This window comes from Heyndrickxia ginsengihumi, from assembly GCF_011008565.1.
GTDB classification, from domain to species: Bacteria; Bacillota; Bacilli; order Bacillales; family Bacillaceae_C; genus Weizmannia; species Weizmannia ginsengihumi.
The window spans coordinates 1-57,671 of the sequence record NZ_JAAIWK010000022.1; the positions used below are offsets into that span (position 1 = coordinate 1).

Below are 57,671 nucleotides of genomic sequence, written 5' to 3' on the forward strand. Positions count from 1 at the left end.
TTTTTTAAACGGTTATTCTTGGATACTTATTGTTTTTTCGTGAATCAAGAGGTTAATTTCCGCTCCAGGATACTACCTTTCCGCGGGCGAATGCTGAGCTTTCTCAGCGCTTCTCGCCTGCGGGGTTTAGCTATCTCGCTTTTCCGCAAAAGTCTCGCATCTTTCGCGCTAATCGTCAAGTGGGAGCACATTATTTTCGTAAATAGGAGATGTACTAGGGAAACGATTGAATCATGTTTTCGGTGTAAAAGTATATTGGATTTAGGTAATTCAAATATAGATCAAACATAAGGACTAAAAAAGGTTTCAGAGTGAGACCACTCTAAAACCTTTTTTTGTGATAATCATTTACTATTTCCTGACTTTGCATTGTTAAATAGTGAATATGCCTCATTACTAATGCTAGCTTGGTCTTGAGACATATTGAGATTACTGTCCGCTGTCGTTGTCGTACTCTCATTCTCATTCTTCATTTCAAGCTTTTCAATTTCTGCTTCAATTTGTTTTAATTGATTTTGTAAATCTTTAAGTTGTTGACTGCTATCAGCCGAATTACTTGAAGATGAAGATGAAGATGAATTTAATTTCTTAATTTCAGCTTCTAACTGTGATTTTTGTTTTTCTAATGTCACTAACTGTTGAGAAGATCCAGAAGAGGATGAACTGCTCGTTGACATTTGCGTTGTTGAAACCGAACTTATTTGCATAATGATCACCTTTCTATTTTTTATATATTTATTTTACTCCTAGAAATCTTACATTTTCCTTAAAAAATTTCAGATTTTGCCATTTAGTTTAAAGCACGAGTAAACATTGTTAGGTTGCTTGCAGATTTTGCGACCTCTTCAAATGCTGTACCTAACTCATTTAAGACATTAATAAAAGAGACAAGTTTATTATCAATCTTATTATTTTGTATTTTTGTCTCTTCCATCGTTAATAATATTTGCTCAAAATGTTCTTCTGTTTCTTCCATGCTTTGCTTGCCATCCTTCACTTCTGCTCTAATTTTTTCAAGTGATCGCGTCAATTTTTCCGTTTGACCATTCATACTTGAAATTAAGGAAGCTACATTTGCAACAGATTTTTTCGTTTCATCCGATAATTTTCTCACTTCATCAGCAACGACAGCAAAGCCAAGACCGTGTTCGCCTGCCCTTGCTGCTTCAATAGCCGCATTTAACGACAGCAAATTCGTTTGATCTGAAATATCTGTTACGATATTAATAATCTCTTGCATTTGTTTCGTGATTCCCAGCAGAATTTGGACATCATCAGAAATATCATTAACAGAAGTATAAATGTTTTGCATATTCACATGTTGCTTACTAAGCTGTTGTTTCCCTTGTTTTGCTCGTTCCTCCGCTAATACTGACAAATCTGCGCCTTTATTTGCAAGATCAATTATTTCATTTGATTGTGCGTTCAATTGATGAAAAGAAGCATTTGTTTCTTCAGATAATGCTGCAAAATTCTCTACCTCCTCTACATCATTTTCCATTATCTTCTGATGTTCTTCTACTTTTCGCTTTTGCTTCTCGGTTTCGATATCGTATGCTTCAACAACCAATTGCTGTTCCAAGCTAAATATTTTAGATACAGACCGAATTAACGATGCATGTTCTGCTACATTTGTTATATTTTCTTCAATAATATTGCAAATTGAAAGAAACAAATCTTGAAACGCACACATATACCACTTTGTTGGCAGTCCAATTTTTACATGAACATGCGCAATACGGATTCTTTTTTCAAAATAAGTTTCATTTATTTTTCCATCAAACATTTCAGAAATATGGTTTTTCAGTGTAATCTTTAGTCTTTCAATCGAACTATGATCGTTAATGATCGCAAACAATGAGGGTTCATTTTCTAAATTTTGATAAAAGCGGTCAACAATCACATCTATTTTTTCAATCACCAAAGGCTTTATAATCAACATTTTTTGTAAGTCATCGATCGTAAGTCCTATCATTTGAATTTGTTTGAACACTTCACTGCTTTTATCTACAGTTAATTCTACATCTCTTAATGCCGCTTTAACTGTTCCTCTTCTATTTCTAACCATTTTTAACATCCTGAACTCATCCTCCTCTATTTTCCGATTGATTCAAGTAGTAATATTTTACTATGTTAAAAGAAGTTTTTCACTATATTTTTCGGGTATTTCTAACTATATTTATCTGTAATTTCATTAAAATGTTAATTTTTCTGTTAATATCCGTTATAAATTAAAACTCTTTTCCAAAGTTGATTGTTTTAAAGTGGGGATTGTCATTCATTTACGTGTTTCAATGTCCATAAGAAGTTGATCGGAGAGAAAGGGACAAGACTCCCGCAGGTGTATAGCGCCGAGGATGTTCAGCTTCCGCCGGCGGAAACGAAAATTAGCAGCATATTTAATCATGTATTTGCAAAAGTGAACATCACTTTCATTCTTTTTAATCGAATAATTTATTCCCATTAAGTACATAATTCAATTAAAAAATAAGGAGTCGTGAGAAGGTTGATTGATAAAAATCCGTTAAGTTCATCAGAAGTAGGAACACTTTGGCTGACATACCAAGAAAAAACAATGATCCTACGCATATTGGAATACTTTATAGAAAAATCTGACGACCAAGAAGCAATAAATATTATGGGCGGTCTTTGGCAAGAACTCCACTATTATGTGCAGCAAATAGAGAAAATTTTTGAACATGAAGGGGCGGCAGTTCCTATTGGATTTACAAAAGCTGATGTTCATTTAGATGCGCCAAAATTATACGATAACGGCTTTGATATTATGTTTATTCGTATTTTAAAAGAAATCAGCATGGGCATGTACACCATCAATATCAATATGTCATATAGAGATGATATAATAAATCTTTATGAAGGGCTTACGACCATTACGCAAAATATTTATAAATTGGCTACTGTCTATTTACTTGAAAAAGGGTTTCTTACTCGTCCACCAAATGTGACGATGCCAAAAAGCAATGAATTTATTGAAGATAAAAACTATTTACAGGGATTAATGCCATTTCGAGAGAAAAGATCATTAAATGATATCGAACTTGGTTGTTTACATCACAGCATTGAAACAAATAATATAGGACTGCAGTTAATTACCGGGTTTGCTCAATGTGCAGCAAATAAGGAAGTTAAGGAATACTTTACAAAAGGAAAAGAACTTGCTAAGAATCAAATAAGAATGGTTGAAGAAATCCTTCTAGAGAGCGATGTTCCATTTTCTGCAACTTCGGGAAGCACTGTCACCACTTCTACAATCGCTCCTTTTTCTGATAAGCTTATGATGTTTTGCGTATACCTACTTAATGGTTACGGAATAGTTGGCGGAAGTTTCGGAACGATCTTCAGCTTAAGAAATGATATCTCAATGAAAACAGCTTTATCGACAAAAAATGTTTATTTTTTTGCCCAGACCGGAATTAAAATTATGATTAAAAATGGATGGTTAGAGGAACCACCTCAAATGGAAGATCGAGCTAAAATCATTAAAGACTAGTCAATAGTTCCCCTTCAAGGAAACCTTTGCAACGAACGCGCAGTAAACCTCCCCAGGGGTCACTCAGAATTCCGTATATGATATCAATTTTGCTATGAACAAATATTTTAGCAACTTCATACAATAATCCAAAAAATGGAGTTGATTCTCATGGCAAAATGGATTGATATATCAGCGTCACGGCATAGATTAAAACTATATGATGGCAACCGTCTTATAAAAAGCTATCCAATTGCCGTTGGAAAAATGTTATCACCAACACCTGCTGGAACATACACGATTATCAATAAACAGCATCACCCTGGGGGGCCATTTGGCGTACTTTGGATGGGACTGTCAAGAGCTCACTACGGTATTCACGGAACTAATAATCCAGCTTCAATTGGTAAAAACGTCTCCCATGGTTGTATTAGAATGTACAATCATGATGTTCTAGACTTATCATCTCGCGTTCCAGTTGGCACTAGAGTTGTAATCCATAAATAATGACAAATTGCCTACGTTACTTTATCGTGCTTTTAAGTTTCCTCAGCTAAAAAAATTGAACCATTACATTTGTTATGTAAATCCAAGACTTTTTTTACAGCTGGCGATTGCATCATTGATTTTTTTGTTTGGATGCTCAAGCATTTTCCCATGTCCGGTTGCAAGCAGTGATGGTTTATGGTCCCGTATTTTATAAGCACTATCCAACGTAATGCTTTTATTCCATGTAGCCATTGCCGGAAAAGGAAACAAAGGCTTTACATGTCCCGAAACAGCAATGCCCCCTCTTGTTTGAAATAAGTCCCCGACAACACATGAATGATTTCTTGTATCTAAAAATGACATCGATCCAGGTGTATGTCCAGGTGTAGAAAGTGCTAACAATGAACCAATTTTATCTCCGTCCTTCAAAAAAATATCTGCTCTAGTCTGTAATTTTTTAGGTACACTGCCGCGAATAGGTGTATTAGGTTCATCCTCATTTAACGAACGATCTCCTAACATCAAACGACTGTCCCGTTCTGAAATATACACAGGGATATGCGGAAATTGCTTTTTAAGATTGTCAAGCGCTCCTACATGGTCTTCATGTGCGTGAGTTAGAATAATCCGCACAATAGGTTTTCCTATAGCTTCTGAGGCCTTTATAATCGCTTTTGAACTATAAGGCAATGCCGCATCAATTAAGGTTAAACCATCATTTTCATTAACGAAATAGCAGTTCACAGGGAAAAGACGCGGTAAGAAAGTCAGCTGATAAATTGTTTCTTTATGGGTAATCTTCATAATCATCCACCTCATGATCATATAAACTTTGAACATTGCAATTATGATAATATCTAAAAAATAAGACTATAGTTCACCCAATTGACAAGATCTACCATTATGAGTTCATCCAACAGAATATATGATTTAAAAGCCATCGATATTCTCATATAGATTGATTAAAAGGTTCCGTATGAAATTTTTTTCATGACAACTATTTGATGACATTAGTTGCGCACCTAAAGACCAACCAAGCACTGAAAAGTAGTTTCGAAGTATTGAGCTTAATCTTATTTACACATAATTTTTACAAAAAAATACATTATAAATCACGTTATGCTATTATAATTCTTATGGGCAAATTTTACGAAAGTAAGAGACGCAAAACCACGGGCCTAAGGCATTCGCTATGGCAGCCGGGTTGCACATCAAAATCATTGTTTTTATAACTTTATATTATTATTCTTTATTCTCAATTGCCCAAAAATCCAATGAAAAAGGGGATGTAATTGAGTACACATAAGTCGATTTTACTTGTAGATGATTCACAATTCATGAGAAATTATCTCAAAAATCTCATTTTGAAACATTGCAAGTATGAGTTCATTGAAGGTAGTAATGGTCATGATGGCATTCGTTTGTATAAAGAGCATCAACCTGATATTACAATTATGGACATAACAATGCCGCACCTAAATGGCATAGCCGCATTAACAGAGATTATGAAATATGATCAACATGCGAAAGTAATTATTTGCTCTTCATTAGGCGAAAAAACCTTACTTATGGAGGCAATACAATTAGGTGCCGTTGATTTTATTGTAAAACCTTATTTCAATAATCTTATTTCAGTTTTAAACACATTATCTTAGAGACTAGGACAAAACTCAAAAGTGGTTGACTAAAGCCCGAACATTGCACATCAGCTCCGGAACTACACGTAGACTCCTGCGGGAGGCTCACCTGCCGCCCGCGAAAAGCGAAGTATTGTTCCAGAGCGGGATTCAAGCGCAATATTCGGGTTTTCTTTCGTTAATATACTTTTGTTCCAATCTCTTTTTTGCTTTTACAAAATACAAATTCTATATTTAATAAGCTAAATCACTTTTCACAAGTTTAAAATTAAATCTTCCTACTAATTCTTGCTCTCTAAGTAAATTTTAATGTTTTTGTTATATCCTATTAACATGATGTACATATGGGGGTGTATGAAATAATACTTTCAATGTTGGTTAACACCTTCGCATTAATCGGACTAGCTATTATATATTTTTTATTTACCCATTTTGAAAATGATTAAAAGTTCAGGAAGCTCTTCTCTGTTCCTCTCAGGCTATCAATAAACTTATTATTTTTAAGTTTATCGATAGTCTTTTTTATGATCTTTAGATGCTGTTTTCCGAAGCGTCTGCTCACTTTTCTGCGGCGTTCATATTTCAAAAAACATTAGAAAGAATATTTGCAGATACGAAGGAAAAGCATCGCATGCATTTGTAACTTACCTGCTCAATAATGACATCATTCAAGAATTGGCGGAAAATGTTCACTTTTGCATATTTCTTCACTAGCAACAAATAATATGAAGCGGAGATCAAAACAAGAGAACGATCTCCAAAATAGAATGGCCTTAACGAAAGTTTATAAAGATAAAGAGAAGGAAAGGAGATGTAGAGAATGAAAACAAAAGATAATTTTCTTGAAGGTGCTAAAGTAACAAAGGATAACCAAATATACGGAACACCGAATAGTAAAAGTAAAAATGGAACTGGCGACTCACCAAATGATAATGTTAGAAAGAAAAAGTAAGATTGGGGATTTATTGACAGCCAAGCACTTCTTGGCTGTCTAACAAAATCTCTTTAACGTACATAGCCGTAAATAAATTTAGACATCATTCAATATGCTGTCGTGTGATGTTGCCCACAATTATCAATTCTCTTACACGTAACTCCTATCTTATTTACATCCTTTCAATGTTAAACACAATATGTGAATAGCTAGCTCTCTTTATACTCCCATAATCCTAATTTTCCCTTCGCCTCAATCATTTCAGGCAATTGCTGTACATTTGCCAGTTGCCAAACATACCGTCCAACGGAAAAATCCCCGAAAGCAAATTCCTTTCCTGTTATCAAATGATTGGTTTGCAGTATCGCATGATCATCATTTTGGTACTCTACCTTTAGGCATGCTTTTAACTTACATACAGCAAGAATGACGCCTGTTGGTAGTTCTTCAGCTTTCTTTATTCCATATTTAGCAAGGATTGTGGAAACGGCATTATCACGAAAAGCTTTATGATCAATATTTTTACTTGCATGGATTCCTAAAATACCACGATATTTCACCTGCCATGAACGCGTTTCATATTCTTTTTCACCGAGCGCAATTAACGTAACCCACGGTTGTCTAATTGAAATAACTTTCATTTTACACACCTATTTCTTTTTTCTCTGTTGAATGGCTCATCATCAAGCGATATTTTTAAAAAATACATTTGCGAAAGATCATCCATATTGCCCTTTCATTATAATACTGCTTCTGTTTGAAAACTTCCCTAAATACAAAAAAACGAATGATAGTAAATGAATATTTACTATCATTCATAAATATCATTGAATATATGAATTAATAGTAATATAATATTTACTATTATAGGAGGATTATGATGATTGAAAGCATTGCAAAAGAGTATATTTCATTAATACCAAACCTCTTTGATAGTTTTAGCGAGTTGAACAAAGATTCCGGAGCATTATCACATATGCAAAATCATGTGATCGAGTTTATGTATTTTCAGCAAAGAGCTTTGAACCTCAAAGAAATCAGTAATGGATTAAACATCGCAAAACAGCAATTAACAAATATTATGAAAGATTTAGAAGCGAGCGGCTATATAGTGAAAACACCTGACATCAAAGATAAACGCGCTGTTTTAGTATCGTTAACAGCTGCAGGCAAAGATATTCAAGAGAAAAAATGGACGAATATTTATCATCATTTTAGCGAACGTCTTACTAAACTAAGTGATGAGGAGAGAATAGATTTACAATTTGCCCTTCACAAAGTAAATATCCTATTAAAAAAGATGAAAAATTAAAGAAACAAAACTTTAGGAGAGAAATCAATATGGTTTTAAATAAAATTCAATTAGATAACGAGAAAGAAACATTGCTGATTACCTTATACGCAAAAGCATTAGACAGTCGCTCAAAAAATTCTATTCTTAAAGACAAAAAGGCTGCTGAATTAGTGGATATGATTGACTACAACTTCGAAAAACTCCATAGTTTTGGTAATGAGACGATGGTTGTTAGAGCAAAACAACTGGATTCATGGTTGCACACATTTTTGGAAAATCATCAAGATGCAACAGTGTTAAATCTCGGCTGTGGCTTGGACACGAGAATTTCAAGAGTACATCCACCTTCAACTGTAAAATGGTTTGATGTCGATTACCCTGAGGTTATTGAAGTACGCAAGCATTTTTACTCAAATTGTGAAGGTTATCAAATGATTGCATCTTCAGTTACGGAACTAAACTGGTTAGAAAAAATTCCAAAAGACAAGCCTGCCATCATCATTGCCGAAGGACTATTAGAATACCTTACAAAAGATGAAGTAGAAATACTGCTTGAGCGTCTAACTAAGCATTTCCCCAGCGGTCAAATCGCCTTTGATGTGATGAATTCATTTGCTATCAATGCTGGAAAGGAACATCTTAAAAAAACAACTGGAGCTGAACACAAATGGGCTGTCGATGATATTCATGAAGTTGATAAGCTAAATGCTAAACTGAAAAGAATAGCCAGCTTTTCTATTTTTAGATCAAAATATATACACAAACTCCCCTTTAAATTGCGTTTCTTATATACCATCATGTATGTGGTTCCTAACTTCAGAAATATGATACGTTTGCTTCTATATAAGTTTTAAAAATAGAATGGTATTACCTTTTAAGATTAATCGGATATAAGCGGATATCTACTAGTTGTTCAACATGTAATGAAGCAAGAGCAAAAACTTTTGCGCCGGAAAGCGGCCAACGACCTCAGAAAGCGGCCATCTGCTCAAAAAGCAGGACACCCCCATCAATATCAATGGGGGTGTCTAAACACTAAGAGCTATCAGAACAGCTCTATAACTTTCAAACATGGTGCATAGTTTTCCAAAGGGAAACCTTATTGTTTTTTCATTAAATCGCGTTCAAAAAGTTGATTGGCGCGGAAAGCGAGACCTAAAGCAGAATCTGCTACTCTTTTTCTAATGATCACCCTTTAGTTGAAATAACATTTTTTCGGAAAACTACGTTCAAAATAGAATCACTTTTGAATATTGGTAAAGGGGCTCTAGTTCTCACACTACATACTGTTCTTTTATTTATTACTTAAAGATGTTAAATCCCTTCAGTCGAGTTGCCAACCTTCAAATTTGTAATTAAAAACGAATCATCCACCCGTTTTACTGTGTAGGTATTCGTATATTTTTTCTCGCTTCCTTTTTCATCATCATAGCCATTATATATTTTAAAATCTTCTTGGGTTGTTACGGAATATGAATCTTGATCAATTTGTTTAATATTAGCGATATGATAATCGACCAATTCTTCTTTTATATTCTTTTCGTAGCAATTGTCTACAAAAGTTTCTTGCGTTTTGAAGAAATCACTTTCGGGATCAATATAATCGGTAATATAATGACTTTCGCCATAATTCACAGCATCCGCAAAGTTTTTTAAGTAATCATCCATAACATTCGTGATCTCTTCTTTATCAGCTTCTGCTTTCATATTCTTGAAGTATTCATTTGCTTTCGCTTTCGATGACTTTGTTAATGTAATTCCGTCATTATAAAGATCTGTTGTAAATTTTAATGAATGATCATTTGTTAATTCAAAGCCAACATCAGTACCAGCAGCAGAAGCAGCCAACTTATTATACTCTGCGTAATTTGTTTTTAACTTTTCTTGTTCACCTGTTTGAAGATCAGTAATCATTCCATTTTTGTCAATTTCAATATACACATTGCCACTAGCCGCTTTTCCTCCCCATATCCCGGCAATGTCGTCAAAGGTTAATTCATTTTTGAAAATGATGTTATTTTGATATGATACAGTTGAAAAACGGTGTAAATCATTATCTACAATCGTCTTATTGTCCATATCTTTCATTTCATATAATTTATCGTCATTTGTTGCAAATGCTAAATTTCCAAAATAATATTTGTATTGATCGATATCGCTGGCAATCTTTTTATTATTAATAAATAGATTATCATCATCTGTTTTATATACAACTTCTTTTTTTGAAACTGGATTATATTTTACTACGGACGAAGCAATTTTCTGCGGTTCTTTTGTATTTACTAGTTTGAATAACTCATCGTCATCATTCAAATAAAATACAGTATGTTTTTTAATTTTAAATGTTTTTACGTCACTTGCTAGTTTAGTAGCTGATTCTTCATTTTCTTTTTTTCTAAACAAGTTACCGTCTGTATCTACATAGTAATAATAATTGTTATCATATTTATATGCCCCGGCATCACTTGCAATTTTTACAGGTGTCGAAGCCTCTTTGATTTGAGCAGTATATAAATCTGTAGAATCCTCATCTTCTCCGTTTAAATAGACGAGACGATCTCCTATTTTTTGTATAGACCCTGGAAGTACTTCTTCATTAGTAATTTTAATGCTTTGATCATCGCCCATTTTTTTGAAATAGAGAGCTGAATCATCATTTAAATATGCGATTTCGTCTTTTCCATTTAAATCAGTGAAATAAGTGACATCACTTGCAATTTCTGTTTCTTGGTGATCTTTAAGATTATACATAGAAAAGTCGCCGTCATCATCGATAAAATAAACGCTTTGATCAATGATTGCATACTCTCGCACATGAGAACTAATCTTGTCTTCCTCATCATCTTTCCCTTGCAAAACATATAAATCGCCATCATCATTCTGATAGGAAACGATGCCACTTGCATCATTTGCAATGTAATAAGCAACATCTTTCGCAAGCTTGATTTTATCCTTTCCTGCCTCATATTCATATAGTTCATTTTCATCATTCAGAAAATAAGCTTTATCTTGATCATTATTGTATGAAAATGATCCATCTATGACATTTTCTGAAATTTTCTCTTCCTTATTTCCCTCTGTTTTTAAATATAATGTTCCAATATTTTGGTCATTATCGTTTGTATTGGTTTCCTTAAACATTAGATAGCTTTGATGAATGACATCCGGTTCTGCTGTTGTTAATGCCGCCTTATCACCACAGCCAACGATTCCTAATGAAAGCAAGGCGAACAAAGCGAAAATGGCCCCTTTTCTCCCCTTTTGATACATACCCTATACCTCTTTTTCTAAATATTTTGTAAATCAAAATATAAGTTCCCCTAATCAATTTATTTCAAGATAATGCGACCTTATAAATTGCCAATAAAATTATAGCATTTCCAATTAATACGTCAATTGGATTTTTAAACCATATATGAATTTTTTATCCACTATTTGTTGTATATTAACTGCCTTTTAACAGATTAGCAATTTCATTCACAGCTGCTTATGAATATTATCGATTCTATGTTAAATGAATTGGGGGTCTCTACTCTACCTGTAGAAAAAAAGAACCCACAATTATGGGCTCTTTTAGTGCTGATTTAAGGTTAAGAGATCAATAGATATTTTTCTTGTTTGAAGGCTCTCTGAAAGTAAACGATACGCAACTACATTTTTCTTGTACTCTCTAAATATATCAATGTGGTCGTCATACCTGTAAACAAATAACCTCACATCATTTTTTCCTCTCTTCGTATCAATGACCAATGGAATTCCGCTTTTCTTTGGAATAACATCGCCATATCGCTTCAAGAATATTGCTTCATTATACTCCTTTATAATTTGCTGCTTCTCTTCACCTTGCAAACTTTTTCCATTGATATTTATGTTGACAATATCCTCATTAAGTTTCTGATGTAATTCAAATTTCCCGACAAACCAATCAACAACAAAGGTTGGCGGGGACGTAAATAATATTTTTATTAAAGCAATTATAATTAATGAAAGCACCAATACCCATGTCATATTTATCATCTCCGTTACATTTTAAATCGATCTTATTACAGAACCACTTTATCATGATTTTGAAAGCATCGTATCATTCATTCTTTAGCACAATCAACTCCATTAAAGTAGACATCGAGCCTCTATCTATCATAAAAGATTTTCAAACATTTCAACCATCCAATTGTGGACTTTTTTGACCATCCATTTTTACATTGACAGCTGTTTCCGTAAATTGCATACTTTTCCGTCAGAAAAATAGTGATTGCTTTCCGCCCATAAAAAAGAATCATGACAATGTCATGATCCCAGCAACCATAAACACATTTAATAAAGACTATTTAATGCATCCGCAAACCTTTTAATCCCTTCATTTATTAGCTTTTCCTTTTCTCTCGCAAACGTAAAACGGACAAAGCCTTTTTCCGATCCCATCGTTGATCCAGGGACGTAAATCACTCCTCTTTTAATCGATTCCTCTAATAATTGAATTTCATTAAAATCTTTATTTATTTTGCACCATAAATGGATTCCTCCTTGGGGGATATTAAACGAAACATCATTTCCTAAATAAAATTTAAGACTAGCAACAATTTGATCCCGCCTCTTTTCTAGCTCTTTAACCAATCCTTTCATATGACAATGAAAATGGTGTGATTCTAAAAAATCATTTGCAATCCATTGAGTAAAACTCGAATGACCAAAATCGATTTGTTGTTTTGCATCCGCTAATCTCTCAATAACTGATTTCGGCCCAATTATCCAACCGATTCTTAATCCAGAGGCGACGATTTTCGATAAAGAGCTAATATACAGGACATTTCCGTGGACATCCATTGATTTTAATGATGCGACCGGTTTCCCGGCAAAAGCCATTAAACTATACGGGTCATCTTCCACTACCGGAATTCCGTGTTCTGAAGATAGTTTTAAAATTGCTTTTTTCTGATCATCGTGAAGTAAAGTCCCGGTCGGATTTTGAAAAGAAGGATTTAAAAATATCATTCTAATTCGATGTTTTTTATGTAATGACATTAATTCATCCGGATTGATCCCATTTTTACCCATCGATAAAAAATATGGTTTAAGGCCTGCCGTTTTAAAAATCGGCAGACTATAATGATAAGAAGGCTCCTCTAAAACGACTGCATCTCCTGGCTTTAATAAACATTGCACGACTAAATGGAGCGCTTGTTGTGCACCAGATGTCACTAATATAGAGGAAGCATTCGCCTCAATTCCGCGATAGTTTTTAACATGTTCTGCAATTGTTTCTCTTAATATTGCACTCCCTTGTGGATGATCATAACCTAAGCTGCCGATAAATGATCTTGTTGCGGTAATTTCTCTTAAAAAAGCGACAGGGAAAAGATCTTCTGATAATTCACCACTTGCTAAATTAATTAATTCATGTTCGATTGCTTCTTTTCGTATTCGTTGGTTAACAGGTAAATTAGGCAAAAATGATCCCGCTTCAATATATCTGTTCCAACTCGGGATACGTTTCTTCGTAATTCCCCATATATCTTTACTAATAGTTGTCCCGCTTCCCCTTTTCCTTTGAATAAGACCATTTGATTCCAACTCGTCATAAGCCGCAACCACCGTACTTCTATTTAAACCAAGTTCTTTGGCTAAGTTTCGTTCAGATGGCAACGGTTTATCAGGCGGGAATGTTCCATCTGCTATGCCATTTTCGAGAAATGCCGCAAGCTGTTTATAAATTGCTTTTTTCGCTTTACGATCCGGTTTCCAATCCATAAGCTACAGTCCTTCGTATACATTATAGACGACGATTCCCTTTGGCACGGAAATGTAACGTCTCTTGCTAAATCATTATATAAAGAAGATACTCATCTTTTCATCTCTAGTCAATTGTCCAATTCGCAATTGAGTTTTCGTTAAACATAACAAAATGGATGAAGTGTGTAGAGGACTCTTTTAAAGAGCATTCGCTCTTGCCCACTGAAACTTCATCCATCTTGCTGCACCGCTATATAGCTTATCTATCGTTCGCAATCAAATGTTTTGTTTTCGTTATTAACATTTTGTGCCTTGATTTAACCATTTCAATAAATATTCCTGTGATCGTTTGCGTCACTAAAAATATTGAAAACGAATAAGCAACTTTAAACGCTTTTTGGTTCGTAACGATTCCCATTAAAGTAAAAAGCCAATGTACAGTTACACCAATAATTGCCCAAATGATCACGTAGTAAAGAAAACTTTTTTTATGAATGTTTAAAACAGCATAGAAGTAAAAAAAGAAATATCCAAACGGAGCAAATAGTAGATAATATAAAACATCTGTAATCTCATAATTGTTTAAATCATTTATTTTATAGAGATCTACTATTCCTCCCCCCATCGTAAAATCATATAATATTCCAATTGATAATCCCCATAAAAGGCTTAGTGCTGTGATCTGCGGCTGCAGTCTCTTTGGAAGAAGAAACAAAATTAGATAAGCAACAATATCTAATACGATAAGCCAAATTTCATTGCCATTGAAGTTCACCCACATTTTCATGATGCTTTAACCTCTCTTCTGCCGATCGCTTGAAAAAACTTTAATGTGACACTTGCAATAACATGAAGTGCCATAAAATACAAGATGTCATACACGATACTCCAATGAACATATGTTAGAACGTCAAAATAACGTCCAATAGCAATGACACAACTAAGAACAATTACTGATAAAATGCCAATGTACCAAGATTTCGCACTGAAAAATGTCCCATGAATATTTAATGCTCCAACAATGACTAAAGGAACGATAATAGTTCTTACAATTAAAAATGCTGTATTTTTTAGTGGAGCTGTTGAAATGATAATTCGATCCAATTCTTCAAAAACGATCCAAGACCAATTTATATTAATAACTAAAATCACCATATAAACAAAACAGTTTTCAATTAATGAAAGTCTCTTTCTCATGACAGTAAAGACAACAATTGTAAGCCATGCTATAAAGAAAATAATGACAAATCCCACAGTATGCCCCCTATTGATCAAATATGTTTATATCATACTTCCAATCTTTTTCTTAGATTTACCTGATCACCATCACAATATTCATAAAATCGTGTTTTTTATTTAAACAGCAAGTTTTTCATAAGGAGCATAAGAGAATAACATAAATCATAGAGGCTGGGACAAAAGTATAATAACTAAAAAAAGCCCCGAATATTGTGCTCCAACCCCGCTCCGGAACTATACTGCGCTTTCCGCAGGCGGCTCCTCCCGCAGAAGTCTACGTATGGCTGATTTGTGCAATATTCGTCTTTAGCTAACCACTTTTGCCACCACTAGAAGGGCTATTTGTATTTTGAGCTAACTCTTAAAAGAGGCTTTATATTCTTTTACACTCAATTTATCTATTGCTATATCGTGTTTTTGCTTTTCTTAAATATACTTTTTAATAGTTGCTTCCCTAACTGCCACCCATCCGCACATAGCAGGTGGTTTATTGTCTCGCACGCTTTAGCGAGCTCAACTGACTAAAGTCATAGAATAAAAAAAGCTGAAATCCTTTATAAAAAGAATTTCAGCTTTTGATCTTTGACGTCCCAGGAGAGATTCGAACTCCCGACCGACGGCTTAGAAGGCCGTTGCTCTATCCAGCTGAGCTACTGGGACATAAATTATGTATTTTTTGGTTGTTTTTGTTTTGTTATCCTTAAGACATTTTTAATTATACTGTGTAAATATATGAATGTCAACACTCTTTTTTATTTTTTTCCTATTGCAGTTTTTTACATGTGACTGCAATAGGAAGGATAAAAGGAATAGTTAGTATAAGGAATATTATAGCGAAAATATTTGTCGTAAATCTTGCAGTTCTTCATGTCGATCTGTATAAAAAGAAATTCTAATAGTTTGTTCGGTTTTTTCCACAATAGCATATGTTTTTTCCACTCTTCCTCTAGGCATTAGCAGACTGCCTGGATTAAGAAATAAACGATTATCAATCATTTCAGCGCCAAGAATATGCGAATGTCCAAAAAAGACAAAATCAGCATTCACTTCTTTTGCTTTATAAGACAAATTCATTAAAGTCATTTTCACATTATAATGATGCCCATGAGTCACAAATATATTATTTCCTTCAATTTCTGTTTTGATATCTAACGGAAATTTTCTTTCATAATCACAGTTACCGCGAACCGTCAAAAAGTCTTTAATTTCTTCTTGATCCGCTTGTAATTCTGAATCTCCGCAATGAATCATCGCATCTACTTCTTTGCCGTAGCGCTCCTTTAATTCCAATAACTCACTCGTTAAGCCGTGGCTATCACTGACAATCAGCAATTTCATTTTATACTTTCCTCTCCCCATTTTTGATTTAAAAGCTTCGATAATTGTTTCATTGCATTTGCACGATGACTAATGGCATTTTTTTCTTCTGACGATAATTGTGCCAATGTTTTTCCCGAAGAGATTTTAAAAATTGGATCATAGCCAAACCCATTTTCTCCGATTCGTTTATGTGTAATCATACCATTAAGAGTGCCTGATACGGTATAAGTTTCTTTTCCAGGTTCAGCAACTGCTAATGCACAGTAAAATGTGGCAGCTCGTCGATCATCTGATACATTCATTAATTCTGAAAGAACCTTATCAATATTTGCCTCATCATTTTTTTCTTCACCAGCATAACGGGCTGAATAAATACCTGGGCTGCCATCAAGGGCATCAATCATCAACCCAGAATCATCAGCGATCGTCATAAGCTGATATTGATTTGCAATCGTTTCGGCTTTTAATATCGCATTTTCTTCAAATGTTTTTCCTGTTTCTGCTACATCAATGGCATGATCCACATCTAACAAAGTTTTTACTTCAATGCCATATTTTGAAAACATCTGTTCAAATTCTTTTGCTTTCCCTCTATTTTTCGTCGCAATTAACACAGCCTTCACTTCGTTTCCCCCTCTTTGAATATTAGAGAGACTACTTCCTCTCCTAACGTCTGCTTTTGTTTCTCAAAGAGCTGATCTAATCCAATTTGCGCTGCCTCCAGCATTTCGTTTAATTGAGTAGGGTTAAACGTTGCTTCTTCACCAGTTCCTTGCAGCTCAACAAATTCTCCTGCACTTGTCATCACAACATTCATGTCAACTAATGCTTGACTATCCTCATGATAATTCAAATCAAGAATAACACCTTGATCATTGATCATTCCTACACTTGTAGCAGCCAACAATTGGGTGATCGGAAAAACTTGAAATGGTTTTGTTTTATGTATTTTTAGTAATGCTTCAGTCATTGCTATAAAAGCACCCGTAATTGAGGCCGTTCTCGTGCCACCATCCGCCTGAATAACATCGCAATCAATCCAAATTGTCTTTTCACCAATTCGTTCTAAGTTAACGACTGCGCGTAATGCTCGTCCAATTAATCGTTGAATTTCCATCGTTCTTCCTGAAACTTTTCCTTTCGAAGATTCGCGGATATTTCGTTGCTGGGTTGCTCTTGGAAGCATTGAATATTCAGCTGTAATCCAGCCTTTGCCACTTCCACGCATGAAAGGCGGCACACGATCTTCAATACTAGCTGTACAGATTACTTTTGTATCCCCAATTGTGATAAGAACAGAACCTTCAGGGTGCTTTAAATAATGATTCTCAATATGTATTGGTCTTAATTGCAACGCATCTCTACCATCAACACGCAAAGTATGAAATCCCTCCTTTAAATATTACATATACAACAAATAAGAGGTAGTTTCCTCCTACCTCTAGCTGAGTCCATAATAATAGTATAACAAAAATCTCGAATTAAAAACTACCCGTGTTAACTTTTTCTGGGCGGAGTACAGGTTCCGTTAATTGTTTTCCATTTTCTGTCACAAGTTTTGTACTGCCATCGACTTCGACCGCCACACTCTTAATTCCTTTTTGTTCTGTTAATGTAAGGACTAAAGGATTTAACACTTCGTTTGAAATCATTTTCGTCTTCTTATTCAGACTTCCTAAAATTTCTTTGTTAAAATCAAGCGTAACTTTCCCATCTTTTATTTGCGGATTTTTTAGCAATGATACATCATCCATAAAGCCGCTTACTAAATTTGAACCTGGATCAGGTCCTTTGACAAGCTGCTCTACTGCTGCCTTTACATCATTTGTTTCATCGTTAGAAATCCTGCGTGTTACAGGGACATAATATTCAGTTTGTCCGTATTGCGCTAAATAATAGACGGTAACTGGATGTGTATTTGTAATGTCTGCTACATCATTTGTATCTATATTGATCCCAGCTGATGCCCTTGTAAGCCCATCTGCATTAAGTGGTGTTTTATTAACAGGCATATTCTTCAATGCGACTCCATCTACTTGCATCTTTACTTTTTTAATCGAATCAAATTGAGTTAATGTCCATGTAACAGATTCAATAATTTTTTGTTCATCTTCTCCTTTGTAATGGTCAAAGTCTTTTGAAAAATCAACCGTTGCAACACCATTCTTCACATCGACATCTACTTGTGTGTTGGCCGGTAATACAGAACGAAAACCGTTAGGAAGTATGTTTTCAACTGGTCCATCTTTCACAAGATATTCTAATGCTTGTTTCGCCACACTTTTACTATTAGGTAATGCAAATGTTTGCGGGACAACATAACCGTTTTTATCGATTAAGTATAATTCTGTTTGAACTTGATTTTTATTAGCAGCCGTACTTTTTGCAGTTGTCTTGCCATTTTCATACGAAACGGATTGGGGCGGGTCAATTTTCTCTTTTTTATCAAATTGAATCAGTCCGCAGCCAGATAGATAGACACTTGAAGCTATTAAAGTAACAGCTATCGTTGCCTTTGTTCTTTTTGACATTTTTTTCCCTCCTAAAGACAGTTTGTACTACTATGTATACGAGCTATAGAAGAATTTAGACCGTTTAAATAAAATTTTCCAAGTTGGAAAAGATGATAGCTTTGTATATTTACGAATCGCATTACCATAATAAGAAAGGATGATCTCAATATCTTTCGGAGGTGGAACATGAAAAATTCTTTAGGGCTTCATGAAACTCTCGACATACATGAAATTTTAAGCTTTAAAAATATTTGCTTAACCAAGTCGGCAACAATGTCACACTTTGCTCAAGATACAGCATTAAAAAATCTTCTTGCACTTGATGCACATCAAACAAAAGAAGATATCCAGCAATTAACAAATTTCTTATCGCAACAGTAGGAGGACGGTTATGAACGAATTTATTCAGAAAATGGTAGGAATGGGTGGAATGACCGATCAAGTCATTGCAACAGATTTATTGACTTCTGTTAAATCAGGGGTCAAAATGCTTTCATTTGCAGTCACAGAAGCTGCAACAGATGAAGTACGCGCAGCATTAACCGAACAATTACACCATGCAATTGACCTCCATGAACAAGTAACAGATTATATGATTTCAAAAGGCTATTATCATCCTTATAATCTTCAAGAACAAATCCATGTAGATGTGAATACCGCACAAACGGCCTTAAACATTCCGCTACCATCTAGTGATTAATCAATTTTGATGTCTCAATAAAGTGGGACATCTTTTTTATTTCAGTTTTTTAATTCTGATGCTCTAATTACAAAAAACTGGAAATGATATATTCACTTCCAGTTTTTTATTTATGGTTTTAGAACTACTTTTATACAATTATCAGTTCTCGTATCAAAAAATTCATAGCCTTTCTCAGCTTGATCCAATGGAAGAACATGTGTTACGACATCCCCAATATTTATTTTACCTTGAGACACTAAATCGTAAAGATATGGCATGTAATGAATGACAGGTGCTTGTCCTGTACGAATATTGATATTTCGTTGAAAAAGATCTCCGAGAGGAAAAGCGTTATATCTGCCCCCATAAACACCTGTAACTTGAATTGTTCCCCCTTTTCTGACAGCTTGGCTCGCAATGACAAGCGCGCTCATCGTTCCGCCTTGCAGCTTAAGACCAGATTCAAGATACTCCATTGGCGTCATTTTCCCATCCATCCCTACTGCATCAATGACGACGTCGGCTCCGCCTTTCGTGATTTCTTTTAAATATTCACCTGTATTATCATAGTTTTCAAAATTTATAATTTCGACTTTATTTGTTTTTTTCGCATGTTGTAACCGATAGTCGATATAATCTACGGCAATAACACGTTTTGCTCCTTTTAACCAAGCAAACTTTTGTGAAAGTAATCCGACAGGTCCACAGCCAAGTACGATCACTGTATCCCCTTCCTTCACACCGGCATTGTCAACAGACCAAAAAGCAGTTGAGGCCGCATCCGCTAACAAAACAAGTTCTTCATCTTGTACTTCACTATTTTCAGGAATTTTAAAGGGGGTAAAATTGGCGTATGGAACCCGTAAAAATTCCGCTTGTCCGCCCGGATAGCCGCCTGTTAAATGGGAATATCCAAAGAAACCTCCCATTTCCCCATTTTCATTTGAATTTTCACACTGACTTTCTAAATGATGTTTACAATAATAGCATTCTCCACATGCAACATTAAACGGGATAATAACACGATCTCCCTTTTTTACTTTTGTTACACTAGGCCCAACTTCTTCCACAATTCCCATCGGCTCGTGCCCTATAATATAATCTTCCGGAAAATTTGGTACCATGCCGTGAATTAAGTGCAAATCTGAACCACAAATTGCGGAAGTTGTGATCTTTACAATGATGTCATCCTTCTTCTCGATCTTCGGACTCGGCACATCTTTTACTTTTACATCTTTAATTCCTTGAAAAGTTACAGCTTTCATTTAAGGCCCTCCTTTCGATTATTCATCTGCATCAATTTGTGCCATCATTCCCATTCGCGAAGTGTTTCCTGGAAAGAGGTTTAAGTTTCCAATCATAAGTGCGGTTTTCGCAGCCTTTATATCTACTTCATACTGATCGCTGATATTGTATGGATGGAGCCAGCCTTTATCAATCATAAACTTTGTTACTTCTTCATGCAGTGCTAATCCTGCTTCTAATTGATTTCGCAGCAGCGTTCTTACTTCAGGTGTTCTAGATTCAGTAATAGCAACAGCTGTATTTCTCACTCCAGTTTTTAAATTCATTAAAAATTCCATTGCTAACGTAGAATCAGCCATTTCTGGCATTCCTTCAGCATTTTCAATCTCCAAATAATCGTTAATCAATGTACAATTCCTCCATTTGGTTTATAAACGGACTGCAAATCTTGGATTGCAGCAGTCGTCTGTTTCACGTCTTTCTCCATTAGGGCCTTCAAATCTTGGTCAAACACAAGCCCCGACATCATTTTTGATTTTACTAAGCACAGTGTTTTAAAATTAAGAATTTCATGTAGTTCCATCATTTCATGGTAAGCAGGTCCATTATTATCCATACGATCACCTCCAAACATGATTAACATAAATATTGTTCCACGGGGAAACGATTATATGCGGAACGACTGTTATACGAATTGAATAAAGACTGTTTTCTTGTTTATTAATAAATAAGATGCGTGAGGTAGCGAAATCTCCGCTTCTAGACGCTCACTTTCCACTGGTACATGCTGAAACTTTTCGGCATTTCAATCAACTTTATGGATAGTTTTATAAAAAAGGAAAGATTTATTCAATCATGTTTGCAAATAAAAAAACCATTTTAATAGGAGCTTTATTCTCCTAAAAAAATGGTTTCAACATTCGTAATATCCTTCTCTAACCAGTTTGACGCAAGTTCTGCAAAGATTGCACTTGAACCTGTAGTATAAAAATGATGTTTTGCTCTCGTTTCACTCATATTAAATATATCATGGAAATAAAGGATGGTGCTGACTTCACGAGCGGTCTCTTCTCCTGAGCTTATAACCTGGACCTTATCCCCCATTACATTTTGAATGATGCTCCCTAATAATGGGTAGTGCGTACAGCCAAGAATTAATGTGTCGATGCCGCTGTTTTGAATTGGCGTTAATGTTTCTGCTACAATTTTTTTAGCAATTGGACTATTATATTGTCCACTTTCTACAAGCGGTACAAATTTAGGACAAGCAAGAGCTGTAATACCGACCTTTTTATTAATACTTTTTAACGCTCTTTCATACGCTTGACTATTAATCGTCATATTCGTCCCCAATACACCAATTTTAAAGTTTTTCGTATGTTTTAAAGCCGCACGAGCACCTGGATAAATGACACCTAAAACAGGTATTTTTACATGTTCTCTTACTTCATCCAAGACAACAGCTGTTGCTGTATTACATGCAATAACAAGCATTTTTATATTTTTGTCCAATAAAAACCGAATCATTTGCCAAGTATATTCGCGAATTTCTTCAAAAGGCCTTGGCCCATACGGACATCTTGCAGTATCTCCTACGTAGTAAACTGTTTCATTTGGAAGCTGTCTCATCACTTCCTTCACAACCGTTAGTCCTCCAACTCCCGAATCAATAATCCCAATTGGTGCATTAACATTCAATCTACTCGCCTCATTCTATTTTCATTTCACGATGTAATTTCATTAAATGATCTTTAAATTTAACTAATTCCTCCGGAGAAAAATGAAGTAACATTTCTCCTAAATAGCGTTGTCTCTTTTTAATTACTTCATCTATGATGGAATGCCCTTTTTCTAATAAATGGACACGAACTACACGCCGATCATGCAAATCTTTTACTCTTTTAACGAGTTCATTTTTTTCCATCCGATCGATTAGATCTGTCGTTGTACTAAACGCTAAGTACATCTTTGTTGATAATTCACCGATCGTCATATCTCCTTCATCAAATAGCCATTGTAATGCGATAAACTGAGGAGGAGTTATATTATAATCATTTAATAATTCCCGCCCCTTTTGCTTCACAATACCCGATATATAACGCATATCTTTTTCTAGCTGCGCTACAATCTCCATATCATGTATGAATGGTCGTTCTTCCATGCTCAAAAGTGGCTCCTCTCAAAAAATAATTTCTTTTTATGACATTTTCCTGAACTTCTAACTGTTATTGTCACCTTTTTTCGGCAAAATTTCAAGAATGATTTTATGTATTTCGTCATAAATGATTTCTTTATACATATTCTCGTACTATTGCAACAAAATCGACTGCAATCATTGCAGTCGATTTTGTACTTAAAGCTTTAATTCACCCATGCGCAGTAATTCAACTACAGCTTGAGAACGCCCTTTAACTCCAAGCTTCTGCATGGCATTGGAAATATGATTTCGAACTGTTTTTTCACTAATAAACAATTCGTTCGCAATTTCTTTCGTAGTTTTATCTTGCACCAACAGCTCGAATACTTCTTTTTCTCTTTTTGTAAGTAGCGGTTTATGTGTAAAATCGTTATCCTTCAACTATGGTAACCCTCCTTGCCTTCGCCAGCTTTAAACCGCGGGGATGGGTATTTTGATTGTCAGGATATCATATGTAGATATAAGATTGAGAGTGACATATTGAAGGCATGGAAACACATAATTAGGCAAAATTAGGGCATATTGATTATAGCTTACTTGGACTGCGATGTATTTGCTGCTTGTTTTAGTTTTAGTTTCTGTTCTTCACTCCAAGCAACAGCTTTTCCGTTTTGCAATGATATTTGCACAATCGTTCCCCGTCCGACGAAACACATCTCATCCTTCTCATTCAAAACCATATAATGGACATCTGCGGAAGAATTGCCGATACGGGAAATCTTCACATACACTCGAAGTGTTTCATCAAAGTAAACTTGCTGAAGAAAATCACATTGCAAATCAGCTACAACGAAGGCAAGATCGTGTTGTTTGCCTCTGCGATCAAACATTATATCTATATCCTTCATAAAATTAATACGTGCCTGTTCAAAATACATAAAAGGAACAGTATTATTTAAATGTCCTAACATATCTGTTTCACAAAAACGGACTTTAATGGTTTCATAAAATGTAAACTCATTTTTCCAACTAAACAAATCATTAATATACGAAATATTTTTCAAAGTATTCATCCCCTTTGTTTTATGAACGAATATTCATTCATTACAATTATACTCGTTAGCTAAAAAGAAATATTCTATCTTTACTTGGCCACTAAAATGAATAAAAAAAGCCTGATACTACATTTCCATAAAGGATAAGCTGCCTTAATGTCATGTAGTATCAGACCGATGGATCATATGATTAATCTACCATATGGTCGCTTCCAAAGAAGTTTTTAAACATTTGGAAAGTAGTTTCTCTATTGAGTGCTGCAATTGAAGTTGTTAAAGGAATGCCTTTTGGACAAGCCTGTACACAGTTTTGTGAGTTACCACAGTTCGCAAGTCCGCCATCACCCATAATTGCTTCTAATCGCTCATCTTTATTCATTGCACCTGTTGGATGCGTGTTAAAAAGGCGCACTTGGGAAAGCGGTGCTGGTCCAATAAAGCTTGAACGATCGTTAACGTTTGGACATGCTTCTAGACAAACGCCGCAAGTCATGCATTTTGCTAGTTCATATGCCCATTGACGTTTTTTCTCCGGCATGCGTGGTCCTTCTCCTAAATCGTAAGTACCATCGATTGGAATCCATGCTTTCACTTTTTTCAAAGCATCAAACATACGGCTTCTATCAACTTGTAAATCGCGAATAACCGGGAATGTTTTCATTGGTGCTAAACGAATCGGTTGTTCTAATTTATCTACAAGCGCAGAACATGATTGCCGCGGTCTGCCATTGATCACCATCGAACATGCACCACATACTTCTTCCAGACAGTTCATATCCCAAGTAACTGCAGATGTTTTTTCACCTTTTGCATTTACAGGGTTTCTTCTAATTTCCATTAATCCTGAAATGACGTTCATATTAGGACGATAAGGAACCTCGAATGTTTCCTCATACGGTTGTGAATCTGGACTATCTTGACGCGTTATAATAAATGTAACTGTTTTTTGTTCACCCATCCTTATTCTCCTCTTTCATGTTTATTTAGTTCGCGTTAAGCTTTTCGAAAACATAATTTATTTCGCTTCACTTAATGTTTTTTCGTATAGTCGCGTACACGAGGCTTAATAAGGGACACATCAACATCTTCATAACTAAATTTAGGTTCATTATTGACTGGATCATAATCCGCCATTGTTGTTTTTAACCATTCTTCATCGTTACGATCTGGGAAGTCTGGTTTATAGTGAGCACCACGACTTTCATTTCGATTTAAAGCCCCAATTGTAATGACACGAGCTAATTGCAACATATTTTGTAATTGTCTTGTAAATGAAGCTGCTTGGTTACTCCATTTTGATGTATCCACAACATTAATGCGTTTCCATCTTTCCATTAATTCCAAAATTTTATCATCTGTCTTCTTCAATCGATCATTGTAACGAACAACCGTTACGTTGTCAGTCATCCATTCGCCAAGCTCTTTATGCAATACATAAGCATTCTCATTACCATCTAATGATAATATGTCATTCCATTTTTGCTCTTGCTCACGAACAGCACGATCAAAAACAGTAGAAGAAATCGCATCTGTACTCTTCTCTAATCCATCCATATAATTGACTGCTTCAGGACCAGCAACCATACCACCATAAATAGCTGATAAAAGAGAATTAGCGCCAAGACGGTTAGCTCCATGCTGTGAATAATCACATTCACCTGCTGCAAACAATCCTGGAATACTTGTATGTTGTTTATAATCAACCCATAGACCACCCATTGAATAGTGAACAGCAGGGAAGATCTTCATTGGAACTTTATGTGGATCATCGCCAACGAATTTTTCATAGATTTCTATAATTCCACCAAGTTTTACGTCCAGCTCATGTGGATCTTTATGTGATAAATCGAGATAAACCATGTTTTCACCGTTGATTCCTAATTTCATATCGACGCATACGTGGAAGATTTCACGTGTCGCAATATCACGAGGAACTAAGTTTCCATACGCAGGATATTTTTCTTCTAGGAAATACCACGGTTTACCATCTTTATAAGTCCAAATCCGGCCGCCTTCACCTCGAGCAGACTCACTCATTAGACGAAGTTTATCGTCACCAGGAATAGCGGTTGGATGAATTTGAATGAATTCTCCATTTGCATATGTTGCACCTTGTTGATAAACAATTGAAGCTGCTGATCCTGTGTTAATAATAGAATTCGTTGATTTACCAAAAATAATTCCAGGGCCGCCAGAAGCGATAATGACTGCATCACTTTCGAATGCTTTAATTTCCATTGTCGTTAAATTTTGAGCAACAATTCCACGACAAACCCCTTCATCATCACGAATAATTCCTAGGAACTCCCAACCTTCAAATTTTGTTACAAGCCCTGCAACTTCATGGCGTCTTACTTGTTCGTCCAATGCATAAAGAAGCTGCTGCCCAGTTGTTGCTCCAGCAAAAGCTGTTCTATGGTGCTGTGTTCCGCCAAAACGTCTGAAATCTAGAAGCCCTTCTGGTGTTCTGTTAAACATAACACCCATGCGGTCGAATAAATGAATAATTCCAGGTGCTGCTTCACACATTGCTTTGACTGGAGGTTGGTTTGCCAAAAAGTCCCCACCATATACTGTATCATCAAAGTGAATCCAAGGAGAGTCCCCTTCACCTTTTGTATTAACTGCACCGTTAATTCCACCTTGTGCACAAACCGAGTGAGAGCGTTTCACTGGCACTAGTGAAAATATATCTACGTGTCTACCTGCTTCTGCTATTTTTATTGTTGACATCAAACCGGCTAAACCACCGCCAACTACGATGACTTTCCCTTTTTCCATTAGTGATTCACTCCTCTTAAAACTCAATAATCATTACCGCGAATCTTATTAAACTATAAGACTTTTAAATACTATTGAATAAATGCAAATATTGCACGGATATCGACAATTGCTAGTAAAATAAAGATCACAAGCACAACATAAGATGAAATTTGCTGTGAACGAGGTGATTGCGTAATCCCCCAGCTAACACAGAAAGACCATAATCCATTTGAAAAATGAAAAATAGTAGCAATTGTCCCAATTATGTAAAACCAAAGCATCCAAGGACTTGATAATAAATCAGCCATTAAATTGTAGTCAACTGCGTGACCAAGCGCTACTTGAATACGTGTTTCATAGATATGAAATACAAGAAAGATAAGCACAAGTACACCACTAATACGTTGGAACAAGTACATCCAATTCCGGAAAAATCCGAGTCTACCTACATTACTAGACGCTGTAAAAGCAATATAAAGACCGTATATTGCATGGAACAGCAATGGTAAATAGATAAAGACAATTTCTAGAAATAAAAGGTAAGGTAGATGTTCCATAAAAGATGCAGCTTTATTAAAAGCTCCGGCACCATTTACTGCAAAGTGGTTCACTGTTAAGTGGACTATTAAAAATAATCCGATTGGAACAACCCCTAACAATGAATGCAGTCTTCGATTTAAAAACTCTCGATTTCCAGCCACAGTATATCCCCCTTTGAAAATAGAAATTTATGCAAAGAAAACAAATATGCATTTATTTTCTAGCAGCATAAATAATAATAACAATTATGTGACAGTTCCATTTTACTCCCGCTTACAAGAAGCGTCAAGGAAACGCATACATAAAATTGAGCAAAAAATGCTACTTATTTGAGCATTTTTCTTATCATACTAGTCATTTCAAAGTTTTTGTAATATAACGCTTTATTTTTATTTCTACAAATTTTGCATTACAATAGAACAAGAAAAGACAATGTTCGACAGCGGTAAAATTGAAATGTATTTGTTATTTTTAAAAACTAAAATGAGTTGTCTTTTTACAAATACTTGTTACATAGCTCAGTTCGTTTTTAGCTCCTTGACCTTTCAAAATTTTAATAGAGGGCGACGAAACTCTTTTTTTCAAATGAGCCAACCATCATTTTTCATCAGTATGATTGTTTGAAAAAACCTTTATAAAAAATGCTTTATAGTGCACACAGAATATGTATATAATATTCTTTAGAGAAAGAGGGGAAGACCGTGAAATCAACTAACGAAACCGAAAAAGTACCATCTGAACAATTGACAATTCCCGCATTTGGCTATGAATTAGTGCGTGATATATTAATCCCAGAAATACTTGGAAAAGAAACCCCTGATATTTTATATTGGGCAGGTAAACATTTAGCACGCAAGTTTCCATTAGTATCAACTGAAGAGATTATTTCTTTTTTTAATAAAGCAGGATGGGGTCAATTGTCTCTCTGTAAGGAAGATAAATACCGTGCTGAATTTGAACTAACTAGCCCCATCATTTCAAAGCAATTTGACATGAACAAACATTCTTGTTTTAAACTGGAAGCCGGCTTTCTTGCCGAGCAGTATCAAAATCAGAAAAAAATGATTACTGAAGCAACCGAAGAACTTGTAAAACGCGGGCAAAAAATAAAATTCCTTGTACAATGGGATCTTAAAGACTTCGTCAATGATTTAGCAGAATAAATGTACTGAGGTTTTATTCATTACGCTCTGAATGATGACTTATTCGCATAGGAAAAAAGGCTATACACCTAAACTAAAACGAGTTTATGAAGAACGAAGAGGCTCTCTGACCGCCTGCGGAAAGTGATCCTATGTAGCGGGAATTTTTTTCCGCCCACGTAAAAAAAAAACAGGTCGTTTTCCAACGGCCTGCTTTTTTTATGACATATTAAATATTTTGTTCCACAGCTTCTAGTTCAAATGCTTCGTGCAGAAGTTGAGCTGCTTTTACCATTTGCTCTTCATCCACTACAGTAGAAACTTTTATCTCAGACGTACTAATCATTTTAATGGCAATTTCATTCTGAGAGAGTACTTCAAACATTTTCGCAGCAACACCCGGGTTTGAAACCATACCTGATCCAATAATCGATACTTTAGCCAAACCAGTTTCGGATTCAAAATGATCGATGCCTAAAGCTTCCTGATTTGTCTCTAAAATATCAATAGTTTCTTTCAAATCATCTTTTTTAATTGAAAAAGATAAATAAGTATTTCCTTTTTCTGTTAAATTCTGAATAATAATGTCAACATCAATATGACGATTAGCCAAAGTAGTGAAAACAGAGGATAATTGTTGAAATCCATTTTCTAATCCAAAAATAGTGACTCTTGCAATTGAATCTTCGAAAGCTACTCCACGAACAATTAAATTTTTTTCCACAGCTACTTCCTCCTCGATAATCGTTCCTTCTTCTCTTTCTAAGCTAGAACATACAATTAATGGTACAGCGTAATTTTTAGCGAATTCAACTGCACGAGCATGCAGCACACCTGCTCCTAGATTAGCTAATTCAAGCATTTCGTCATAGGACACAGCTTGCAATTTACGGGCATTTGGAATATAACGCGGATCCGATGTGAATACACCTGTTACATCAGTATAGATCATACATTTTTCAGCATGTAAAGCTGCAGCAAGAGCAACAGCTGTTGTATCAGAACCTCCACGCCCTAATGTAGTTATTTCATTATTTTCTGTCATACCTTGGAAACCTGCAACAATAACAATTTTATTTTGATTTAAGTTTTCAACAATCTTTTCAGTATGAATTTCTAATATTCTTGCATTGCTATGTACATCTTCTGTTAAAATCCCTGCCTGCCAGCCGGTAAAAGAAATGGCATCATATCCCTTTTCAGCAAGAGCCATTGCGACTAAAGAAATGGTCACTTGTTCACCCGTTGATAACAACATATCCATTTCCCTTTTACTTGGATATGACGAGAGTTCATTCGCTAATGAAACGAGTTGATCCGTTGTTTTCCCCATCGCTGATACAACAACCACAATCTGATTTCCCTTTTCCTTCTCTTCTACAATACGATTAACCGTATTCCGAATTCTTTCTACATTACCGACAGATGTACCGCCAAATTTTTGAACAATGATTGCCACTGAAGCCGCCTACTTTCTAAAATTTCTATTTTTCAGAACTGCTTACGTTTTCCATATAAATAAAAAATGCAATGAGAACATGATCTCATTGCATATGTATACGTCCGTACGCAGCCATATATTATGAGATAGCTCTCCAAGATAATAACTATATCTTGACAGTCCTGGATTTATTCAATACAGAACCAGCAAAGCATGGTATTGAGTCCAGCTTTACTTCGGCAAAACTTCCTTTCAAAACTTTTCTTCGAAGCTCAATCTTCTCCAAGTTTCTACTCTTAAGTTTTGCACCTCTATCACAAATATTAATATGAAATTGTTTTGATTATAACATATAGAATACATATTGCCTAGACTATTCTTGGAATTTTTCCAAAAGACTTTCAATTACATTACGGGGTAACCCTAACTTTATAAAGTCTTCTTCTGTTGCCTCTTTCATTTTTTTTAATGATCCGAAGTGGCGTAATAACTGCTGTTTTCTTTTTGGACCGATTCCAGGAATATCATCTAATGTAGATTTAAATGCTGATTTTCCGCGCAGCTCTCGATGGAAAGTAATCGCGAACCGATGGACCTCATCTTGGATGCGTTGCAATAAATAAAATTCTTGGCTATTCCTTGCTAACGGAATAATTTCCAACGGATTTCCAAATAGCAGTTGTGATGTCTGGTGTTTATCATCTTTTGCTAAACCACCAATAGGAATATTTAAATTGAGTTCGTTTTCTAAAACATCCCTAGCAGCATCAATTTGCCCTTTTCCCCCATCAATAATAATTAAGTCCGGAAGAGGTAGCTGTTCTTTTAATACCCGTGTATACCGTCTGCGAACAACTTCCCGCATTGAATCATAATCATCAGGTCCAGTCACTGTTTTAATTTTATATTTTCGATATTCTTTTTTCTCTGGTTTACCATCAATGAAGACAACCATTGCTGAAACAGGGTTTGTCCCTTGAATATTTGAGTTATCGAACGCTTCAATTCGATGCGGTGTATAAATACCGATAATTTCCCCTAAATTTTCGACTGCCTTAATGGTCCGTTCTTCGTCTCTTTCAATTAAAGAAAATTTTTCTTTTAATGCAATAGCCGCGTTTTTCTTCGCCATGTTCACTAAATCAAGTTTCTTTCCCTTTTTCGGTTGCACCATCTTCACTTCTAGCAATTCTTCTGCAAGCTGCCGATCAATATGATCAGGTAATAAAATTTCTTTTGGTTTAATATGATTCGTCTTTAAGTAAAATTGCCCTAAATAACTTAAAAATTCCTCTTCTGGTTCATCATAAATAGGAAATAAAGAAACATCACGTTCAATCAATTTTCCTTGACGAATAAAAAAGACTTGGACACACATCCAACCTTTATCAACAGAATAGCCGAAGACATCCCGGTCAGTAAAATCATTCATCGTAATCTTTTGTTTCTCCATCGTCGTTTCTATATGCACAATTTGATCACGATATTCTTTCGCTCTTTCGAATTCTAATTTTTCTGCTGCCTCTTCCATCTTTTCTGTTAAATCCTTCTTTATCTCTTTATACCCACCATTTAAAAACTTAACAATCTCTTCCGTTATTGTTTTGTATGTTTCCTCTTCTATATGGTGGATACACGGAGCAAGACATTGCCCTAAATGATAATATAAACATACACGGTCTGGTAAGACTGTACATTTTCTAAGCGGGTAAATCCGATCTAACAGCTTTTTTGTTTCATTTGCAGCTTGAACATTTGGATAAGGCCCAAAGTACTTGCCATTATCCTTCTTTACTTTTCGGGTAATAATGAGCCGGGGATGGCGCTCATTCGTAAGTTTTATATAAGGATATGTTTTATCATCCTTTAACATTACATTGTATTTCGGATCGTGTTTTTTAATTAAATTAATTTCTAAAAGAAGTGCTTCAATATTAGAAGATGTTACAATATATTCAAAGTCCTCAATCTCACTTACAAGACGCTGGGTTTTACCATCATGGGATCCTGTAAAGTAAGATCGGACACGATTTTTTAGTATTTTCGCTTTGCCAACGTAAATAATAGTACCTTGGCGATCTTTCATCAAGTAACAGCCGGGCTGGTCAGGGAGGAGGGCTAGCTTATTACGAATGAGTTCGTTCATTTCCCTTCACCTCATAAAATGTATCACAAATTCCTTATAAAAGGTTCAATTAATAAATAATCTGTAAAAAATCCGGATCAAATTGACCCGGATTTTAGTTATTATAGATGTTTGTTGATTAATTCTTCTAAAGCTTCTTTTGGTTGATAACCGATCACTTTATCAACTTGTTCACCATTTTTCATAAGAATTAGCGTTGGGATACTCATAACACCAAATTTGCTTGCAGTTTCTTGGTTTTCGTCAACATCCACTTTTACAATTTTCACTTTATCTCCCAATTCTGCATCTAACTCTTCTAAAACTGGAGCGATCATTTTACATGGACCACACCAAGTTGCCCAAAAGTCTGTTAATACTAAGCCTTCGCTAACTTCTTGAGAAAAAGTAGCATCCGTTGCATGTGCAATTGCCATCGATATAGACCTCCTATAAAAAACTATACTGCTACAAAAAGTATACCATCTGTTCTATGATGGTGCTAATAATTTGTTTGAATCATTATCAAACTGAAAAAGTAGCATGATTTTATTATTTTATAACCTTTTCTTTAAAATATCCAATAAAAAGGATTTAGGCAAGATATATTTTTGCCTAAATCCTTTTTTCGTTTGTTTTATTATCATATTTATCATGAGAAAGCTATGATTGCCATATCCTTAACCGCTACTATGTGCAGTCCATTTTCAATCTATCATGAAGTGGCGATCTTTAACTTTTTAAATTCCTCTGTTAATAGCGGGACTACTTCAAACAAATCACCTACGATCCCATAATCAGCTACATTGAAAATATTTGCTTCAGGATCTTTATTTATCGCAACAATGACCTTTGAATTTGACATCCCGGCTAAATGCTGAATAGCACCAGAAATTCCACAAGCGATATACAAATCCGGGGTGACCACTTTTCCTGTTTGCCCGATTTGTAAAGAATAATCGCAATAATCAGCATCACATGCACCACGAGAGGCACCAATAGCACCGCCTAATACATCGGCAAGTTCTTGTAAAGGTTTAAATCCTTCGGCACTTTTGACACCTCGGCCACCTGCGATAATGATTTTTGCTTCTGTTAAATCCACGCCCTCGCTTGTTTTGCGAACAACTTCTTTAATAATTGTCCGAAGATCTTTAATATCAACTGCAAGGGTTTTAACATCACCTGTTTTAGACTCGTCTTTTTGCAACGCTGTAATATTATTCGGGCGTATTGTAGCAAAAATGGGACTGTCCGTTGCGATTTTTTTCTCAAATGCCTTGCCGGAATAGATCGGTCTTGTAAAGACAATATGCTCCCCTGCATATTCAACAGCTGTTGCATCAGAAATTAAACCGATGTTTAATTTGCTCGCGATTTTTGGCGCCAAATCTTTTCCTAGTGCTGTATGTCCGAAAACGATGGCATTAGGACTTTCGGCATCAACTGCTGCTAAAAATGCTTGGGAATATCCATCTGAAGAATAACTTGCTAATTTTTCATTTTCGATAAGAACAATACGATCGGCACCATAATGAAAAAGTTCTTCCTTTAAACCGCTTACATCTTTCCCAACTAAAACAGCTACTGTTTCTCCATCCTCTGCTATTGTTTTCCCCGCAGCTATTGCTTCTAAAGATACATGTCTAAGTGTCCCCTCACGCACTTCAGCTAACACTAATACTTTTCTGCCCATCTATATCCCCTCCCATTTGAATTGTTAAACGATTTTTGCTTCTTCATGAAGCAAATGTACTAGTTCCTTTACTTGATCCGCTATTTCTCCTTTTAATACTTTTCCTGCTTCTCTTTTTGGCGGTAAGTAAACTTCAATCGTTTTTGTTTTTGCTTCAACATCTTCTTCCTCAAGATCTAAATCATCTAATTCTAACTCTTCAAGCGGTTTCTTTTTTGCTTTCATAATTCCAGGCAATGATGGGTAGCGCGGCTCATTTAAACCTTGCTGCGCCGTTACAAGGAGAGGCAAAGTTGTTTCGATGATTTCTTCATCACCTTCTACATCCCGCGTCGCTGTTACTTTGTTTTCAGCAATCTCAATTTTTGTGATCGTCGTGACATATGGAATGTCTAATAAGTCTGCCACACGTGGGCCAACTTGTCCTGATGCCTGATCAATCGCCACGTTTCCGGCAATAATCAAATCTGGATCTTGATCTTGCAAATAGGTTGCTAATACTTTAGCAGTTGTTACTTGATCACTGTTTTCAACATCGTCTTCGATATTAATCAACACTGCTTTATCTGCTCCCATTGCCAGTGCTGTGCGCAATTGTTTTTGCGTTTCTTCATTTCCTACAGAAATCACTGTGACTTCTCCACCATGCTGTTCACGAAGTTTAATTGCTTCTTCAACAGCGTATTCATCATAAGGATTAATAATAAATTCTGCACCATCCTCATTGATTTCTCCATTAGTGATCATAATTTTTTCTTCTGTATCAAATGTCCTTTTTAATAAAGCAAAAATATTCATGCCAACCCCTCCTTATATTGCTCTTTCAATATGATATACTCTAATTCTTGCAAACATTACTCACCTTTAAATTGCGGTTTGCGTTTTTCAATAAACGCTTGTATCCCTTCTCCGGCATCTTTAGATTGAAAGAGTTCGTGAAATGCCTGGGCTTCTTTCTGTATGCCATCATAGAATGCAGCTGTTTTTGAAACGTTGACTAGTTCAATTGCGGCCTTAATCGCCAAAGGACTTTTCAATACGATTTTTTCTGCTAATGCTTTTGCCTGATTTAACAGATCTTCTTCAGGATAGGCATGATTTGCCAGTCCTGTCTTGACTGCTTCACTGCCTAAAATAGGATCACTTGTAAATAACATTTCAAAGGCTTTTGCTCTACCGACATAACGTGGCAGTCTTTGTGTTCCTCCAAAACCCGGCACTAAACCGAGTTGCAATTCTGGAAGACCTAATTTCGCATTTTCAGCAACTAGTCTAATATGACAGGCCATCGCAAGTTCGAGACCGCCACCAAGAGCTGCACCGTGTATCGCTGCAATCACTGGCTTTGGGAAAGATTCAATTGTTTCAAATACATCTTGACCAATATTTGCCAGCTCATTTAACGTTCCTTGTTGTTTAATTTGGACAAATTCTTTTATATCAGCACCTGCAGAGAAAAATCTTCCTTCACCATATAACAAAATGGCCCGTACATTCTCATTAGATTCCAAATGATGAAATACTTCTGCAATTTCACGTAAAACGGATTGTGCAAGAGCATTTGCAGGTGGTCTGTTCATCACAACATGCGCAACATAGTTTTCATATTTTACTGAAATATTTCCCATACCTATTCCCCCATTTATGTTTAAAGATCATTTTTAAAGGATTATTTCTTCATTTAAAGCATTCAGAAAGTTTAGTGGAGCAAGATGCGCATCCTATAGTAGAAATAACTAATCTTAAACGGCACCACAGCCATTTAACAAAAGCTTATGAACTTGTGGCGCCAATGCAACTAGATCGTATTTTTCCTCATTCATAACCCATGTCGTAACTGTTTCATCAATGGTTCCGAAAATCATTTGTCTTACGAGACGAACATCTAAATCAGAATTAATTTCTCCTTTTTCCATTCCTCTAGAAATGATTTCATCTACTAATGATAAGTACTCTTTTAAAATGCCATTAATTTTTAACCGCAAATCTTTATTCGTCTGCCTGATTTCTAGTTGTGTTACAACCGCTAAATTATGATTATCAGCCAATACTCTAAAATGGTGCTCAATCATTAAAAACAATTGTTCAGACGCAGATTGTTTTCCGGCAATAAGCTCTTCAATATATTCAATAAAAATCCGCATTTTCTCTTGAAATAAAGAAATTAAAATATCTTCTTTATTTTTAAAATAAAGATAGATGGTGCCATCTGCGACTCCTGCCTGTTTTGCAATTTTTGAAACTTGGGCTTGATGATAGCCATGTTCTGCAATAACAACTACGGCTGCATCGATGATTTGTTTATATTTAGGCTTATTCTTTTTCATGTGACTATCACCTTTCACACTATATCTTTTGTATTTTATAGTTTCACGAATTAATATAATAATAGATGTAAACCAAATATGAATGACTATTCATTCATGATTTTATAATAATAAGAAAATATTCTCTTGTCAAGTAGGTTTTCCAAAATACATTATATCTGTTTCTCGTCTCTTTCGATTGCATTTTTTTCTTCTTCAATCAATGTCCTCCGTAAAATTTTCCCTACCGCTGTTTTTGGAAGCTCGTCACGAAATTCATATATGCGTGGAACTTTATAAGCCGCCAAATATTTACGTGTAAATTGATCTAATTCTTCGTTTGTCACTTGCTGATGATCTTTTAAGACAATATACGCTTTAACGGTTTCTCCTCGATATGGATGTGGAACGCCAATTACTGCTACTTCCTGTACTGCTGGATGCTCATAAAGAACTTCTTCAATTTCACGAGGGTAAATATTATATCCCCCAGCGATAATAATGTCTTTTTTACGATCAACAATATAAAAATATCCTTCCTCGTCCATATAAGCCAAGTCACCTGTTCTTAACCATCCATTTTGTAGTACTTGCGCTGTTTCTTCAGGACGATTCCAATAGCCTTTCATTACTTGCGGCCCTTTAACAACTAGTTCTCCAATTTCTCTTGGCGGGAGAGGTGTTCCATCTTCAAGCGATAAAATCATGCTGTCTGTATCCGGCCATGGAACTCCAATACTTCCCTTTACTCTATTCTCCCATACAAAGTTTGCATGTGTTACTGGAGATGATTCACTTAGACCATATCCTTCCACTAATTTTCCGCCTGTCACCTCTTCAAATCTCTGCTGGACTTCAACAGGTAATGGAGCCGAACCACTTATACATGCTTCAATAGAAGATAAGTCGTATTGCTGAATATCGGGATGATTTAATAAGCCAATATATATTGTAGGCGCTCCAGGGAATAATGTAGGCCGCTGCTTTTCAATTGTTTTAAGCATTTCTTCCGCATTAAATTTTGGCATGAGAATCATCTTATATCCTTGCATAACAGATAATAATAATACCGTTGTCATGCCATATACGTGAAAAAACGGCAAAACGCCTAAAACAATTTCCTGTCCTTTCTTTGCCTTGTACATCCAAGCATCACACATCATCGCATTGGCAACTAAATTTTTATGTGTCAACATGACGCCTTTTGGAACTCCTGTCGTCCCTCCTGTATATTGCAAAATGGCTGTATCCTTTTCAAAATCAAACGCCAGCTCGATAGGTTCTGCCCTTTCATCTCGTAAAATTGTTTTTAATAAGCTCGTGTTTCCTTCATGTTGAATATTAACGACGATTCCTTGTTCTTTTCTTTGAATAAACGGGTATAAAACATTTTTTGGAAATGGTAAATAATCTTTGATAGTGGTTACGATGATGTGTTCTAGATCGGTTGCTTTTAAGACTTTTGCAACACGCGGATATAAAAAATCTGCAGTTAAGATTACTTTAGCACCAGCATCTTTCATTTGGTATGCTAGCTCTCTTTCTGTATAAAGGGGATTTGTTTGCACAGCAATTGCTCCTGCATAGAGTGCACCGTAGAATCCAATAACGGATTGTGGTGTATTTGGCAGCATAATTGCAATACGATCTCCCTTTTGCACCCCTAATTTTTTAAAATAATTTGCTAATTTGAGAGCTGATTCATACAATTCTTCAAACGTCATCTCTTTACCCAAAAAATAAAGCGCTTTCTTTTTTGGGTAAAGTTTTGCCGATTCTGTTAAGTATGCACAAACAGGCTTCTCTTCGTACAAGATCGTTTTTGGAATTTCATTGGGATACAGGGATAACCATGGCTTATCTTCCATTCCTTCTTTCCTCCCGTCATACAATTGTAAAAAAATTTTAATTACTCACTCCATTATAATCCACATAAAAAGCAGTGACAATTTTTTCTTTAGACTGTTTTCATAAACTTGTTTCCTTTCAACAACATATAAATAGTGTATTTATCCGTTCCCAATACAGCATTAACAGGATAAATATATTTACATTCAATAAATAATTGCTAGCCGATTGAAGTGCAAGGGGCGAGACTCCCGCGGAAAGCGAGCCCCTTGCGCTGGGGCAAAAACCTTTTCTTTTTTAAGAATAGTTACATTAATTATTGTTTTATGAATTATTGATTGAAATAACCAGGAAAATTGTCCATAAAAAAGGTCTGTCATTAGATGAACAGACCGAATTTCTCTATATTTATTTTTAACTAAATGGTATATTACTTAACTGAAGCAAAGGACTCAATCCCTGCTCCAATAATAAAGGAAAGGGCAATGGAAATGACCATAGCAATGAATCCTACTGCACGATTATCCTTAGCAATCTCTTCATCAACATGAAACTGAGGAGTGAGAAATTCAAACATAACATAACTGAGTAATAATAACCCAAACCCAAATACACTCCATTCAATCATATGAACGGGAGAAAGGTGAGCGATTATACAGTATTTAAATACATTGATCGCACCAAATATTTTCCCGCCCGTCGCCATCGCTACTGCAACATTTCCTTTTTTAATTTCTTCCCAGTTGCGATATTTTGTCGCCACTTCAAAAATCGTTAAAAAAACAACCATGCACAGAATTACAACGCTATAGTATCCAGCAGTATGAATAAATTCATTTTCCCAGAAAGCTTTCATTATATTGGCTCCTCAACGATTAGTAAGGCCAGGTTTATTTAAATTCTACGATAGTGACTCCGCTGCCACCTTCTCCTGCGTCCCCTAATCTTATACGTTTAACGGAGCGATGATGTTTCAAATATTCTTGAACTCCACTGCGAAGGGCCCCAGTTCCTTTCCCATGGATAATAGACACACGCGGATAGCCAGCAAGAAGGGCATCATCTATATATTTTTCAACTTTACTTAGTGCATCTTCGTATCTTTCACCACGTAAATCAAGCTCAAGCGAAACATGATAATCTTTTCCTTTTACTGTTGCTAACGGCTTCGTAACAACTTTTTGCTGTGATTGCACAAATTCAAGATCTGATTCTTTGACTTTCATTTTCATAATACCCATTTGGACCTGCCATTCATGATCGCCAACTTTTTCAAGTAATGTCCCCTTTTGGTTAAAACTAATAACTTTTACTTCATCGCCAGCCGTAAATGTATGCTGACGTTTTTGAGAAGCCAATTGTTTTCTCGTCTTATCAAGATGCGGAGCTGCTTCCTCAAGACGTTTTTTGGCGTCAATTAATTCATGTTCCTTCACATTTGCACGTGTATTCATTTGCATGTTCCGTAAATCGCGGATAATTTCATCCGCTTTTTCTTTCGCCGCATCTACTACTTTTGCTGCTTTTTCTTCTGCTTTTGCATACAGTTGATCACGGTGCTCGTAAAACTCCATCATTCTCTTCTGAATATCTCTATGCATTTTTTCTGCTTCTTTTACTAATTCACGAGCTTCTTGCTGCTCCTTTTCTGCTTCGCGTTTCGCTTTTTCCAAGGCTGCAATCATATTTTCAACTTGGTTTGTATCTGCTCCGACATATGATTTTGCATGTTCAATAATATTGTTCGCAAGCCCGAGGCGTCTTGAAATTTCAAAAGCATTACTTCTTCCTGGGACACCTATGAGCAGGCGGTATGTCGGTTTTAAAGTCTCAACATCAAACTCTACGCTTGCATTCACAACCCCTTCACGATTATAGCCATATGCTTTTAATTCAGGATAGTGGGTTGTGGCAACCACGCGTGCACCTCGTTGATAAACTTCATCAAGAATAGAAATAGCAAGTGCCGCCCCTTCTTGTGGATCCGTACCGGCACCTAGTTCATCAAACAAGACAAGGCTTTCGTGGTTCACATGTTTTAATATTTCTACAATATTAACCATGTGAGAGGAGAATGTACTTAAACTTTGCTCAATCGACTGCTCATCCCCTATATCCGCAAATACGTCTGTGAAAACAGCTAGTTCCGAACCATCCAATGCTGGAATTTGCAAACCTGCTTGCGCCATTAGCGTACAAAGTCCAATCGTTTTTAAAGTAATCGTTTTCCCACCAGTATTAGGACCAGTAATAACAATCGAAGTATAATCTTTACCGAGCGAAATATCGTTGGCGACAACTTTATCAATTGGTAATAATGGATGTCTTGCTTTAAAAAGGCGGATGATTCCATTTTGGTTCATCGTCGGTTTTGAGCCTTTCATCGCTCTCCCATATAATGCTTTCGCAAAAATGAAATCAAGATCTGCCAAACGCTCGAGCATAATAGTTAGATCATCTACTACCTCGGCAACAGCACTTGATAATTCGCTTAAAATTCTTTCAATTTCCTGTTGTTCCTTCATGTGCCATTCACGTAGCTGATTATTTAAATCCACAATCGATTGCGGCTCTATGAAAAGTGTTTGTCCTGAAGAGGATTGATCATGTACAATCCCCCCATAGTTAGAGCGGTATTCCTGTTTTACTGGGATAACATAACGATCATTTCGTATCGTAATAATCGCATCTGACAACATTTTTGCAGCATTTCTTGAACGAATCAATCCTTCAAGCTTTTCGCGGATTCTTCTCTCATTTGCTCTTAAACCTTGTCGTATATGTCTTAACGTTTCGCTAGCAGAATCAAGTACATCTCCATTATCATCAATCGCGTTTTTTATTTGATGCTCTAATGATGTTAAAACAGCAATTTGTTCGGCTTTTTCAGCCAAAATTGGAAGATCCATTTCTTCATCGATTAAACCTTCAATAAAGCGTTTCATCGTTCTTCCTACATACATCGTACTAGCTATTTGCATCAGTTCAATCGGATTTAAAATCCCACCAATTGCCGCTCTTTTTATATGTGGACGAATGTCATAAATGCCGCTGAGTGGAACATTCCCCTTCAACCGCAGCACTTGTGCTGCTTCATCTGTCTCTTCTTGCATCGTCACAACTTCAGTGAAAGATGAAGAAGGTTTTAGCTCCTTGATCCGCCTTTCTCCCAATGTCGAAGATGCGTGCTCAATTAGCAACTGTTTAATCTTATCGAACTCTAATGTTTTTAATATTTTTTCTTGCATGTATTGGTCCTCCATCTTTTCAAAATTATGAGGAAAAAATTGATTACTTTTTCTTATTTGTTTGATATTTATCGAACCTTTTAGAGACTGAGAGCTAGTTTTTTAAATAACTAAGCAAACGATCTTTTGAATATGTGTTAATGACATGCTGTTTTTTAATCCAGCCTTTTCTTGCCGTCCCAATTCCAAAGGCGATATGTTCCAATTCTTGGATACGATGTGCATCGGTATTAATGGCAATCGTTACACCTGCGGCTTGCGCTTTGCGGACGAATTCTGCTGAAAGATCTAAACGATTCGGATCTGCATTCAATTCAAGAATGGTGTTTGTGTCTATCGCCAATTGAAACAACTGATCAACATCGACATCATATCCATTCCTTTTGCCAATAAGTCTTCCAGTAGGGTGCGCGATCATATCAACATGAGGATTTTCACAAGCTTTTTTTAATCGTTTCATAATCATATCTTGTGGCTGATTAAAGCTCGAATGAATCGAGGCAATGACGAAATCAAGCTGTTCAAGTATCGCATCATCAAAATCTAATGATCCATCAGGTAAAATATCCATTTCGATCCCTGCTAAAATTTCAATATCAGCGTATTTTTCATTCAGTTTCCAAATTTCCTCTATTTGTTTAAGCACACGATCGACCGATAATCCGTTGGCAACTTTTAGAAACTGGGAATGGTCAGTGACAGCCATGTATTGATATCCTTTATTTCTACACGCATCAATCATTTCCACAAGTGTGTTGTTACCGTCGGACCAATTGGTATGCATATGCAAATCGCCAAGAATATCCTTTTCCGCAATTAAGCCATACGTATCTGTATATAAGTCAACTTCACTGCCATCTTCGCGGATTTCCGGGGGAATATATGGCAGGTTAAAATGATGGTAAAATTGTTCTTCATTTGTAAAAGTGAGTATTTTCCCTGTTTCTAATTGTTCTATTCCATATTCACTAATTTTTTCTCCCCGTTCTTTTGCAAGCTGCCGCATACGAACATTATGCTCTTTAGAGCCTGTGAAGTGATGCAAGGCTGTCGCAAATTGATGAGGATGCACAAGCCGAAAATCAACCTGTATATGGAATTTATCAGGTAATGTAATCGTTACTTTTGTTTCTCCTTTTGCAACAGCTTCTGTTGCCTCATACATATCTAATAGCTTATCTCGCACATCTTCAGGATCATTCGTTGCAATCACATAGTCTAAATCTTTCAATGTTTCACGAAAACGCCTAAAGCTGCCAGCTCGCGAATATGTTTCAATACTTTCTATCAAATTTAAATCATACTCGAGCTTTTCGATCCAGCTATTCATATATGCGAGCGGAAATCTTTCCGGCCTTTTACCGTAATCAGCAAGTTGTTTCAACAAATTCATTTCTGTCATTGGTCCAAAGCCATTCAAAGATCTTACCTTTTTTTCTTCACACGCAGCTTTTAATGTTGCAATGTCGGTAATTCCTAGCTCACGATATAATCTTGAAATTTTTTTAGGTCCTAATCCTGGAATTTTCAATAATTCAAGTAAGCTATTTGGCAGTTCATTCTGCAATGAAATGAAAAGCGATGAGGATCCTGTTGAGATATATTCTGCAATAATCGCAGCCGTGCCCTTTCCAATATTAGGGATATCCTCAAAATTGTCAATTTCCGTTATAGAACGTTCTTCAAATTCCAACGCGGAAGCAGCCTTTTTAAATGCCCGTATTTTAAATGGATTTTCACCGTTTAATTCTAAATAAAGCGATATTTGTTCTAATAGACGAATAACATCTTCTTTAGTGACCTGCATTTTCTGTATCCTTCCTTAGATTTCGTCAGCATCATGTTGGTTTTAGCAGTTATTGAATTTACAACCTTTACACAAAAACACCTCTCTATTTCAAGAGAAGTGTTCATAATCTTACTTCATCCACCATTGCTGTACTTGCTGTGAAATGTATGGAGTATTGTTAATCATACCTTTAGCAATCATTGAATGGTTTAAAGCCGTTTGAACGGAATCAACCGGAAGTATTGAGCCGATAAATAGAAGAATAAAAAGAATCAAATAAACTTCAACAAAACCTAAAATTCCTCCTGCCCAACGATTGATTAATCCAAGAATTGGTATATGATTGATAATAGATAGTGTTGAACCAATTACACGCAACACTAATCTTACAATAAAGAAAATGATTGCAAATGCAATAATGCGGTAAAACGCAGTTTCCATATTGTTATTATCCATAATGAAAGCATACGTGTTATCATGCATTGATGGATAAGGAATAAGCTTTGTTAATTGAGCCGCTAAATCTGTATAAAATAAATATGCCACACCGGCAGCAACAGCGAAACTTACAATTTTTATGGCTTGGAGAATAAATCCGTGCCTTTTTCCATTAAAAAATCCTAATAGCAACAATATTATAATGATAATATTAATCATGTTTCCCTTCATCCCGTAACTGTTTAATTTGTTTTTCTTGCAGTTCAACTTGCTCTTTCAGTTTTATATATTCATGAACAGTATTGACTGCTGTTAAAACTGCTAATTTTACTTTATCTAATGTAGGATTCTTAGCGTTGATTTCACGCATTTTTTCATCAACTACTGAGGCAACTAAACGAATATGGCTTGTTGGTTCCGTTCCAACTATGGTATATTGCTCTCCATAAATATCAACGGTTATTCGATTTTTTTCCAATTGATTTTGCCTCCTCTCAAGAATCCTATTTATTATCATATCATGTTAGGAAAGCCTTTGTCTAACACTGTCGAACACATTTTTTCGTGTCATTTTAACATTTTGGAGGGATCTATATGGCAAATACCGTCATTCAAGTTTCACCCGCGATTTGCACAGAAATCAAAAAATACTATAAACACTATCTTGTTGATAAACTACCGCCTGGAAGTATATTCGTCGCAAAGCTCCCAAGTTGTACCATAACAGCCTACCGTTCAGGAAAAGTAATGTTTCAAGGTGCAAATCATGAAGCGGAAGCAGCGAAATGGGGAAACAGTCTTGCAAAGAGGCAAGCACCAAAGACAAAGACTTCTGGCAATCCCCTTCCTTCTGACATTTCCTCTATGTCTGTCATCGGTTCTGATGAAGTAGGAACAGGAGATTATTTTGGCCCTATGACAGTTGTCAGTGCCTATGTAAAAAGGGAACAGATTCCTTTATTAAAAGAAATAGGAGTAAAAGATTCGAAAGGGCTAAAAGATGATCAAATTGCTGTGATTGCAAAACAATTAGTTGAGTTCATCCCTTTTAGTTTACTTAAACTACCAAACGAAAAGTACAATCGGCTTCAACAATCAGGTATGTCACAAGGTAAAATAAAAGCGCTCCTCCATAATCGTGCAATCGATCATTTATTAAAAAAAATTGCCCCCGAAAAGCCCGAAGCTATTTTAATTGATCAGTTTGCCGAAGCTAATACATATTATCGCTATTTAAAAAATGAAAAAGTCATCATCCGCGATCATGTTTATTTTAGCACAAAAGGAGAGAGTGTTCATCTAGCGGTTGCTGCAGCTTCCATTATTGCCCGTTATGCATTTGTTCGTGCTTTTACACAACTAAGTAACGAAGCAGGATTTACTCTACCAAAAGGGGCAGGACATCAAGTTGATATTGCCGCAGCGAAATTGATTGCTCAAAAAGGGATTGAAGCTTTACCACACTTTACAAAACTGCATTTTGCAAATACGGAGAAAGCAAAAAAAATTGCCCGCAAATAGAAAAAAGGTTGACGCCAACAAACAGCGTCAACCTTTTTTACTGATTAGCCTCGTAATTCAGCCCCTGCTTCTTTCTTCACAGCTACCAATACTTGATCATGTGCCTTTACAACTTCTTCGTCTGTCAATGTTCTTTCAGGATCGAAATAAACTAATGAAAAGGCAAGTGATTTTTTCCCTTGTTCCATATGTTCACCCTCATATAGATCAAAGATCGTTACAGTCTTTAATAATTCCCCGCCAGCTTCTTCAATGATTGATTGTAGCTTACTTGCTGTTATGTCACGATCTACTACTAAAGCAATATCGCGTGTAATCGCAGGAAAACGTGGGATCATTTGATATTTCAATGGCGGAACTGGGTATTGATACAATGGAGCTGTATGCAATTCAAACACATATGTTTCTTTTAAATCCAATTCCTTTTGTTTTTTCGGATGTACTTGACCGATAAAGCCGATAGTTTGCTCATTTAAAATAATTTCAGCCGTTCTTCCTGGATGTAAACCATCAATCACAGCTTGCCGATAAGAAATTGCCTGTGAAACTCCCAGTTTCGTGAATAAACCTTCCAATATGCCTTTAAGCACAAAGAAGTCAACAGGTTTCTTTTCACCTTGCCATTGATTATTTTCCCAAAGCCCAGTAATGGCGCCGGCAAGATGCTCCTGTTCCTCAGGTCTTTCATTTTCTTGAGTTTTTAAGAAAATCGCACCTAGTTCATAAAATGCCACTGAATCATTTTTGCGGGCCACATTGTACGACACTACATCCAACAAATGAGGAATGAGACTTAATCGCAAATTACTTCTTTCTTCACTCATCGGCATTTGTAAACGTACAGGTTCACGCTGTTCAAGGGCATACTGCGCAGCCTTTTCTGGACTTGTCAATGAATAAGTCGTTGTTTGGTACAAGCCTGCACCTTCTAAAAATCGTTTAACCGCACGACGTTTTGTTTGAATTGCCGTTAATCCGCCTTTTGTTGTTGAGCCAAAAGGTAATGTTGTTGGAAGACGATCATAGCCGTATAAACGGGCCACTTCTTCAATTAAATCTTCTTCAATTGTAATATCACCGCGACGCGTTGGAACAATCACTGTAAATTGATCGTCTTGGGCAGTCACTTCAAATTGTAGTCGCTCAAAGATATTAATCACTTCATCTGCTGAGATTTCTGTGCCGAGAACGCGATTGATTTTCTCTAGTTTAATCGTAATAACTGCTGGTTCTACTGTTAAGTGGTTGACTTCAACAGTTCCCGCTAACACTTCTCCCCCTGCATATGCCGCCATTAATTGTGCAGCTCGTTCTGCGGCAAGGAGCACACGATTAGGATCAATTCCTTTTTCATAACGTGCACTCGCCTCACTGCGCAATCCATGATCTTTCGATGCTTCACGAATTGTTAAAGCGTCAAAATAGGCAGATTCTAACAAGACTGTTGTTGTACGATCAATCACTTCAGAATTTGCTCCACCCATCACACCAGCCATTGCAACAGGCTCTTTACCATTTGTAATAACTAAATGATTACCTTTTAATACGCGTTCTGTATCGTCAAGCGTAACAATTTTTTCCCCTTCATTGGCAAGACGAACAACGATTTCTTTTGAACCGACACGGTCATAATCAAAAGCATGAAGCGGCTGACCGTATTCTAATAAGATATAATTCGTAATATCAACCACATTATTATGCGGGCGAATGCCAGCGGAAATAAGTCGCATTTGCATCCACAATGGTGAAGGGCCAATTTTCACATTACGAATAACTTTTAATGTATATAATGGTGCTTCCTGCTGTGCTTCCACACGGGCAGAAATCAATGAATTTACATTGTCCGATACACTTTCGTTTTCGATCTTAGGAAGCTTTACATCTTTTCCAAGAATCGCTGCTACCTCATAGGCAACGCCAATCATACTCATGCAATCTGCACGATTCGGTGTGAGTCCTAGTTCAAGAATGGCATCATCCAGATTAAGTAGGGCAAGTGCATCTTGACCAACTTCAACATCGCTAGGAAAAACAAAAATGCCATTTGCATACTCTTTTTGTACAAGCTTGCTTTCAATGCCTAATTCTTGCAACGAACAAATCATACCATTTGATACTTCACCGCGTAATTTAGAACGTTTGATTTTAATATGACCAGGCAGCCATGCTCCAGGTGTAGCAACAGCTACTTTTTGGCCTTTCGCAACATTCGGTGCTCCACAAATAATTTGAACAGGCTCTTCTTCACCAATATCAACGAGACATTTATTCAATTTATCCGCATTTGGATGTTTTTCACATTCGAGCACATGGCCGATAATAACTCCTTTAATGCCTTCGCTTTTCACTTCGACACTTTCTACCTCAATACCGCTGCGTGTAATTTTATCAGCTAATACTTCTGGAGAAATCCCATCTAAATCTACATATTCTTGCAGCCATTTATAAGAAACTAACATATCTCTATCCTCCTACATCCTCATTCTTGAACTGAAAATTGTTGTAAAAATCGAATATCATTCGTATAGAAATGACGAATGTCATCCACTCCATACTTTAACATCGCAATTCGTTCTGCACCGATTCCAAAGGCAAAACCAGTATAAATTTCTGGATCAAAACCAGCCATTTTTAATACGCGTGGATGAACCATTCCTCCACCTAAAACTTCAATCCAACCTGTCCCTTTGCAAACGTGGCATCCTTCACCACCGCAAATTTTACATGAAATATCCATTTCTACAGATGGCTCCGTAAACGGGAAGAAACTTGGACGAAGGCGAATTTCCCGATCTTCACCAAATATGTTTTTCGCAAATACTTCTAATGTCCCTTTTAAATCTGCCATTGAAATATTTTCGTCTACTACTAGCCCTTCTATTTGCATAAATTGATGAGAGTGCGTCGCATCATCATTATCACGGCGATATACCTTGCCAGGACAAATGATTCTTACTGGACCTTTTCCTTTATGCTTTTCCATCGTACGAACTTGTACGGGTGAAGTGTGTGTTCTCATCAATATTTCTTCAGTAATATAGAAGGTATCTTGCATATCACGGGCAGGATGTCCTTTCGGTAAGTTAAGAGCTTCAAAATTATAATAATCTTGTTCTACTTCAGGACCTTCCGCAATTTGATATCCCATTCCGATAAATAAATCTTCCATTTCTTCAATCACTTTTGTCAGTGGATGATGGTTGCCGACTCGAACAGGGCGTCCTGGCAATGTTACATCAATATTTTCTGATTCTAACTGCTTTTGGACTGCTTCTTCTTCAAGCAAAGCTTGCTTCTTTTCAATTTGCTCCGTAATTTCCGCTCGTACTTCATTTACTAAAGCACCCATTTTTGGTCTTTCTTCAGCGGACAGCTTCCCCATTCCTCGCAATACTTCTGTAATCGGTCCCTTTTTTCCTAAGTAAGCAACCCTTATATCATTTAATGATTTTAAATCTGCTGCTTGTTCAACTTTTTCAAGGGCTTCTAAGCGCAGTTCTTTCAATCTTTCTTCCATTGTTTGTAAACCTCCTTGTTTTTCTTATGGACATAAAAAAACCCCGTCTCCACAAAAGGGACGAGGTTTGATCGCGGTACCACCCTACTTAACATAATTATGTATGATTATGTTCACTTATTTCGATAACGGCTCTACACCGCTCCATCTTTACATGCTCAACAACATGGTCCAAATGGCAACTCGAGGGGCGAATTTCACATTATTCCCCATAAAAATGCTTGCAGTCTACGGCATTTTCTCCCTAAATGGTTCATTAAAGCTACTTTTCCCTGTCATCATTTTTTTCTTATATTCAATTATTCTTTATTATAGACCGTCCAACATGAAATTTCAAACGGATTTTCATGTTTGCTTTTATTTCCCTTGCAATTGAAAATAGTACATTAAAATTCCAGCTGCAATCCCTACGTTTAACGACTCACTTTTTCCTAAAATTGGGATATACAAATTTTGTTTTGTTAAAGATAATAACTCTTTATTGACGCCATTACCTTCATTGCCAACGAGCAATGCAAAAGCAGCTGTTGGTTCAACTGTTAAATATGGAACACCATTTTCTAGTGCAGTCCCATAAACTGGTACATCAGCAAGATGTAATGTTTCAATCCATTTGGCTAAATCACCTGTCAGTAAATCAATATGAAAATGGCTGCCTTGTGCAGCGCGCAATACTTTTGGACTGTATCCATCCGCACTGCCCTTTCCTAATATAACTGCATCAATACCAGCTGCGTCTGCTGTTCTAATTAATGTTCCAATATTACCAGGATCTTGAACAGCATCAATTAATAAAAACGTTTTTCCACTTACATGATTAAGTAAAACGTTTTTCTTTTTGCAGATGGCAAACACACCTTGAGTTGTTTCTGTATCGGCAAGCTGCTTTGCGATCTCTAATGTCACTTCTGTCACTTGCAATCCTTCAATATCCCAATTAGGAGGTATTTGCGTTTCCTCTTGAACGATGATTTCAAGCACTTCGTCTTTATTTTTTAATGCCTCTTCAACGAGATGAAACCCTTCGATTATATATGTATTTGTTTTATCTCGTTCTTTTTTCGTTAAAAGTTTTTTCCATTGCTTTACTTGCGTATTTTGTACTGATTGAATATATCGCACGATTTATTTCTCCTTTATATGTAAAACAGCTTTCTATATAAGCTTTTGCAACTCGTTTTATTTACTTCGATTATATCTTATTGTTTGTACATAATAAAACATGATTCGTGAAAAACTATTTGTATATTATAAAAAAGGAGTGTCCTTCTGTGAACTTAAACTTACGAAATGCAGTTATTTCAAACGTCAGCAGCAGCAATCAAGAACAATTAAAAGACACAATTGTAGATGCTATTCAAAGAGGGGAAGAAAAAATGCTTCCTGGTCTAGGGGTTTTATTTGAAGTAATTTGGAACAACGCCGACACAAACGAGCAACATATGATGCTTGAAACACTTGAAAAAGGATTAAAGCATTAAAATAGTTTCAGGATAGATCGGTTTAGTTACCAAATGATCTATCCTTTTAATACTGTAATAAAAATAAACATACCACTATCTTTTAATATTAATGTGATATAAACGCATTTTTTTATATAATGTCGTCCTTGAAATTCCTAATATTCGGGAAACTTTACTAATATTATAGCCTGTATTGTTTAAATGCATAAGCAATTGCTCTTTTTCTACTGATTCTACATCTATTTTAGTGCTTTCTTCTTTCACATATGATGCAGAAGGGTATTCACTTTGCTCACGTATATAAGCATCAATATAGTCAGCCTCGATATTTGCTTGAAATCCAGACAAGTAATAGCTTCTTTCAACAACGTTGTTCAGCTCCCGTATATTTCCCGGCCAATGGTATTGTAATAATATATTCATTGCTTGCTGGGAGAATCGTTTATTCGTATTGTTTTTATGATTTAATTTTTTTAAGACATGAAAAACGAGTTCGGGAATATCCGCTTGCCGTTGTCTTAGTGGAAGAAGTTCAATTTGAAAAACATTCAGGCGATAGTAAAGATCACTTCGAAATGAGCCGTTATAGGCAATTTCATCCCGCAAATTTTTATTCGTTGCCGCAATTATTCGCACATCAATTGGAATCGGTTTAGATGCACCGATTGGATTAATCTCTCTTTCTTGCAACACTCTTAATAAATTCACTTGTAAATCAAGCGGCATCTCACCTATTTCATCAAGAAAAATCGTTCCGCCATTTGCCTCCGCAAATAACCCTTTCTTCCCCCCCTTTTTTGATCCTGTAAAAGCACCGTCAACATAACCAAATAGTTCTGAATGAATCAGTTCTTTCGGAATAGCGCCACAGTTAATGGCAATAAATGGTTTCTTGCAGCGGGCACTTTCATTATGAATTGCATTTGCAAACAGCTCTTTCCCTGTACCACTTTCTCCAATTATTAATACATTTGCATCAGTTACTGCGGCTGTTTTAGCAATATGAACTGTCTCTAAAAAACCTTTCTCCATTCCAATAATATGTTGAAAAGAAAGTTGATCTTTTTCAATATGAATATTTTTACTTGTATCTAGTCCTTTCACATAAACAAAATAAAAATCATTCCATTTCCTTAAACGAATCTCAAATGATTTATTTCCGAACCGTTTTCGCAAATGATTTTCTGACAATGTATGATTCATTTCTTCTAAATGCCTCAATATTGCATCAATAAAAAAAGGTACATCATTTAATAACCGTTCTGCCTGATCATTTCCAAATATTTTTTCATTTCTAAACAGAACTAAAAACCCTTCTTCATGGTGATTCATCGTTTGCTTAATCACATCATGAAATAATGATATCTTCTTTTTTTCACTAATTAATTGTACTAATAAATCACGATGTAATTCGAGCAGTGTTACGATAGCATCAAGATGAATTTGATTAGATGCTCCCAATACTACACCTAGCACACCAATGCAGTTTTTTTCAAGAATCATTGGTACTCCGATCGTAATATAGTTATGTAATGTTTGATCATCATGCTCATGTCCTTCTACAATGCAAGCATGCTTACTGATTAAAGCTTCTGCAAAGCCATTCCTTCCCTTTTCATCAAATACCCAAACTGAACCGATGTTTGTATTCAATTCATTTGTACCAAATTGCTTGAGCAACATTCCCTCATTATTGAAAAGGAGTAGATCACCTGGAAATAATTTCGCCATTTTTTCGATAAAAGGAAGATACTCTTTCCATTCTTCCTTATCAGTGTTTAACTGTTTATTTACAATACTAATATCCATTTGCTGGCTATTGATATGATTTGTATACTTCTGGCGGTGTGCCTTAAACATGCTAGAAAAAAACGGCAAGGGGGCAATTGGCTTTTCTGATTCCCAAACAATATCAAAGTCCCTTTGATCATTTACTTGCCCAATTCGAGATTGTTGCCATAAGTGATGATTGTTGTGATCAAAAGAAATAAAACCTTGAGGAGCCTCAAAAGTAGAGTAAGCTAGTGCTTCTCTTAATTCATCTGTATGAAGCTGATTGATTTTAAGCAACGCATGGTAAAGAAGATAAATACTATTGTATGAATTTTCCATAACTGAGCTAATGACATTTGATCCGTATTCTTTTTCATACGCTCGTACAAAAGATCGGTTTTCCTCCGATTCTATCGATTTAAAATAAGGAAAAGATGCATAAAGATTGTTGGCAGTAATAGATTTCATCGCATGAATTTCTGTTTCAGCCGTTATAGGACTGCAAATGGGAATATTTAATCCAAATTGATACAGTTGTTCATAAAAAGCAATAGCGCTATCCCCTACTAATGTTGAGAAAATAAGATCAGCCTGCAAATGCTCAATATCTATAAAGATTTGTTCGAAATTTTTATTTCCTAATGGGCGATACGATTCTCCAACAATCTTTCCGCTATTGACATCCACTAATTTATGCATATGTTGATTCGTTTTCTTTGGAAAAATATAATCTGACCCAACAAGATAAAAATCTCTACCGAGATTCTTCGTAATCCACGGCACAAAAAACTGTAATTGTTGATTTGGCAATGCTCCGCTATAAAATACCCAACCGTTTTGTTCGTTGCCTTCATATAAAGTTGGATAAATGAGAAGCACATTTTGCTTTTCTAATAAAGGGAGTATCGCCTTTCTGCATGCTGAAGTATAGGTGCCAATGAGGATGTGAACTTTGTCCTGTTCAATTAATTTTTTTGCTTTTTCTATTGTTCGTAGCGGGTCCGAAACAATATCTTCGACAAAGGATAAAATGGGATATCCATATACCCCTCCCTGCTTATTAATCTGTTTAATTGCTAGTTGTGCCGCTTGATATTGCCCTCGTTCTGTAACTGCAGTTGATCCAGATAACGAAAATAAAAAACCAATCCGAATACTTTCCTTCAGCATATCATGACACCTTTCTTAACATTTATCATTATTATAACTTCATTATAGGCGATACTTTCATAAAATCAATACTGTTCATATAAATCTGAACATTCTTTACAATGTGTGAACAACTTAGATTAACAAATATGAACATTAAATGTAATGAAATCTTACAAAAAATACATACATTTTATTATTTTTAAACAAATTAAAGTTGGCACGCATCTTGCATTAATTAAAAAGTGAAAAAAGAATGGAGGAGATCATTATGCCAGTAGGTTCAATTTCAAGCTCAAACGATACTGTAGGAGTTGCAGTAGTAAATTATCAAGTTCCTGTATTGGAAACAAAAGAAGAAGTGATAGAAAACTGTCATCGTATTGCTGACTTTGTTGATGGAACAAAACTAGGTTACCCAGGCCTGGATCTTATCATCTTCCCTGAATATTCAACACAAGGTTTTCACCCTACAAAATGGAAAGATTTATGTACAACAGTTCCAGGTCCGGAAACAGAAATTTTTGCTGAAGCATGCAGAAGAAATAACATATGGGGCGTGTTTTCCATTACCGGAGAAATCAATCCGAAAGGCAATCCATATAACTCTTTCTTGTTAATTGATAATCAAGGAAACATCAAAATGAATTATCACAAAATGAACCCATGGGTACCTAAGGAACCTTGGTATCCAGGCAATGAAACGATGGTTACAGAAGGACCTAAAGGGCTTATGATTGGCGCTAATATTTGCTATGACTCTAATATGCCTGAAATCGTGCGAGATACTGTCATGAGAGGAGCAGAACTAGTTGTTCGTATTCAAGGTTATATGTACCCATCAAAGGAGCAGCAAATTAAATTAGCTAGTATTAGAGCTTGGGAGAATCTATCCTACTTTGCCGTTGCCAATATGGCTGGCCGTGACAAAGTTTACTCATATTTTGGTCATTCCAATATTGTTAATTTTGACGGTACAACATTAGCTGAATGTGGAAGCTCCCCAGATGAAGTTACATATGCTGAGCTTTCAATTTCTGCCATCCGCAACGCAAGAAAAAACTGGACTGCAGAAAATCACCTTTTTAATTTAACACACCGCGGTTATTCCGCTGTTCCGAATGGAGAATTTGAAATTCCATATTCCTTCTATAAAACATGGGTAGATAATCCGCAGCAAGCTAGAGAAATTTGCGAGAAATTAACACGGTCAACACCTGAACAGCAAGCGGAACAAAAACCAGAAGCAATTAGTTAGTTCATCTTTCCTGCCTGGAGCGATCTTAGGCAGGAGTATGAAAACAAATGCAATTCATGTTTTTCATTGATAAAGGGGGAATTTAAACATGAAGCAGGAAAAAACATTAGCAACATCAACTACAAAGTCCAAACGAACATTCAACTCTTGGGTGAACAATCCCGTATTAGAAGATTATGCATTGCGCTACGCACCGAAATCATTCCGGAAATGGTCGGAGTTTTCGGTGGCAAATTCAGCTTTAGGTGGGATTGCCTTTTTAGCAGACTTTACAATCGGTGCCTCTATTTCCATTTCTTACGGTTTTACAAATGCGTTTTGGGGCATTATTGCAGCAGCCGTTATTATCTTTCTAACAGGACTTCCAATCGGCTATTATTCTGCTAAATATAATGTTGACATGGACTTATTAACTAGAGGAGCAGGATTTGGTTACTTAGGATCCACTTTAACCTCTCTTGTTTATGCTTCTTTTACGTTTATTTACTTTTCCACAGAAGGCGCCATTATGGCCCAAGCTCTGCAAGTTTATTTTCACATTCCATTAGCAGTCGGCTACTTAATCAGCTCTCTTATCATTATACCGCTCGTTTTATTCGGTATGACTGCACTATCAAAATTGCAAGTGTGGACACAGCCGATATGGATTACGTTAATGATTGCACCAATCATTGCAATCTTAGTAAAAGATCCGCATTCGTTTAATGAATGGATGCATTTCGCCGGTAATTCTCCAACCGGAACTGCATTTAATCCGTTATTTTTTGCAATGTCATCAGGGGTTGTTCTCTCATTAATCACTCAAATTGGTGAACAAGCCGATTATTTGCGGTTTATGCCTGATAGAAATGCTAAAAACCATCGTAAATGGTTATGGGCAGTTGTATTAGCAGGGCCAGGCTGGATCTTCATCGGTGCTTTTAAACAATTAAGTGGTTCCTTCCTTGCTTCCTTTATTGCACCAAGCGTCGGATTAGCAAAAGCAAACGAACCGATACATATGTTTGTGAAAGCATTCGGAGAATTTATACCTGGCACATTTATCGTTCTTACGATTGCAACCTTCTTTGTGTTACTATCCCAAGTCAAAATTAACGTCACAAATGCTTACTCTGGTTCGTTATCTTGGTCAAACTTTTTTTCAAGACTACTTCATTTCCATCCAGGACGTGTCGTTTGGCTAATGTTCCAAATTGCAATTGCTATCACATTAATGGAAGCCGGTCTATTTAATTTTCTTAATACAATATTAGGATTTTATTCAAATGTGGCCGTTGCCTGGATCGGTGCAATCGTTGCTGATTTAATCATCAATAAAAAACTGCTTAAGATTAGTCCTGCTTATATCGAGTTTAAAAGAGCACATCTTTACAATTTTAATCCAGTTGGCTTTGGCTCTATGATTATCGCTTCAATCATATCCATTATCGCTTATTTTGGAGTGTTCGGAGAAATGATGCAAGCTTTCTCCCCATTTCTTTCACTTATATTAGCCTTCATTCTTGCACCTATTATCGCAATAGCAACGAAAGGTAAGTATTATATCGCGAGAGAAAATACATTTGTTCAAACACAGATGGAAATGGCAGCAGGCACTTCCGATACAAGTTCACTGCATTCAACTGTTCATGAGGCCCATACGCATCACCATACAAACGAAAATACAGAAGTAACATGTTCGGTATGCGGTTTTGACTATGAACCAATGGACAGCACCTATTGTCCATTTCATCAAGGAATGATTTGTTCTCTATGCTGCAGTTTAGAAAAAAACTGCCACGATATATGCAAGAAATCTTAAAGTAATCATATCAACTGCGTAAATCATTGACTGTTGTTTCCAAAATAGCAGTTAATCATTTAAATATTTTTTCATATGGCTTTGTTCAATCGTGCTGTATATTTATTGACTCACCCAGCATTTCTATGGACAGTCGAGATAAACTGTTCACTGCAACTGACACAGCAGAATAAAGTCAAAAATAAGGAGGATGTAACATTATGGGAAGCATTGGAAGTATGACAAAACCAACAGAGGGATTTTTAAGCGCACTTATTCAATATCCTGTTCCAATTGTAGAATCACGGGCTGATATTGACGCTCAAATCAAGCAGATCGTAAAAATGATTCATTCAACGAAAGCTGGATACCCTGGTGTCGAACTTATCGTATTTCCTGAATATAGTACACAAGGATTAAACACGAAAAAATGGACAACAGATGAATTTTTATGCCATGTTCCTGGACCTGAAACAGATATCTTTGCACAAGCTTGCCAAGAGGCTGGCGTTTATGGTGTTTTTTCTCTGATGGAAAAAGATCCTGATGGTGGTGCTCCTTTTAATACAGCTATTATTATCGATCCTAACGGCGAGATGATTTTAAAATATCGCAAACTAAATCCGTGGGTGCCTGTAGAACCATGGCAAGCGGGAAATCTAGGCTTGCCTGTCTGTGATGGACCAGGCGGAAGCAAACTTTCTGTATGTATTTGCCATGATGGCATGTTTCCAGAAATCGCCAGAGAAGCTGCCTATAAAGGGGCAAATGTCCTTATTCGCATCTCGGGCTACAGCACACAAGTGAATGATCAATGGATTTTAACTAATCGTTCAAATGCATGGCATAATTTAATGTATACATTGTCGGTCAACCTCGCTGGTTATGATGGGACATTTTATTATTTTGGAGAGGGACAGGTTTGTAATTTTGATGGAACAACTTTAGTTCAAGGGCATCGTAATCCGTATGAAATTGTTACTGCGGAAATTTATCCGAAGCTTGCCGATCAAGCAAGATTAGACTGGGGACTTGAAAATAATATTTATAATCTTGGCACTAGAGGCTATGTAGCGACTCCAGGGGGCGTAAAGGAAAATCCTTATACTTATATTAGAGATTTGGCTAATCATCAATACAAACTTCCGTGGGAGGATGAAATTAAAATTAAGGACGGCTCGATTTACGGATATCCTGTAAAAACAGAAATAAAACATGTTTAGCAACAATAAAAGTTTTTAACATCACAAAAAGATCCCTCCTGCCTTAAATTTCAGAAGGGATTTTTTACGTTATAAGTGATCAATCAAAAATGATATGGTCAACTGTTTCCTGATCTAAACGCTTTACAACTTCTGTAATCAATCGAACCGTATTTTCGTAATCATCGCGGTGTATCATTGCCGCATGTGAATGAATGTAGCGAGTAGCTATTGTTACAGCTAGTGAAGGAATGCCATTACCTACTAAATGCATAGATCCTGCATCTGTTCCTCCTCCAGGAATTGATTCAAATTGATAAGGAATGTTTAATTCTTCCGCTACTTTCACGACTGTATCACGCAAACCTTTATGGGCGACCATTGAAGCATCATAAATGACAATTTGCGGACCTTTCCCCATTTTGCTAAGTGCCTCTTTTTCTGTGATTCCCGGCGTGTCTCCAGCAATGCCGACATCAAGCGCAAAGGCAATATCCGGTTTCACTTTATGTGTCGCCGTTTTTGCTCCTCGCAAACCTACTTCTTCTTGAACATTTGCTACACCATATAAAGTATTTGGATGATCCTCTTTTTGTAGATTTTTTAAAACATCGATCACGACTGCACAGCCAATGCGATTATCCCATGCTTTTGCAAGTAACATTTTTTCATTTTTCATCACTGTAAATTCGAAATATGGCACGACCATATCACCTGGTTTAACCCCCCATTCAAGGGCTTCTTCTCGGCTTGTCGCACCAATATCAATAAACATGTCTTTAATTTCATATGTCTTTTTTCTAGCTTCCGCTGATAGCACATGCGGCGGTTTTGAGCCAATAATTCCTGTAATATCACCTTTGCTCGTTACAACTGTTACGCGTTGGGCTAGCATTACTTGTGCCCA

General features: G+C 36.1%; 55 protein-coding genes, 1 tRNA gene, 1 pseudogene, 2 riboswitches and 1 other annotated feature (1 of these 60 running past the window's edge). Of the genes and pseudogenes, 14 read left to right on the forward strand and 43 right to left on the reverse strand.

Going from position 1 to position 57,671, the window contains the following annotated elements; genetic code table 11:
* Positions 1–344: 344 nt before the first annotated feature.
* A complete protein-coding gene (locus tag G4D61_RS12925; RefSeq protein ID WP_035352560.1) occupies positions 345–707 on the reverse strand; it encodes a hypothetical protein in 363 nt (120 codons plus the stop codon).
* A gap of 83 nt (positions 708–790) precedes the next feature.
* Complete coding sequence (locus G4D61_RS12930) at positions 791–2,077, reverse strand: globin-coupled sensor protein (protein WP_163174151.1); 1,287 nt, start codon at positions 2,075–2,077, stop codon at positions 791–793.
* A 429-nt stretch (positions 2,078–2,506) separates the two neighbouring features.
* Between G4D61_RS12930 and G4D61_RS12935 the strand changes: the two genes are divergently transcribed.
* The gene (locus tag G4D61_RS12935) at positions 2,507–3,511 is read left to right on the forward strand and encodes a DUF3231 family protein (protein ID WP_035352563.1); all 1,005 of its coding nucleotides are present in this window, start codon (positions 2,507–2,509) and stop codon (positions 3,509–3,511) included.
* A 150-nt stretch (positions 3,512–3,661) separates the two neighbouring features.
* Positions 3,662–3,997, forward strand: coding sequence for a L,D-transpeptidase (locus G4D61_RS12940; protein WP_025727791.1), 336 nt, complete (start codon positions 3,662–3,664; stop codon positions 3,995–3,997).
* A 72-nt stretch (positions 3,998–4,069) separates the two neighbouring features.
* Here the strand turns inward: G4D61_RS12940 and G4D61_RS12945 are convergent, their stop codons facing one another.
* Entirely contained in the window at positions 4,070–4,783 is a 714-nt protein-coding gene (locus G4D61_RS12945; protein ID WP_035352566.1) for an MBL fold metallo-hydrolase, read from the reverse strand.
* Between the two features lie 325 nt (positions 4,784–5,108).
* A riboswitch (cyclic di-GMP riboswitch) is annotated at positions 5,109–5,191 on the forward strand.
* An 80-nt stretch (positions 5,192–5,271) separates the two neighbouring features.
* On the opposite strand from G4D61_RS12945, the gene G4D61_RS12950 reads away from it, so the two are divergent.
* Positions 5,272–5,634: a response regulator gene (locus G4D61_RS12950; RefSeq protein WP_025727793.1), complete on the forward strand. Its 363-nt coding sequence runs from the start codon at positions 5,272–5,274 to the stop codon at positions 5,632–5,634.
* 802 nt (positions 5,635–6,436) lie between these two features.
* Positions 6,437–6,568: a hypothetical protein gene (locus tag G4D61_RS18365; RefSeq protein WP_268812448.1), complete on the forward strand. Its 132-nt coding sequence runs from the start codon at positions 6,437–6,439 to the stop codon at positions 6,566–6,568.
* Positions 6,569–6,759: 191 nt separating this feature from the next.
* On the opposite strand, the gene G4D61_RS12955 is transcribed toward G4D61_RS18365, so the two are convergent.
* Entirely contained in the window at positions 6,760–7,191 is a 432-nt protein-coding gene (locus tag G4D61_RS12955; RefSeq protein ID WP_035352569.1) for an ASCH domain-containing protein, read from the reverse strand.
* Positions 7,192–7,430: 239 nt separating this feature from the next.
* Here G4D61_RS12955 and G4D61_RS12960 point away from each other — a divergent pair, with 239 nt between their 5' ends.
* Together G4D61_RS12960 and G4D61_RS12965 are read left to right on the forward strand one after the other, a co-directional pair.
* Positions 7,431–7,862, forward strand: coding sequence for a MarR family winged helix-turn-helix transcriptional regulator (locus G4D61_RS12960; RefSeq protein WP_052137749.1), 432 nt, complete (start codon positions 7,431–7,433; stop codon positions 7,860–7,862).
* A gap of 29 nt (positions 7,863–7,891) precedes the next feature.
* Positions 7,892–8,698, forward strand: coding sequence for a class I SAM-dependent methyltransferase (locus tag G4D61_RS12965; protein WP_035352575.1), 807 nt, complete (start codon positions 7,892–7,894; stop codon positions 8,696–8,698).
* 460 nt (positions 8,699–9,158) lie between these two features.
* Here the strand turns inward: G4D61_RS12965 and G4D61_RS12970 are convergent, their stop codons facing one another.
* From G4D61_RS12970 to G4D61_RS13020, 11 genes and pseudogenes are all read right to left on the reverse strand, one after another.
* The gene (locus tag G4D61_RS12970; protein ID WP_163174153.1) at positions 9,159–11,114 is read right to left on the reverse strand and encodes a TcaA NTF2-like domain-containing protein; all 1,956 of its coding nucleotides are present in this window, start codon (positions 11,112–11,114) and stop codon (positions 9,159–9,161) included.
* Positions 11,115–11,417: 303 nt separating this feature from the next.
* The gene (locus G4D61_RS12975) at positions 11,418–11,852 is read right to left on the reverse strand and encodes a YfmQ family protein (RefSeq protein WP_025727798.1); all 435 of its coding nucleotides are present in this window, start codon (positions 11,850–11,852) and stop codon (positions 11,418–11,420) included.
* A gap of 306 nt (positions 11,853–12,158) precedes the next feature.
* Entirely contained in the window at positions 12,159–13,592 is a 1,434-nt protein-coding gene (gene pdxR, locus G4D61_RS12980) for a MocR-like pyridoxine biosynthesis transcription factor PdxR (protein WP_035352584.1), read from the reverse strand.
* Positions 13,593–13,833: 241 nt separating this feature from the next.
* Complete coding sequence (locus tag G4D61_RS12985) at positions 13,834–14,361, reverse strand: hypothetical protein (protein WP_025727800.1); 528 nt, start codon at positions 14,359–14,361, stop codon at positions 13,834–13,836.
* A complete protein-coding gene (locus G4D61_RS12990; RefSeq protein WP_163174155.1) occupies positions 14,358–14,828 on the reverse strand; it encodes a hypothetical protein in 471 nt (156 codons plus the stop codon). Before G4D61_RS12990 ends, G4D61_RS12985 begins: the two co-directional genes overlap by 4 nt.
* Before the next feature lie 339 nt (positions 14,829–15,167).
* Positions 15,168–15,278 (reverse strand): annotated as a pseudogene (locus tag G4D61_RS18230) (IS200/IS605 family transposase); the annotation flags it as partial.
* A 121-nt stretch (positions 15,279–15,399) separates the two neighbouring features.
* Positions 15,400–15,473, reverse strand: a tRNA-Arg gene (locus tag G4D61_RS13000).
* A gap of 168 nt (positions 15,474–15,641) precedes the next feature.
* On the reverse strand, positions 15,642–16,151 hold the full coding sequence (locus G4D61_RS13005; RefSeq protein WP_025727802.1) for a metallophosphoesterase: 510 nt from the start codon (positions 16,149–16,151) through the stop codon (positions 15,642–15,644).
* On the reverse strand, positions 16,148–16,756 hold the full coding sequence (locus G4D61_RS13010) for an XTP/dITP diphosphatase (protein WP_035352586.1): 609 nt from the start codon (positions 16,754–16,756) through the stop codon (positions 16,148–16,150). The genes G4D61_RS13005 and G4D61_RS13010 overlap by 4 nt, the downstream gene beginning before the upstream one ends.
* Positions 16,753–17,511 carry a ribonuclease PH gene (gene rph, locus G4D61_RS13015; protein ID WP_035352588.1) on the reverse strand — a complete coding sequence of 253 codons (759 nt, stop codon included), beginning with the start codon at positions 17,509–17,511 and terminating at the stop codon, positions 16,753–16,755. Before rph ends, G4D61_RS13010 begins: the two co-directional genes overlap by 4 nt.
* Before the next feature lie 103 nt (positions 17,512–17,614).
* Positions 17,615–18,664, reverse strand: coding sequence for a GerMN domain-containing protein (locus tag G4D61_RS13020; protein WP_025727805.1), 1,050 nt, complete (start codon positions 18,662–18,664; stop codon positions 17,615–17,617).
* A 168-nt stretch (positions 18,665–18,832) separates the two neighbouring features.
* Here G4D61_RS13020 and G4D61_RS13025 point away from each other — a divergent pair, with 168 nt between their 5' ends.
* Positions 18,833–19,027, forward strand: a complete 195-nt coding sequence (locus tag G4D61_RS13025) for a hypothetical protein (RefSeq protein ID WP_025727806.1) — start codon at positions 18,833–18,835, stop codon at positions 19,025–19,027.
* A 10-nt stretch (positions 19,028–19,037) separates the two neighbouring features.
* Positions 19,038–19,346 (forward strand): spore coat protein, encoded by a 309-nt coding sequence (locus G4D61_RS13030; RefSeq protein WP_025727807.1) that lies wholly within the window; start codon positions 19,038–19,040, stop codon positions 19,344–19,346.
* Positions 19,347–19,456: 110 nt separating this feature from the next.
* Here G4D61_RS13030 and G4D61_RS13035 read toward each other — a convergent pair whose 3' ends face one another.
* The 10 genes from G4D61_RS13035 to G4D61_RS13080 form a co-directional block, all read right to left on the reverse strand.
* Positions 19,457–20,593: a zinc-dependent alcohol dehydrogenase gene (locus G4D61_RS13035; protein ID WP_035352590.1), complete on the reverse strand. Its 1,137-nt coding sequence runs from the start codon at positions 20,591–20,593 to the stop codon at positions 19,457–19,459.
* Positions 20,594–20,611: 18 nt separating this feature from the next.
* A complete protein-coding gene (locus tag G4D61_RS13040) occupies positions 20,612–20,941 on the reverse strand; it encodes a spore coat protein (protein ID WP_371316441.1) in 330 nt (109 codons plus the stop codon).
* A 35-nt stretch (positions 20,942–20,976) separates the two neighbouring features.
* Entirely contained in the window at positions 20,977–21,189 is a 213-nt protein-coding gene (locus G4D61_RS13045) for a hypothetical protein (protein ID WP_025727810.1), read from the reverse strand.
* Positions 21,190–21,464: 275 nt separating this feature from the next.
* Positions 21,465–22,271 (reverse strand): glutamate racemase, encoded by an 807-nt coding sequence (gene racE, locus G4D61_RS13050; RefSeq protein WP_025727811.1) that lies wholly within the window; start codon positions 22,269–22,271, stop codon positions 21,465–21,467.
* Positions 22,272–22,281: 10 nt separating this feature from the next.
* Complete coding sequence (locus G4D61_RS13055; RefSeq protein ID WP_035348432.1) at positions 22,282–22,734, reverse strand: MarR family winged helix-turn-helix transcriptional regulator; 453 nt, start codon at positions 22,732–22,734, stop codon at positions 22,282–22,284.
* A 192-nt stretch (positions 22,735–22,926) separates the two neighbouring features.
* Positions 22,927–23,151 carry a helix-turn-helix domain-containing protein gene (locus G4D61_RS13060; RefSeq protein ID WP_035352596.1) on the reverse strand — a complete coding sequence of 75 codons (225 nt, stop codon included), beginning with the start codon at positions 23,149–23,151 and terminating at the stop codon, positions 22,927–22,929.
* A gap of 152 nt (positions 23,152–23,303) precedes the next feature.
* Positions 23,304–23,774, reverse strand: a complete 471-nt coding sequence (locus tag G4D61_RS13065; protein WP_025727758.1) for an acyl-CoA thioesterase — start codon at positions 23,772–23,774, stop codon at positions 23,304–23,306.
* A 181-nt stretch (positions 23,775–23,955) separates the two neighbouring features.
* On the reverse strand, positions 23,956–24,723 hold the full coding sequence (gene sdhB / locus G4D61_RS13070; protein WP_025727759.1) for a succinate dehydrogenase iron-sulfur subunit: 768 nt from the start codon (positions 24,721–24,723) through the stop codon (positions 23,956–23,958).
* Positions 24,724–24,794: 71 nt separating this feature from the next.
* A complete protein-coding gene (gene sdhA, locus G4D61_RS13075; protein WP_025727760.1) occupies positions 24,795–26,546 on the reverse strand; it encodes a succinate dehydrogenase flavoprotein subunit in 1,752 nt (583 codons plus the stop codon).
* 71 nt (positions 26,547–26,617) lie between these two features.
* Complete coding sequence (locus tag G4D61_RS13080) at positions 26,618–27,229, reverse strand: succinate dehydrogenase cytochrome b558 subunit (protein ID WP_025727761.1); 612 nt, start codon at positions 27,227–27,229, stop codon at positions 26,618–26,620.
* Between the two features lie 540 nt (positions 27,230–27,769).
* On the opposite strand from G4D61_RS13080, the gene G4D61_RS13085 reads away from it, so the two are divergent.
* Positions 27,770–28,231: a YslB family protein gene (locus G4D61_RS13085; protein WP_025727762.1), complete on the forward strand. Its 462-nt coding sequence runs from the start codon at positions 27,770–27,772 to the stop codon at positions 28,229–28,231.
* Positions 28,232–28,439: 208 nt separating this feature from the next.
* On the opposite strand, the gene G4D61_RS13090 is transcribed toward G4D61_RS13085, so the two are convergent.
* The 13 genes from G4D61_RS13090 to zapA all read right to left on the reverse strand — a co-directional run bounded on the left by G4D61_RS13090 (position 28,440) and on the right by zapA (position 43,618).
* The gene (locus G4D61_RS13090) at positions 28,440–29,669 is read right to left on the reverse strand and encodes an aspartate kinase (RefSeq protein ID WP_025727763.1); all 1,230 of its coding nucleotides are present in this window, start codon (positions 29,667–29,669) and stop codon (positions 28,440–28,442) included.
* A 121-nt stretch (positions 29,670–29,790) separates the two neighbouring features.
* Positions 29,791–29,973: riboswitch (Lysine riboswitch) on the reverse strand.
* A gap of 51 nt (positions 29,974–30,024) precedes the next feature.
* A complete protein-coding gene (gene uvrC / locus G4D61_RS13095; protein ID WP_025727764.1) occupies positions 30,025–31,797 on the reverse strand; it encodes an excinuclease ABC subunit UvrC in 1,773 nt (590 codons plus the stop codon).
* A 101-nt stretch (positions 31,798–31,898) separates the two neighbouring features.
* A complete protein-coding gene (trxA, locus tag G4D61_RS13100) occupies positions 31,899–32,213 on the reverse strand; it encodes a thioredoxin (protein ID WP_025727765.1) in 315 nt (104 codons plus the stop codon).
* Between the two features lie 278 nt (positions 32,214–32,491).
* Positions 32,492–33,472, reverse strand: a complete 981-nt coding sequence (locus tag G4D61_RS13105) for an electron transfer flavoprotein subunit alpha/FixB family protein (RefSeq protein WP_025727766.1) — start codon at positions 33,470–33,472, stop codon at positions 32,492–32,494.
* 24 nt (positions 33,473–33,496) lie between these two features.
* Positions 33,497–34,270 (reverse strand): electron transfer flavoprotein subunit beta/FixA family protein, encoded by a 774-nt coding sequence (locus G4D61_RS13110; protein WP_025727767.1) that lies wholly within the window; start codon positions 34,268–34,270, stop codon positions 33,497–33,499.
* Between the two features lie 56 nt (positions 34,271–34,326).
* The gene (locus G4D61_RS13115) at positions 34,327–35,100 is read right to left on the reverse strand and encodes an enoyl-CoA hydratase (RefSeq protein ID WP_035352601.1); all 774 of its coding nucleotides are present in this window, start codon (positions 35,098–35,100) and stop codon (positions 34,327–34,329) included.
* A 114-nt stretch (positions 35,101–35,214) separates the two neighbouring features.
* Positions 35,215–35,799 (reverse strand): fatty acid metabolism transcriptional regulator FadR, encoded by a 585-nt coding sequence (gene fadR, locus G4D61_RS13120; RefSeq protein WP_025727769.1) that lies wholly within the window; start codon positions 35,797–35,799, stop codon positions 35,215–35,217.
* A gap of 152 nt (positions 35,800–35,951) precedes the next feature.
* Positions 35,952–37,646: a long-chain-fatty-acid--CoA ligase gene (locus G4D61_RS13125; RefSeq protein WP_163174157.1), complete on the reverse strand. Its 1,695-nt coding sequence runs from the start codon at positions 37,644–37,646 to the stop codon at positions 35,952–35,954.
* A 410-nt stretch (positions 37,647–38,056) separates the two neighbouring features.
* Positions 38,057–38,482, reverse strand: coding sequence for a DUF350 domain-containing protein (locus G4D61_RS13130; RefSeq protein WP_025727771.1), 426 nt, complete (start codon positions 38,480–38,482; stop codon positions 38,057–38,059).
* A 34-nt stretch (positions 38,483–38,516) separates the two neighbouring features.
* Positions 38,517–40,874, reverse strand: coding sequence for an endonuclease MutS2 (locus tag G4D61_RS13135; protein WP_035352603.1), 2,358 nt, complete (start codon positions 40,872–40,874; stop codon positions 38,517–38,519).
* 94 nt (positions 40,875–40,968) lie between these two features.
* A complete protein-coding gene (gene polX, locus G4D61_RS13140; RefSeq protein WP_025727773.1) occupies positions 40,969–42,681 on the reverse strand; it encodes a DNA polymerase/3'-5' exonuclease PolX in 1,713 nt (570 codons plus the stop codon).
* Between the two features lie 111 nt (positions 42,682–42,792).
* Positions 42,793–43,320 carry a CvpA family protein gene (locus tag G4D61_RS13145; RefSeq protein ID WP_035352606.1) on the reverse strand — a complete coding sequence of 176 codons (528 nt, stop codon included), beginning with the start codon at positions 43,318–43,320 and terminating at the stop codon, positions 42,793–42,795.
* Positions 43,313–43,618: a cell division protein ZapA gene (gene zapA / locus G4D61_RS13150; RefSeq protein ID WP_051476254.1), complete on the reverse strand. Its 306-nt coding sequence runs from the start codon at positions 43,616–43,618 to the stop codon at positions 43,313–43,315. The genes G4D61_RS13145 and zapA overlap by 8 nt, the downstream gene beginning before the upstream one ends.
* Positions 43,619–43,695: 77 nt before the next feature.
* Here zapA and rnhC point away from each other — a divergent pair, with 77 nt between their 5' ends.
* Positions 43,696–44,622 carry a ribonuclease HIII gene (gene rnhC, locus G4D61_RS13155; protein ID WP_025727776.1) on the forward strand — a complete coding sequence of 309 codons (927 nt, stop codon included), beginning with the start codon at positions 43,696–43,698 and terminating at the stop codon, positions 44,620–44,622.
* Between the two features lie 44 nt (positions 44,623–44,666).
* On the opposite strand, the gene pheT is transcribed toward rnhC, so the two are convergent.
* The 3 genes from pheT to G4D61_RS13170 form a co-directional block, all read right to left on the reverse strand.
* Complete coding sequence (gene pheT / locus G4D61_RS13160) at positions 44,667–47,081, reverse strand: phenylalanine--tRNA ligase subunit beta (RefSeq protein WP_035352609.1); 2,415 nt, start codon at positions 47,079–47,081, stop codon at positions 44,667–44,669.
* A gap of 20 nt (positions 47,082–47,101) precedes the next feature.
* Positions 47,102–48,139 (reverse strand): phenylalanine--tRNA ligase subunit alpha, encoded by a 1,038-nt coding sequence (gene pheS / locus G4D61_RS13165; protein WP_163174159.1) that lies wholly within the window; start codon positions 48,137–48,139, stop codon positions 47,102–47,104.
* 53 nt (positions 48,140–48,192) lie between these two features.
* Positions 48,193–48,427 (reverse strand) — a binding site (T-box leader).
* Positions 48,428–48,496: 69 nt separating this feature from the next.
* Positions 48,497–49,261 (reverse strand): TrmH family RNA methyltransferase, encoded by a 765-nt coding sequence (locus tag G4D61_RS13170; RefSeq protein ID WP_025727779.1) that lies wholly within the window; start codon positions 49,259–49,261, stop codon positions 48,497–48,499.
* 149 nt (positions 49,262–49,410) lie between these two features.
* On the opposite strand from G4D61_RS13170, the gene sspI reads away from it, so the two are divergent.
* The gene (gene sspI, locus G4D61_RS13175; RefSeq protein WP_025727780.1) at positions 49,411–49,620 is read left to right on the forward strand and encodes a small acid-soluble spore protein SspI; all 210 of its coding nucleotides are present in this window, start codon (positions 49,411–49,413) and stop codon (positions 49,618–49,620) included.
* A 75-nt stretch (positions 49,621–49,695) separates the two neighbouring features.
* On the opposite strand, the gene G4D61_RS13180 is transcribed toward sspI, so the two are convergent.
* Positions 49,696–52,545 (reverse strand): transporter substrate-binding protein, encoded by a 2,850-nt coding sequence (locus G4D61_RS13180; protein ID WP_163174161.1) that lies wholly within the window; start codon positions 52,543–52,545, stop codon positions 49,696–49,698.
* A 250-nt stretch (positions 52,546–52,795) separates the two neighbouring features.
* Between G4D61_RS13180 and G4D61_RS13185 the strand changes: the two genes are divergently transcribed.
* The 3 genes from G4D61_RS13185 (at position 52,796) to G4D61_RS13195 (ending at position 56,785) form a co-directional block, all read left to right on the forward strand.
* Positions 52,796–53,782 (forward strand): aliphatic amidase, encoded by a 987-nt coding sequence (locus G4D61_RS13185; protein WP_025727782.1) that lies wholly within the window; start codon positions 52,796–52,798, stop codon positions 53,780–53,782.
* Positions 53,783–53,870: 88 nt separating this feature from the next.
* Positions 53,871–55,583: a membrane protein gene (locus G4D61_RS13190; RefSeq protein ID WP_035348426.1), complete on the forward strand. Its 1,713-nt coding sequence runs from the start codon at positions 53,871–53,873 to the stop codon at positions 55,581–55,583.
* A gap of 200 nt (positions 55,584–55,783) precedes the next feature.
* Entirely contained in the window at positions 55,784–56,785 is a 1,002-nt protein-coding gene (locus G4D61_RS13195; protein WP_035352612.1) for a formamidase, read from the forward strand.
* A 79-nt stretch (positions 56,786–56,864) separates the two neighbouring features.
* Here G4D61_RS13195 and G4D61_RS13200 read toward each other — a convergent pair whose 3' ends face one another.
* Positions 56,865–57,671 carry the 3' portion of a M42 family metallopeptidase gene (locus G4D61_RS13200; RefSeq protein WP_025727784.1) on the reverse strand. The gene runs 279 nt beyond the window's last position, so only the last 807 of its 1,086 coding nucleotides appear in the window; its start codon lies off the right edge, out of view — the gene reads right to left on this strand; the stop codon is at positions 56,865–56,867.

Excerpts from the sequence above, each read along its gene's own strand:
- G4D61_RS12960 (WP_052137749.1), top strand. The coding sequence starts at position 7,431 with ATGATTGAAAGCATTGCAAAAGAGTATATTTCATTAATACCAAACCTC.
- G4D61_RS13020 (WP_025727805.1), bottom strand. The coding sequence starts at position 18,664 with ATGTCAAAAAGAACAAAGGCAACGATAGCTGTTACTTTAATAGCTTCA.
- G4D61_RS13195 (WP_035352612.1), top strand. The coding sequence starts at position 55,784 with ATGGGAAGCATTGGAAGTATGACAAAACCAACAGAGGGATTTTTAAGC.
- G4D61_RS12970 (WP_163174153.1), bottom strand. The coding sequence starts at position 11,114 with ATGTATCAAAAGGGGAGAAAAGGGGCCATTTTCGCTTTGTTCGCCTTG.
- G4D61_RS12985 (WP_025727800.1), bottom strand. The coding sequence starts at position 14,361 with ATGAAAATGTGGGTGAACTTCAATGGCAATGAAATTTGGCTTATCGTA.
- G4D61_RS12945 (WP_035352566.1), bottom strand. The coding sequence starts at position 4,783 with ATGAAGATTACCCATAAAGAAACAATTTATCAGCTGACTTTCTTACCG.
- G4D61_RS12965 (WP_035352575.1), top strand. The coding sequence starts at position 7,892 with ATGGTTTTAAATAAAATTCAATTAGATAACGAGAAAGAAACATTGCTG.
- G4D61_RS13190 (WP_035348426.1), top strand. The coding sequence starts at position 53,871 with ATGAAGCAGGAAAAAACATTAGCAACATCAACTACAAAGTCCAAACGA.
- G4D61_RS18365 (WP_268812448.1), top strand. The coding sequence starts at position 6,437 with ATGAAAACAAAAGATAATTTTCTTGAAGGTGCTAAAGTAACAAAGGAT.
- G4D61_RS13145 (WP_035352606.1), bottom strand. The coding sequence starts at position 43,320 with ATGATTAATATTATCATTATAATATTGTTGCTATTAGGATTTTTTAAT.
- zapA (WP_051476254.1), bottom strand. The coding sequence starts at position 43,618 with ATGATAATAAATAGGATTCTTGAGAGGAGGCAAAATCAATTGGAAAAA.
- G4D61_RS13185 (WP_025727782.1), top strand. The coding sequence starts at position 52,796 with ATGCCAGTAGGTTCAATTTCAAGCTCAAACGATACTGTAGGAGTTGCA.
- G4D61_RS13105 (WP_025727766.1), bottom strand. The coding sequence starts at position 33,472 with ATGGGCAGAAAAGTATTAGTGTTAGCTGAAGTGCGTGAGGGGACACTT.
- sdhA (WP_025727760.1), bottom strand. The coding sequence starts at position 26,546 with ATGGAAAAAGGGAAAGTCATCGTAGTTGGCGGTGGTTTAGCCGGTTTG.
- G4D61_RS12975 (WP_025727798.1), bottom strand. The coding sequence starts at position 11,852 with ATGACATGGGTATTGGTGCTTTCATTAATTATAATTGCTTTAATAAAA.
- G4D61_RS12925 (WP_035352560.1), bottom strand. The coding sequence starts at position 707 with ATGCAAATAAGTTCGGTTTCAACAACGCAAATGTCAACGAGCAGTTCA.
- G4D61_RS13005 (WP_025727802.1), bottom strand. The coding sequence starts at position 16,151 with ATGAAATTGCTGATTGTCAGTGATAGCCACGGCTTAACGAGTGAGTTA.
- G4D61_RS13040 (WP_371316441.1), bottom strand. The coding sequence starts at position 20,941 with ATGCCAGAAATGGCTGATTCTACGTTAGCAATGGAATTTTTAATGAAT.
- G4D61_RS13035 (WP_035352590.1), bottom strand. The coding sequence starts at position 20,593 with ATGAAAGCTGTAACTTTTCAAGGAATTAAAGATGTAAAAGTAAAAGAT.
- pdxR (WP_035352584.1), bottom strand. The coding sequence starts at position 13,592 with ATGGATTGGAAACCGGATCGTAAAGCGAAAAAAGCAATTTATAAACAG.
- G4D61_RS13130 (WP_025727771.1), bottom strand. The coding sequence starts at position 38,482 with ATGAAAGCTTTCTGGGAAAATGAATTTATTCATACTGCTGGATACTAT.
- uvrC (WP_025727764.1), bottom strand. The coding sequence starts at position 31,797 with ATGAACGAACTCATTCGTAATAAGCTAGCCCTCCTCCCTGACCAGCCC.
- trxA (WP_025727765.1), bottom strand. The coding sequence starts at position 32,213 with ATGGCAATTGCACATGCAACGGATGCTACTTTTTCTCAAGAAGTTAGC.
- fadR (WP_025727769.1), bottom strand. The coding sequence starts at position 35,799 with ATGAAAAAGAATAAGCCTAAATATAAACAAATCATCGATGCAGCCGTA.
- G4D61_RS12940 (WP_025727791.1), top strand. The coding sequence starts at position 3,662 with ATGGCAAAATGGATTGATATATCAGCGTCACGGCATAGATTAAAACTA.
- pheT (WP_035352609.1), bottom strand. The coding sequence starts at position 47,081 with ATGTTAGTTTCTTATAAATGGCTGCAAGAATATGTAGATTTAGATGGG.
- G4D61_RS13180 (WP_163174161.1), bottom strand. The coding sequence starts at position 52,545 with ATGCTGAAGGAAAGTATTCGGATTGGTTTTTTATTTTCGTTATCTGGA.
- G4D61_RS13135 (WP_035352603.1), bottom strand. The coding sequence starts at position 40,874 with ATGCAAGAAAAAATATTAAAAACATTAGAGTTCGATAAGATTAAACAG.
- G4D61_RS13045 (WP_025727810.1), bottom strand. The coding sequence starts at position 21,189 with ATGGATAATAATGGACCTGCTTACCATGAAATGATGGAACTACATGAA.
- G4D61_RS13125 (WP_163174157.1), bottom strand. The coding sequence starts at position 37,646 with ATGGAAGATAAGCCATGGTTATCCCTGTATCCCAATGAAATTCCAAAA.
- G4D61_RS13110 (WP_025727767.1), bottom strand. The coding sequence starts at position 34,270 with ATGAATATTTTTGCTTTATTAAAAAGGACATTTGATACAGAAGAAAAA.
- pheS (WP_163174159.1), bottom strand. The coding sequence starts at position 48,139 with ATGGAAGAAAGATTGAAAGAACTGCGCTTAGAAGCCCTTGAAAAAGTT.
- rnhC (WP_025727776.1), top strand. The coding sequence starts at position 43,696 with ATGGCAAATACCGTCATTCAAGTTTCACCCGCGATTTGCACAGAAATC.
- sdhB (WP_025727759.1), bottom strand. The coding sequence starts at position 24,723 with ATGGGTGAACAAAAAACAGTTACATTTATTATAACGCGTCAAGATAGT.
- G4D61_RS13115 (WP_035352601.1), bottom strand. The coding sequence starts at position 35,100 with ATGGGAAATATTTCAGTAAAATATGAAAACTATGTTGCGCATGTTGTG.
- polX (WP_025727773.1), bottom strand. The coding sequence starts at position 42,681 with ATGCAGGTCACTAAAGAAGATGTTATTCGTCTATTAGAACAAATATCG.
- G4D61_RS12930 (WP_163174151.1), bottom strand. The coding sequence starts at position 2,077 with ATGTTAAAAATGGTTAGAAATAGAAGAGGAACAGTTAAAGCGGCATTA.
- G4D61_RS13055 (WP_035348432.1), bottom strand. The coding sequence starts at position 22,734 with ATGGAAGAACGACCATTCATACATGATATGGAGATTGTAGCGCAGCTA.
- G4D61_RS12955 (WP_035352569.1), bottom strand. The coding sequence starts at position 7,191 with ATGAAAGTTATTTCAATTAGACAACCGTGGGTTACGTTAATTGCGCTC.
- G4D61_RS13025 (WP_025727806.1), top strand. The coding sequence starts at position 18,833 with ATGAAAAATTCTTTAGGGCTTCATGAAACTCTCGACATACATGAAATT.
- G4D61_RS13030 (WP_025727807.1), top strand. The coding sequence starts at position 19,038 with ATGAACGAATTTATTCAGAAAATGGTAGGAATGGGTGGAATGACCGAT.